We start from the raw sequence: 41799 nt of genomic DNA, 5'->3' as shown, positions 1-41799 counted from the left end.
GCCGGATTTGAACCGACGACCTTCGGGTTATGAGCCCGACGAGCTACCAGACTGCTCCACCCCGCGTCAAAGCTGGGCCGAAAGTATACGACTGATCCCATTTTGGGTCAATGTAACCTTCCACCTACAAGAAAACCCGCAACAGCGGGCTCTCCTGATAATTGGTACCGAGAAGGGGACTCGAACCCCTACACCCTATGGGCACAACCACCTCAAGGTTGCGTGTCTACCAATTCCACCACCTCGGCATAGACTACGTTACTACATGAAACTCTTCTTACTTCTGCTCTGGAGCTGGAGGTACGTCAGTCGCACTACTGGCCGACTTTTGCTCTTGGAGCACCGGGACATCATCAGAAGCCGGTTTTTGCTTTGGCACTTCTAGTACTGCCGGATCCGGTAGACCTGCCTGAGTCAGCTGATGAGCTTTCTCTTTAGCAAAGTAACCTAACCCCAAGCTGGTTATGAAGAAACCGGCGGCAAGTATAGCAGTAAACTTACTAAGAAAGGTAGAGGAACCTTGGCTTCCGAACACAGTATTTGAAGCACCTGCACCGAAAGACGCGCCAGCTTCCGCACCTTTACCCTGCTGCAGCAAAACCAGAGCGACTACGCCCAAGGCGCCCAGCAGATGAAAAACGACTACGACTGTTTCCAGCATTTTTTCAGTTTCCCGCGGCGCGACAAATCGCACCGAACTCATCTGCATTCAGGGAAGCCCCACCAATGAGCCCCCCATCGATATCCGGCATGCCGAACAATTCGACCGCATTGGCCGCTTTCACGCTGCCGCCGTATAGAAGCCGCACACCTCGTGCCACTTCAGAATTCTCTGCCGCCAACTGCGCGCGGATAGCTGCATGCACATCCTGAGCTTGCTGCGGCGTTGCAGTCAGCCCGGTACCAATGGCCCAGACCGGCTCGTAAGCGATAACAGCATTGGCGAAAGCACCAACGCCCAACTCTTCGATAATGCTGCCCAACTGACGCCCGACGACTTCAAGAGTCTTCCCAGCCTCACGCTGCTCCAGGGTCTCCCCTACACACAGAACCGGCTTCAAACCGCAAGCCTGTGCCGCTGCGAACTTGCGATTGAGAGTCGCATCACGCTCGCCCATCATCTGACGGCGCTCGGAGTGACCAACCAACACCAGGGAACAACCGGCATCTACCAATTGACTCGGGGCGATCTCGCCTGTCAATGCGCCCTGCATCGGCTCTACCGCGGAGTTCTGTGCGCCAACCAAGATTGACTTGCCTTTCAAGCCATCAATCACCTGATTGATATACAAGCAAGGCGGAAACACCGCGACATCAACACCGCTTGGCAAGGCCAGATGACGAAGGCCATTGATCAGCTCAGCGACGCTGGCGCGGGTACCGTGCATCTTCCAGTTACCAGCTACCATAGGGCGACGCATGCTTTACCTCGTCGGTCAAAGTGGGCGCAGATGTTACCCAACCAAAACACCACTGGCAAGCTGAAATCAGGCAGAAACTTCAGCAACCAGTTTTGCCAGCTCATCAGCATAGGCGCGAACCTGGATTTCATCGTCACCTTCGACCATGACCCGCACCAAAGGCTCTGTTCCGGACTTGCGCAGCAGGACCCGACCACGCCCCGCCATCGCGGCGGTCACCCGCTCACAGGCTTCCTTCACCGCAGGGTGCTCGACGGGGCTGTCACCACCACCGAAACGTACATTGACCAGAACCTGTGGACATTTGCGCAGCCCCTGCCGGCACTGGGCCAGGCTTTCGCCGCGAGCTTTGAGCGCCATAAGCACCTGCAGTGCAGCGATGATCGCATCGCCTGTGGTGGCGTGGCGGAAACACACGATGTGCCCGGAGTTCTCACCACCCACCAGCCAGTTGCGCTCCAACAGTTCAGCGATCACGTAGCGATCACCGACATTGGCACGAACAAAAGGAATGCCCAGGTCCGCCAAGGCCAACTCCAGGCCCAGATTACTCATGAGGGTTCCGACCACCCCTCCATGCAGCTTGCCGCGCTCATACAAGTCGCGAGCGATGATGAACAGCAACTCGTCGCCATCGACGATCGCACCAGTCTGGTCGACCATCAGCACCCGGTCACCATCGCCATCGAAGGCGATGCCCAGGTCCGCATGTTCGGCCAGGACCGCAGCCTGCAACTGCGCCATATGGGTCGAGCCGCAGTTTTCGTTGATATTCAAACCATTGGGCTGCGCCGACAGCACCGTGACCTGAGCGCCCAGCTCACGGAACACGCTCGGCGCAACCTTGTAGGTGGCACCATGGGCGCAGTCGAGAACGATCTTCAGACCCGCAAAGCTGGTGCTGGACGGAACGCTGCTCTTGCAGAATTCGATGTAGCGTCCCGAGGCATCGTTGATTCGCGACACCTTGCCGAGCTTGCTGGACTCCACCACGGTCATGGGCGCATCCAACAACTCCTCGATCATCAACTCGACTTCGTCAGGCAACTTGGTGCCCTCTCCCGAGAAGAACTTGATGCCATTGTCGTCGTGAGGGTTGTGCGACGCGCTGATGACGATGCCCGCTTCCGCGTGGAAAGTACGTGTCAGATAGGCAATCGCCGGGGTCGGCATGGGCCCGAGCAGCATGACATCAGCGCCAGCCGCCGACAGCCCGGCTTCCAGGGCCGATTCGAACATGTAGCCGGAAATTCGCGTGTCCTTGCCCACCAGAACCCGGCAAGCGCCCATGCTGCGAAAAGCCATGCCAGCCGCCCAGCCGAGCTTGAGCATGAAATCGGGAGTAATTGGGTATTCGCCCACACGGCCACGAATGCCGTCGGTGCCAAAGTATTTCTTAGTCATAGATACTCCATCATTCTTATTCGGCGAATTCCACAGCCGTAATCATTCGCACCACATCCACGGTCTCGGCGACATCATGGACGCGGATAATTTTCGCTCCCTTGGCTACGGCCAGCGCCGCCAATGCCAGGCTGCCATGCAGCCGTTCGCCTACGGGACGCTCAAGGGCCTGGCCGATCATGCTCTTGCGCGAGACGCCCACCAGCAGCGGCCGCCCCAGGGAATGCAGGGCCTGCATATGCTTGAACAAACTCAGATTGTGCTGCAGGGTCTTCGCGAAACCAAAACCAGGATCGAGGATGATCCGCTGCGCATCAATTCCTGCCGCCGCACAGGCATCCATGCGCTCAGCCAGGAATGCGCCCACTTCACGGGTCACATCCTGATAATGCGGGCTGTCCTGCATATCTCCCGGCTCGCCGAGCATATGCATCAGGCATACGGGCAGGCCACTGGCGGCGGCGGCATCCAGAGCGCCGTCCCGACGAAGAGAACGCACATCATTGATCAACCCAGCACCAAGCCGCGCAGTCTCCCGCATGACAGCTGGCGTCGAAGTATCAACGGAAATGATCACGTCCAGCTCGCGGCCAATCCGCTCGACCACTGGCGCCACTCGCTCCAACTCTTCTAAAGGCGACACTGCTCGTGCCCCTGGGCGAGTCGATTCTCCGCCTATATCGATCAGCGTAGCTCCGGCCGCAACCATGGCCTCAGCGTGGCGCAAAGCCACATCCAGCTGATTGAACCGGCCGCCGTCGGAAAAGGAATCGGGAGTGACATTCAAGATACCCATGACATGCACACGGGCCAAATCAAGAACCCGGTTGCCGCAAGGCAACCGGGTGGAGGAAGAAACAGAAGTCATTTAAAACCTTAGTGATCGGCGGCAGGGCCACCGATAGGTGTTTCCGGACGTTCGTTCTGCACCACCGGAGGTGTAGTACCCGAGCCACCTTCCCAGTCACGAGGTTCACGTGGAGTGCGCCCGGCCATGATGTCGTCGATCTGGTCGGCATCGATGGTTTCGTACTTCATCAAGGCGTCGGCCATGGCATCCAGCTTGTCGCGGTTGTCGGTAAGGATCTGCTTGGCGGTGCCATAGCACTGATCGATAATGCTGCGAACTTCGGAATCGATCAGCTTCGCCGTTTCAGCGGACAGGCTGGCATGCTGGCTAGCCGCGCTACGACCCAGGAACACTTCGCCCTCTTCTTCCGCATACATCAGCGGCCCCAGCTTCTCGGAAAGCCCCCACTTGGTCACCATGTTCCGAGCAATCTGACTGGCCCGCATGATGTCATTGGAGGCGCCAGTGGTCACGCCATCGAAGCCCAGGGTCATTTCCTCGGCGATACGGCCACCGTAGAGCGAGCAGATCTGGCTGATCAAGGCGCGCTTGGACAGACTGTAGCGATCCTCTTCCGGCAGGAACATGGTGACGCCCAAAGCCCGCCCACGAGGGATGATCGAGACCTTGTAGACAGGATCATGCTCAGGCACTACACGACCGACGATGGCATGACCAGCTTCGTGGTAGGCGGTGTTCTGCTTTTCTTTCTCGGACATGACCATCGATTTGCGCTCGGCGCCCATCATGATCTTGTCCTTGGCCAGTTCGAACTCTTTCATTTCGACAATGCGTTTGCCGCCACGCGCAGCGAACAACGAAGCCTCGTTGACCAGGTTGGCCAGGTCAGCACCGGAGAAGCCCGGGGTACCGCGCGCGATCACTGCAGGGGCAACGTCGTCGCCCATCGGCACCTTGCGCATGTGTACCTTGAGGATCTGCTCGCGACCACGAATGTCCGGCAGGCCAACCACCACCTGGCGGTCGAAACGACCAGGACGCAACAGCGCAGGGTCCAGCACATCAGGACGGTTGGTGGCGGCGATCACGATGATGCCGTCATTCATTTCGAAGCCATCCATCTCCACCAGCAACTGGTTGAGAGTCTGCTCACGCTCATCATGACCGCCGCCCATGCCGGCGCCACGGTGACGACCGACAGCATCGATCTCATCGATGAAGATGATGCAAGGAGCATGTTTCTTGGCCTGTTCGAACATATCGCGAACACGGCTGGCACCCACGCCGACGAACATCTCGACGAAATCGGAACCGGAAATAGTGAAGAAAGGTACCTTCGCCTCACCGGCAATAGCCTTGGCCAGCAAAGTCTTACCAGTACCTGGCGGACCGACCATCAGCACGCCACGAGGAATACGACCACCCAAGCGCTGGAACTTGCCCGGATCACGCAGGAATTCGACCAGCTCACCAACCTCTTCCTTGGCTTCGTCGCAACCGGCAACGTCAGCCAAGGTAGTCTTCACCTGATCCTCGGATAGCAGGCGCGCCTTGCTCTTGCCGAAGCTCATCGGCCCGCCCTTGCCGCCAGCACCACCTTGCATCTGGCGCATGAAGAACATGAAGACCGCGATGATCACCAGGATCGGGAAGCTGGCCACCAGCAATTGGGTCCAGATGCTCTGCTGCTCAGGCTGCTTGCCTTCGACCACTACATGGTTATCCACCAAATCGCCGATCAGGCCGTTATCTTGGATCGCGGGACGGATGGTCTTGAAGCTGTCGCCATCGTTGCGCTTGCCGGTGATCACATAACCGTCAACGGCGACTCGTTCGACCTTGCCATCCTTAACTTGTTGAATAAAGTCGGAATAGTTGAGGGTCTGCGGCTCGTTAGGGCTGGAGAAGTTGTTCATCACCGTCACCAGGACAGCCGCGATGATCAACCAAAGGATCAGATTCTTTGCCATGTCGTTCAATTAACTACCCTCTGAAGCAAGCTCCGCTACTGGCGCGCGCTTCGCATGATATTCACCGGCCTAACTTACTACATTACCTACAGCTCTGGCAGGCGCCGTCTGTAACCCTATGTGAAACCTAGACTACACAATATTCGCTCAATCCAAGGGGGCGAAATACGAAAATCCTATCGCCCCGCCCAAAACCGTCACTTACTCGGCCCGACCACGAAAGCCACGCCCCAGCAGGTACTGTTCCCTGGAACGATCACGGGAAGATGTCGGCTTGCGCATCTGCACTTTCTCGAACATCTGCCGGACATTCTTGTGGAACTCATCAAAACCCTCTCCCTGGAAGATCTTGATCAGGAAGTCACCACCCGGACGCAGCACCCGACCGGCAAGATCCAGAGCCAACTCGCACAAGAACATCGCTCGCGGCATGTCTACAGCTGGTAATCCACTCATATTGGGGGCCATGTCGGAAATCACAAGATCGACCTCGGAATTTCCTACAGCTTCAAGAATGCGCGCGAATACTTGGTCTTCGGTGAAATCCCCCTGGATGAAAGTCACATCAGGGATGCTATCCATTTCCAGGATATCGGAAGCGATCAATCTCCCCTGACCACCAATCAGACGACTGGTCACCTGAGACCAGCCCCCCGGAGCCGCGCCCAAGTCGATAACACTCATGCCTGGACGGATCAGGCGATCCTTTTCCTGGATTTCCAGCAACTTATAGCTGGCACGGGAACGGTACCCATCTTTTTGCGCCATTTTGACGAATGGGTCGTTGAAATGTTCTTTCAGCCAGTTATGGCTAGTCTTGGAACGGGCCACAGGCCACCTCAAAAATAAAACGCGTCGTGATTAACTGGGCGGTCCCGGACTCGCTCGGGTAAACTGGCCGCCGCTTTTTTCAAGATCAGACGCAGGGGTCAGATTATGCCGCTCACTCAAGAGCAGAAGAAACAGTTCAAATCCATTGGCCACCATCTGAAACCAGTATTGACTGTGGCTGATAACGGTTTGACCGAAGGTGTACTAGCCGAACTTGAACGCGCCTTGAGCGATCACGAGCTGATCAAGATCAAGCTCAACATCCTCGAGCGCGAATCGCGCCAGGAAGCCATCACCGAGCTGTGCAAGGCCGGCAAGGCAGACCTGGTGCAATCCATCGGTAAAATGGCGTTGATCTACCGCAAGAATGCCAAGGTAAACAAGCAGCTGTCGAACGTCCATCGCTTCAGCTGACGTCGACTCGGGTCAAGGGTGTGCTTGTCGCACCCTGCCACCCCACCCCGGCACCGGCTGCAAGACCAGCAGCAAACCGGAAAACCCCAGGACCAGATAGCTGAACAGCTGCCAGCGCTGAGACTCAGGCAACAGTATGTGCACAGCAAAATACATCGCACATGCGTACGTCGCCATCAACAGCAGTTGCCCCCGAATGTCCCGCCACAAGCTCTGCAGCCCCTCGGACTGGATCAACACCAGCGTCTGAAGGACCAGGCACACCGCTGAAAAGCCCACCAACAGCGCACTGAGCAGCGTCGATATCTCCTCGATCAGCAACGGCGCAAGGCCAATCCGCCCAAGGGCCGGCAGCAGCCCAAGATGCAGCAGCCACAAGCCGCCGACCCACAACATCTGGGTCAGCTGCCAAAGCATGGCGCCCGCATGCAACGGGCGCCTTCTTTCAGATGTGACGAACTTCGACAATCTCATACTCGATAACGCCACTAGGCGTTGTGACCGCCACCACGTCGCCTTCTTCCTTGGCGATCAGGGCACGGGCGATTGGCGAAGCAACGGAGATTTTGCCGAGCTTGATATCAGCCTCGTCTTCACCAACGATCTGGTAGGTCACGCTTTCATCGGTCTCGACGTTGGCGATCTCCACCGTGGTGCCAAAGATTACCTTGCCAGTATGGGCGATGGTCGTGACATCGATGACCACCGAATTCTGCAGGCGGCCTTCGATATCGCGGATCCGCGCCTCGACCATGCCCTGCTGCTCGCGCGCAGCATGGTATTCGGCGTTTTCCTTCAGGTCACCCAGCTCGCGGGCCGTGCCGATGTCCTGGCTGAGCTTCGGACGCACGACCTTGGTCAGGTGAGCATGCTCTTCTTCCAGGGCGCGAGCGCCCTGGACGGTCATTGGGTATTTATTCATGCCTTCAATCCTGCGTGTAGATCCTGCAAGCGCCGCACGGTTTTTTCAGGACCGAACTTCAGCGCTTCGCAGATAGCTTCGCCAGCAGCGATCGTAGTGGTGCAGTAGATCTTGTGCTGCAAGGCGTTACGACGAATGGAGTAGGAATCAGCGATCGATTGACGACCTTCAGTGGTGTTGATGATCAGGGTGACTTCGTCGTTCTTGATCATATCGACCACATGCGGACGACCTTCAGTCACCTTGTTCACACGACGCACTTTCAGGCCGGCCGCCTCGATCACCTTGGCAGTGCCCGCAGTGGCTACTACTTCGAAGCCCAAGTTGATCAGATCACGAGCCACGCCTGCAACCAGGGGCTTGTCGTCATCCCGTACGCTGATGAACGCAGTACCGCCGGTAGGCAGGACCTCGCTGGCCCCCATCTGGGCCTTGGCGAAGGCTTCGCCGAAGGTATCGCCGACGCCCATCACCTCGCCGGTGGATTTCATTTCCGGGCCGAGGATCGGGTCGACACCCGGGAATTTGGCAAACGGGAACACCGCTTCCTTGACGCTGTAGAAGTTCGGAATGATTTCCTGGGTGAAACCCAACTCTTTCAGCGACTTACCAGCCATGACACGGGCCGCGATCATCGCCAGAGAAGTACCGATGCACTTGGAAACGAACGGCACGGTACGCGAAGCGCGTGGGTTGACCTCGATCACGTAGATCTTGTCGCCTTGCAGTGCCAGCTGCACGTTCATCAGGCCGACTACGCCCAACTCAAGGGCCATCTTCTTGACCTGTACGCGGACTTCGTCCTGCACTTCCTTGCTCAGCGAGTAAGGCGGCAACGAGCAAGCAGAGTCACCAGAGTGAACACCCGCTTGTTCGATGTGCTGCATGATCGCGCCGATCACCACGTCGGTACCGTCGCAAACCGCATCCACGTCCATCTCGATGGCACAGTTGAGGAAGTGGTCGAGCAGCACAGGGCTGTCGTTGGACACCTGTACCGCTTCGCGCAGGTAGCGCTTGAGCTCGTCCAGCTCGTAGACGATCTCCATGGCGCGACCGCCCAGCACGTAGGACGGGCGAACCACCAGTGGATAACCGATAGCACCAGCGGCACGGATGGCCTCGTCTTCGCTGCGCACGGTAGCGTTCGGCGGCTGCAGCAGGTTCAGGCGCTGGACCATCTGCTGGAAGCGCTCGCGGTCTTCGGCACGGTCAATGGCGTCAGGGCTGGTGCCGATGATCGGCACGCCGGCCTCTTCCAGGGCACGCGCCAGCTTCAACGGAGTCTGGCCGCCGTAGTGGACGATCACGCCCTTCGGCTTCTCGACCCGCACCACTTCCAGCACGTCTTCCAAGGTCAGTGGCTCGAAGTACAGGCGATCGGAGGTGTCGTAGTCAGTGGAAACGGTTTCCGGGTTGCAGTTGACCATGATGGTCTCGTAACCGTCTTCGCGCAGGGCCAGTGCCGCGTGCACGCAGCAGTAGTCGAATTCGATGCCCTGGCCGATACGGTTCGGACCGCCGCCCAGGATCATGATCTTGTCACGGGTCGACGGGTTGGCCTCGCACTCCTCCTCGTAGGTCGAGTACAGGTACGCAGTGTCGGTGGCGAACTCGGCCGCACAGGTGTCGACACGCTTGTAGACCGGGAACACTTCCAGCTTGTGGCGGTGACGACGCAGGTTCTTGTCGGTGATACCCAGCAACTTGGCCAGACGCTGGTCCGAGAAGCCCTTGCGCTTCAGGCGCAGCATCAGCGCCTTGTCGATGTTGGCCAGCCCCAGGGTCTTGACCTTCTCTTCTTCCTTGATCAGGTCTTCCATCTGCACCAGGAACCAGTGATCGATACCGGTCAGGGCGTAGATTTCGTCGCAGCTCATGCCCGAACGCAGGGCGTCAGCCACGTACCAGATGCGCTCGGCACCCGGAACGGTCAGCTCGCGCTTGAGGATGGCGGCAGCCTCTGGGCTGGCCAGGTCGACCTTGGGATCCAGGCCGCAAACACCGACTTCCAGGCCACGCAGGGCTTTCTGCAGCGACTCCTGGAAGGTACGGCCGATGGCCATGACTTCACCCACGGATTTCATCTGGGTGGTCAGGCGGGCGTCGGCTTTCGGGAATTTCTCGAAGGCGAAGCGCGGCAGCTTGGTCACTACGTAGTCGATCGACGGCTCGAAGGACGCCGGGGTGCGACCACCGGTAATGTCGTTCTGCAACTCGTCGAGGGTGTAGCCGACAGCCAGCTTGGCGGCGATCTTGGCGATCGGGAAGCCGGTAGCCTTGGAAGCCAGGGCCGAGGAACGCGATACCCGCGGGTTCATCTCGATCACGACCATGCGGCCAGTGTTCGGGCAGATACCGAACTGCACGTTGGAACCACCGGTCTCGACGCCGATTTCACGCAGCACCGCCAGCGAGGCGTTGCGCATGATCTGGTATTCCTTGTCGGTCAGGGTCTGGGCCGGAGCGACGGTGATCGAGTCGCCGGTGTGCACGCCCATCGGATCGAAGTTCTCGATGGAGCAGACGATGATGCAGTTGTCCTTCTTGTCACGGACCACCTCCATCTCGTATTCCTTCCAGCCGATCAGCGATTCGTCGATCAGCAGCTCCTTGGTTGGCGACAGGTCCAGGCCACGGGCGCAGATTTCTTCGAACTCTTCACGGTTGTAGGCAATGCCACCACCGGTGCCGCCCATGGTGAAGGACGGACGAATGATGCAAGGGAAGCCCAGCTTGTCGAGGACCGCATTGGCTTCCTCCATGCTGTGGGCGATACCGGAACGTGGGCACTCCAGGCCGATGGCCTTCATCGCCTGGTCGAAACGCGAGCGGTCTTCGGCCTTGTCGATGGTATCGGCGTTGGCGCCGATCATTTCCACACCGAACTTCTCCAGGACGCCTTCGCGCTCCAGGTCCAGGGCGCAGTTCAGCGCGGTCTGGCCACCCATGGTCGGCAGCAGGGCGTCAGGACGCTCCTTCTCGATGATCTTGGCCACCGATTGCCACTTGATCGGCTCGATGTAGGTGGCATCGGCCATGGCCGGGTCGGTCATGATGGTGGCCGGGTTGGAGTTCACCAGGATGACGCGGAAACCTTCTTCGCGCAGGGCCTTGCAGGCCTGGGCGCCGGAATAGTCGAACTCGCAGGCCTGGCCGATCACGATCGGGCCAGCGCCGAGAATCAGGATACTTTTAATGTCTGTACGTTTTGGCATGGTTGTCACTCAAATCCGCAGGTCAGTCGGCAAGCCGTCTTGAACATTCTCTGAGGCGCCCGAGGGGACTCCACCGGTTCACCGGGGCCGCCCTCGGGCGCGTCTCGCTACACTTTCAAGGCGAGCGCTTAGCGTCGCTTGGCCATCTCGTTGATGAAGCGGTCGAACAGCGGCGCCACATCGTTCGGGCCAGGGCTGGCCTCAGGGTGGCCCTGGAAGCTGAACGCGCTCTTGTCGGTACGCTCGATCCCCTGCAGGGTGCCGTCGAACAGCGACTTGTGGATCGCCCGGACGTTATCCGGCAGGGTAGTTTCGTCCACCGCAAAACCGTGGTTCTGACTGGTGATCATCACCACGCCGGTATCCAGGTCCTGGACCGGGTGGTTGGCACCGTGGTGGCCGTGGCCCATTTTCACGGTCTTGGCACCGGAGGCCAGGGCCAGCAGTTGGTGGCCCAGGCAGATACCGAACACCGGGATCTCGGTCTCCAGGACTTCCTTGATCGCCTTGATCGCATAGTCGCAAGGCTCGGGATCGCCAGGGCCGTTGGACAGGAACACGCCGTCCGGGTTGAGTGCCAGTACTTCGCTCGCTGGCGTCTGGGCCGGCACCACGGTGACGCGGCAACCGCGCTCTACCAGCATGCGCAGGATGTTCAACTTGACCCCGTAGTCATAGGCGACCACGTGGTAAGGCAGTTCGGAGGCCTCGATAGTGGCGTGGCTGTCGGTCTTCAGGTCCCAGACTGTCGAACGCCATTCGTAGCTCTGCTTGGTGCTGACGACTTTCGCCAGGTCCATGCCCTTCAGGCCCGGGAAGCCGCGCGCCGCGGCGATGGCGGCCTCCTCGGAAATGTTGTCGCCCGCCATGATGCAGCCGTCCTGTGCACCTTTCTCACGCAGGATGCGGGTCAGGCGACGGGTATCGATACCGGCGATCGCCACCACGTTGTTGGCTTTCAGGTAATCGGAGAGGGACAGGGTGTTACGCCAGTTGCTGGCCACCAGGGGCAGGTCGCGAATGACCAGGCCGGCCGACCAGACACGGTCGGATTCGGCATCTTCCGGCGTGGTGCCGGTATTGCCGATGTGAGGGTAGGTCAGGGTAACGATTTGCTGGGCGTAGGAAGGATCGGTAAGGATTTCCTGATAGCCGGTCATTGCGGTGTTAAACACCACCTCACCAACGGTTTGACCGTCGGCTCCAATGGCTTCGCCGCGAAAAATGCTGCCATCAGCAAGGGCGAGTATGGCTGGCTTAGTCAAGAGACCTCCCGTATATAGAGCCTGAAGGGGCGATCGCAGGTTGCAAAAAAGCGGAATGACGTTTGGACACGTCACCCCGCTTCTTCACCGAATTATCTGCGCGCTTTTAGTGGACACACTAAAGCTGTAGCTTACAGAAAAATGCTTTTTTGGTCCACCGTTAATGAGCCTCAAAGGCTGGAGAATGCGACAGGACATCGCTTGGCGGCCTGGAACGGAGTCGAGTTCAAGGCCCGACCCCGTTCCGGATACATCTCAACGCAGGTCCAGCACGTCCTGCATGTCGTACAACCCAGGCTCACGACCATCCAGCCACAAGGCCGCACGCACCGCCCCCTTGGCGAAGGTCATGCGACTGGAGGCCTTGTGGGTGATCTCCAAGCGCTCGCCCTCGGTGGCGAACAGCACGGTGTGATCGCCCACCACGTCACCACCGCGCACGGTGGCAAACCCGATGGTTTCACGCGCGCGAGCCCCGGTGTGACCTTCACGCCCATACACCGCGACTTGCTGCAAATCGCGGCCCAGGGCATCGGCAATCACCTCACCCATGCGCAAGGCCGTGCCCGACGGAGCATCGATCTTGTGCCGGTGATGAGCTTCGATGATCTCGATGTCCGCATCATCGCCCAGCACCCGGGCCGCCATATCCAGCAACTTCAGCGACAGGTTCACACCGACACTGAAGTTGGCCGCGAAGACGATCGGAATCTCCTTGCCCGCCTCCGCCAACAGCTGCTTTTCCTTGGCTCCCAGGCCAGTGGTGCCGATCACCATGGCCTTGCCGGCTTTGCGGCAGAACGCCAGATTCTTGAGCATCACCTCGGGCAAGGTGAAGTCGATCAGCACATCGAACTCGTCGACCACCTTGTCCAAACTGTCGGACATCGGCACGCCCAAGCGCCCCAGGGATGACAGCTCACCAGCATCCGCCCCGACCAACGAACTGCCCGGCCGCACGATGGCGGCCGTCAGACCGGAGAGCGGCGAACGCAGTTGTACGGCCTCGACCAGGGTCTTGCCCATGCGCCCGGCGGCGCCCATCACAGCTATACGTCGCATGCCTTACTCCTTACAGGTCGCCGAAGAAGCGCTTGACGCCCTCGAACCAACCAGTGGTCTTGGGCGAATGCGAATTATCGCCTTCCAGCGAACCACGCAATTCTTCCAACAACTCACGCTGACGACGACTCAGGTTGACCGGGGTTTCCACCGCAACCCGGCACATCAAATCGCCAGCTCCGCCACCGCGCACCGGCGCTACGCCTTTTCCGCGCACCCGGAACTGCTTGCCGGTCTGGGTTCCCTCAGGAATCTTCAGCTTGACCCGACCATCCAGGGTTGGAATCTCCAGCTCGCCACCCAAGGCCGCATCGGCGAAGCTGATCGGCACTTCGCAGAACAGATGCTTGCCATCGCGCTGGAAGATCGCGTGCTCGCGCACATTGATCACTACATACAGATCGCCGGTCGGACCACCCTGGGTCCCGGCTTCACCCTCACCCGACAGACGGATGCGGTCGCCGGTATCGACACCAGCCGGCACCTTCACCGACAGAGTCTTGTACTCTTCGACCCGACCCTCGCCGTGGCACGACTCACATGGATCGGAAATGATCTTGCCCTGGCCATGACAGCGCGGGCAGGTCTGTTGCACCGAGAAGAAGCCCTGCTGCATGCGCACCTGGCCGATACCGCCACAGGTTGGGCAAGTGACCGGCGACGAACCTTTCTTGGCTCCCGAACCATCGCATGGCTTGCAATTGACCAGCGTCGGCACACGGATATTGACCGTGGTACCGCGCACCGCCTCTTCCAGATTCAGCTCCAGGGTGTAGCGCAGGTCGCTACCGCGCTGGGCGCCGCCGCGAGCGCTGCCGCGACCGCCACCGAAGAAGTCGCTGAACACATCGCCGAAGATATCGGAGAAGTTCTGCCCGCCGAAACCGGCACCGCCGCCACCCATGCTCGGATCCACACCGGCATGGCCATACTGGTCATAGGCAGCGCGCTTGCTGGAATCGGACAGCACCTCATAGGCCTCGTTGGCCTCCTTGAACAGATCTTCCGACGCTTTGTCGCCGGGATTACGGTCCGGGTGGTGTTTCATCGCCAGGCGACGATAAGCCTTCTTCAGCTCCGCCTCGCTGGAGCCACGCTCCACACCCAACACTTCGTAATAGTCACGCTTTGCCATAAGTCTTTGCACTCTTAAGGACGTCCGGCAAACCCCTCCTGAGCTCCGCCAAACTCGCTGAGCCCCTCTACAGGCCCGGACCCAACTCACGTCAATTCAACGATCCTGGTCTTGAAAGCCGATCCGGTTGCGGATCGACCATCGCGGTCATCGCAGCTGGAAAGCAGGAGCTTTCCGAGCCGACCGCCAGCACGCAAAACTAAGGTTGCATACCATTGGAAATTCATTGACTCCAGACACGCCAACGCGGGAGCAAGCTCCCGCGCGGCGACATCCTACCAGTCACCGCCAGAAGGCAGTCAACCGGCCGACCGACAAGCCATTACTTGTTGTCTTTCACTTCTTCGAACTCGGCATCGACCACATCGTCGGCCTTTTCGGCGGACTCGGCGTGCGGCGCCGCACCTTCAGCAGGCTGGGCCTGCTCGGCGTACATCTTCTGCGCGACAGGCGCCGATACCTTGGACAACTCCTCGACCTTGGCATCGATGGCGGCCTTGTCGTCGCCCTTGACGGCGGCTTCCAGGGCGACCACGGCGGCCTCGATGGCGGTCTTCTCTTCAGCGGTGACCTTGTCACCGGCTTCGTTGACCATCTTGCGGGTCGAGTGCACCAGCGCATCACCCTGGTTGCGGGCAGAGGCCAGCTCTTCGAACTTGCGGTCTTCCTCGGCGTTGGCCTCGGCGTCACGCACCATTTTTTCGATCTCTTCGTCGGACAGGCCGGAGTTGGCCTTGATCACGATCGACTGGGCCTTGCCGGTGGCCTTGTCTTTCGCGCCCACGTGCAGGATGCCGTTGGCGTCGATGTCGAAGGTCACTTCGATCTGCGGCACGCCACGCGGAGCCGGCGGGATATCGGCCAGGTCGAACTTGCCCAGCGACTTGTTCTGCGAAGCTTGCTTGCGCTCGCCCTGCAGCACATGGATAGTCACGGCGCCCTGGTTGTCGTCGGCGGTCGAGAACACCTGCGACTTCTTGGTCGGGATGGTGGTGTTCTTCTCGATCAGCGCGGTCATCACGCCACCCATGGTTTCGATACCCAGGGTCAGCGGGCTAACGTCCAGCAGCAGCACGTCCTTCACGTCACCAGCCAGGACCGCACCCTGGATCGCGGCGCCCATGGCGACGGCTTCGTCCGGGTTGACGTCCTTGCGCGCTTCCTTGCCGAAGAAGTCGGCAACGGCTTTCTGCACCATCGGCATACGGGTCTGGCCACCGACCAGGATCACGTCGTCGATCTTGCTGGCGTCGATGCCGGCGTCTTTCAGTGCGATGCGGCAAGGCTCGATGGTACGGTTGACCAGGTCTTCGACCAGCGACTCCAGCTTGGCGCGGGAGATCTTCACGTTCAGGTGCTTCGGACCGGTCGCGTCTGCCGTGATGTACGGCAGATTGACGTCGGTCGACTGCGCCGAGGACAACTCGATCTTGGCCTTTTCAGCGGCTTCTTTCAGACGCTGCAGGGCCAGGGGATCGTTCTTCAGGTCCATGCCGGACTCTTTCTTGAACTCGTCGACGAGGTAGTCGATCAGGCGCATGTCGAAGTCTTCGCCACCCAGGAAGGTGTCGCCGTTGGTGGCCAGCACTTCGAACTGGTGCTCACCGTCGACCTCGGCGATTTCGATGACCGAAACGTCGAAGGTACCGCCACCGAGGTCATAGACGATGACAGTGTGGTCGCCCTTGGCCTTGTCCATGCCGTACGCCAGCGCAGCGGCGGTCGGCTCGTTGATGATGCGCTTTACGTCCAGGCCGGCGATGCGACCGGCATCCTTGGTGGCCTGGCGCTGGCTGTCGTTGAAGTAGGCCGGCACGGTGATGACCGCTTCGGTGACTGGCTCGCCGAGGTAGTCTTCGGCGGTCTTCTTCATTTTCTTCAGGACTTCGGCGCTGATCTGCGGCGGAGCCATTTCCTTGCCGGAAGCCTCGACCCAGGCGTCACCGTTGCTGGCCTTGACGATCTTGTAAGGCACCAGCTTGATGTCTTTCTGCACCACGTCTTCTTCGAAACGTCGACCGATCAGGCGCTTGACGGCGAACAGAGTATTGTGCGGATTGGTGACTGCCTGGCGCTTGGCCGACTGGCCAACCAGGATTTCGCCATCGTTGGCGTATGCGATGATCGATGGAGTGGTACGCGCGCCTTCGGCGTTCTCGATAACCTTTACGTTGCCGTTTTCAAGAATGGAAACGCACGAGTTGGTGGTCCCCAGGTCGATACCAATGATTTTGCCCATGTTAACTCTCCCGAAACTTTGGATTTGGATGCCGCAGCGGTGGTGGCAAACTGCGGTAGCACTTAAACGCTTGACTGATAAATGGGGGCTCTAGAGCCGTTTTCAAGCCTTCTCGTTGATCGAAGGCGAAACCGGTGCCGGAGCCTTGCTGACCACGACCATGGCCGGACGCAACAGGCGACCGTTGAGCTGGTAACCCTTCTGGAACACCTTGAGAACGCTGTTAGGCTCGACGTCGGCGCTTTCCTGCATGGCCATGGCCTGATGCTGCTCAGCATTGAAGGGTTCGCCGTGGGGATCGATGGCTTCCAGCTGGTAGCGCTTGAGGGTGTCATGGAACATCTTGAGGGTCAGTTCGATGCCTTCGCGCATCGGACGAATACTCTCGTCATCCGGGCTGGACAGCTCCAGGCCGCGTTCCAGGCTATCGATCACCGGCAGCAGGTCGCCGGCAAACTTCTCGAGGGCGAACTTGTGGGCCTTTTCCACGTCCTGCTCGGCACGGCGGCGGACGTTCTGCAGATCGGCAGCGACGCGCAGAGCCTGGTCCTGCGCGGTAGCCAGCTGCTCCTCGAGCACTTGTACGCGAGTTGCAAGGTCTTCACCCGCCACCTCGGGGGCCTGATTGGTATCCGGGTTTTGCGTATCCAGGGTCTGTTCGTCAGCCATGAAATTCTCCTTTCAATATCGTCCGTGGGTCGAACCCACTCTTCTGCCCAGCTATATGGGGACGCATTTTCCGGGTTCAAGCCCGCCGCCATGGCAAAAGTCGGCACAGGCCGCCAAATCCACGGCGACCTCATTCCCGAACGCACTAAAGAGCAACGACAGCCAAGTGAATCGAGCTAAGGGAAGGCATTGTCAGGCAGAGACAAAACACTGTATAAATAACCAGACATCTAGTTTGGGAGCGGCCTTAATGCTGGTGCACCTGTCCGTACATAATTACGCCATCGTCGAACACCTGGACCTGGAACTGGATCGCGGGATGAGCGTCATCACAGGTGAAACCGGCGCCGGCAAGTCGATCATGCTCGACGCGCTCGGCCTGACCCTGGGCGATCGCGCCGACAGCGGCGTGGTACGACCAGGCGCGGACAAGGCCGACATCCTCGCCACCTTCGACCTGGGAGACATCCCCGAAGCCCGCACCTGGCTGGCGGAGCGAGACCTGGACACCGACGGCCCCTGCATCCTGCGCCGGGTGATCACCGCCGAAGGCCGCTCCCGCGGCTATATCAATGGCACCCCCTGCCCCCTCGGCGACCTCAAGGCCCTGGGCGAGTTGCTGATCGACATCCACAGCCAGCACGAACACCAGTCACTGCTCAAGACCGACACCCACCGCCGTCTGCTGGACGAATATGCCGGCGCCACCGACCTGGCCCGCCAGGTGCAGCTTGCCGCACAACGCTGGCGCCAGACCCGACAGGAGCTGGAGCGGCTGTCCAACTCCGGGGACGAACAACGGGCCCGCCATCAACTGCTCAGCTACCAGCTGGAAGAGCTTGCAAACCTTGGCCTTGGCGAGAACGAACTCGAGGAACTGGAGCAGGAACACAAGAACCTGACCAACGCCGAAACCCTGCTGGGCATCTGCCGACAAGTAGTGGAGCAGTGCAGCGAAAGCGACTCGGGCAATGTACTCAACGCCCTGACCGTCAGCCTCAACCGCCTGGCCAGCATCGGCAGCTCGTCAGGAGCCCTGGCGGAGGCTACCAACCTGCTGGCCAGCGCCCAGATCCAGGTGGAAGAAGCCGTAGGGGAATTGAACCGCTTCGTCGACAACTTCGACGCCGACCCGGCACGCCTGCAGCTCCTGGAGGAGCGCCTCGACTCCATCTACACCCTGGCCCGCAAGCACCGCATCCAGCCCTTCGAGCTGGCTGCGATGCAACAGACCTTGCTGGACGAGATCGAGACCCTGGACGCCAACGACGAATCCATCGAACGACTGGGCGACGAGCTGCAGTCTTTCGCACGGCATTATCACGAGAAGGCCCGGGAGTTGAGCCAACTGCGCCAGCAAGCCGCCACTGGCCTGGCCAACGCAGTGGAGCAGGAAATCCAGCGCCTGGGCATGCCCGGCGGGCGCTTCACCATCGAACTACGAGCCAATACCGGCGACGAACTGCTGCCCCACGGCCTGGAACAGGTCGAGCTGCTGGTCAGCGCCAACCCCGGCCAACCCCTCAAGGGCCTGGCCAAGGTCGCCTCGGGTGGCGAGCTGTCACGCATCAGCCTGGCGATCCAGGTCATCACCGCCCAGACCTCACGAGTCCCGACCCTGGTATTCGATGAAGTCGACGTGGGTATTGGCGGGCCGACCGCCGAGATCGTCGGTCAGTTGCTGCGTCGCCTGGGCGAGCGCGGGCAAGTGCTGACCGTCACCCACTTGCCACAGGTGGCCGCGCAAGGACACCAGCACCTGTTCGTGCACAAGGTGCGCGGCAGCAACGCGACCCACACTGCGGTATCCAAGCTGGGCAAAAACGAAAGAGTCGAGGAAATCGCCCGGATGCTGGGCGGCATCGATTTGACCAAGGAATCCCTGGCTCACGCCAAAAAGATGGTGGTAAACACCAAGGCATGAGTCCTGGCCCCTTCCTTTATATAAGAGTCTTCATACTAGAAAACACGAAGGCGACCCTAGGGTCGCCTTCGATCGTTTCACGACTATGAAAGTCGCGTAGGAAGCTTATTTCTTCTTGCGCACATACAGCACAAGATTGTGATCCACCAGTTCGAAGCCGTGCTTCTCGACAATCACTTTCTGGAGCTTCTCGATTTCTTCGTCGAAGAACTCGATCACCTCACCAGACTCCACGTTGACCATATGGTCGTGGTGACCGCCGTCAGCCAGTTCGAACACGGCATGGCCGCCATCGAAGTTATGACGCACCACCAGCCCAGCGGCTTCGAATTGAGTCAGTACACGGTAGACCGTGGCCAACCCGACATCTTCACCAGCCTCCATCAGCGCCTTGTAGACATCTTCAGCGCTCATGTGCCGCTGCTCGGTGGAGTCGAGCATTTGTAGAATCTTGACCCGTGGCAGAGTCACTTTAAGGCCGGCTTTACGTAGTTCGCTATTTTCAACCATGGTCAGCTTTCTCGCCGATGCTGCTTCGCAGCTTCTCTTAATGCGGGTATGATCGGGGTTTACGTTGTCCCAGCCAAGATAGTGGAAGTCGCCCACCGATGCAAAACACCAAGCTCTTGCTAACCAGTTTCACCTTCGTGGGACTGCTCGCACTCGCCGGTTGTTCATTCCCCGGGGTTTACAAAATCGACATCCAGCAGGGCAATGTCGTGACGCAGGACATGATAGACCAGTTGCGCCCTGGAATGACCCGGCGGCAAGTACGGTTTATCATGGGCAACCCGCTGCTGACCGATACGTTCCATGCCAATCGCTGGGATTATCTCTACAGCCTGCAACCTGGTGGTGGCGAGCGCCAGCAGGAACGCGTCAGCCTGATCTTCAACGAAAGCGATCAGCTGGTGAGTCTGGCCGGAGACTTCATGCCCGGCGTGAGCCGCGACGAGGCCCTGCTGGGTAAAGAGAACGGCAACACCGTTACCACTCCAGCCGAAAACGCCGAGAAGCCCAAGGCCGAGAAGCCGGTCAAGCCTGGCTCCTTGCTGGACCAGATCCAGAAGGACGTGGATGGTGTCGAAACCGTTCCGGTCCCTACGCCGGAACCGCTGGACACCTCGCCGCAATAAATCCGCTGCGACCAAAAAGCCCGGGACTTCCCGGGCTTTTTAGTGCCTGTCGCAACCTGCAGCTACCCTTCGCGCTTACGCGCCTCGGCAGCCTTGGCCGCTCGCATCCGCCGCACTTCCTTGGGATCGGCCAACAGCGGGCGGTAGACCTCGATCCGCTCCCCAACCTGGAGCACATGCCGCTCCGGGTCGTTGACCTGCTTGCCGAAGATCCCGACCGGACAACTCGCCAAATCCAGCTCGGGAAAATGCTCGCCCAGGACAGAAGCCAGTAGCGCCGCACGCAGGGTCGTGCCTTCAGGCACCTGCACCTCGACCAGCAATTGACGATCGACCGCGGCATGTACCACTTCGATCCGCATCATCGCCTCAGCCATGCAGTTGCTTGGCGCGCTGGCAGAAGGCATCCACCAGGGTATTCGCCGCCTGGTTGAACAATGGCCCCAAGGTGGCGCGAACCAGCGGCCCGGCGTAGTCGAACGACAGGTCGAGACTGATCTTGCAGGCCTTTTCCCCTAGCGGCTTGAATATCCACAGGCCGTGCAACTGGTTGAACGGCCCCTCCTCCAGATTCATCTCGATCGACTGACCCGGCACCAGGGTGTTGCGAGTGACGAAGTGCTGGCTCAGGCCGCCCTTGGCCACCTCCAGGCTGGCACGCATCTGCTCGGCGCTGCTTTCCAGCACCGTGGACGAAGAGCACCAAGGGAGGAACTCCGGATACCGGGCCACGTCGTTGACCAGGTCATACAGAAACTGCGCCGGATAGGGCAAAAGGGCCGAACGTTGAATATGGGTCGTCATGTGAGCTTCATTTCCACAACTGGGCGGCAAACACCACAAGAATGCCGACGGGCGCCACATAGCGCATCAAAAACAAGGCCAGGGAGAACAACAAGGGGCTACGCAGCGACAACTCATCGCGCACCGCCTCACGGCCCATCACCCAACCTGCAAATACCACGAAGCACAAACCGCCTAGAGGCAACATGATCCGCGAGGTGAAGAAGTCGATCACACCGAAGAAGTCCAGGCCGCCTGCCGCACCCCATTGGTAGAGGTGGAAAGCGCCGCCTTCGTTCACGAAAAACTTGGCCTGCTGCCAGATGTTGAAGGAAAACACCGTTCCCAACCCCACGAACCAGCAGCTGAACGCCAGCCAGAATGTCACCCAGCCGCGGCGGATTTTAGTCCTCTCGACAAGATAAGCCACCATCGGCTCCAGCAGAGAGATGGCCGAACTCCACGCGGCGATGGCCACCAGGATGAAAAACACTACGCCCATGAGCTGGCCGAACGCCACATTTCCGAAGGCGAACGGCAGGCTGATGAACATCAGCCCCGGCCCTTCACTGGGGCTCAGGCCCGCCGCGAAGACGATGGGGAACAGCGCCATCCCGGCCAGCAGAGAAACGAAGGTGTCCAGCAGCGCCACGCCCACCACCGTTCCAGCCAGGGACGAATGCTTGGGCATGTAGGCGCCATAGATCATGATCGAACCAACCCCCACACTGAGGGAGAAGAAGGCATGGCCCATGGCCGGCAGCAAGCCGTCCAGCAGGCGTTCCAGGCTGAAGTCGAACATGAAGTGCAGGCCCTGCATGAAGTGCCCGGTGGTCATGCTGTAGCCCAGCAGTACCAGCAACATCACGAACAGCAGCGGCATCATGACCCGCAGGCTACGCTCGAGCCCGGCGACCACGCCCTTGGCGATCACCAGCGCCGACAACAACATGAACAGGGTATGCCAGAGGGTCAGGCGCCAAGGGTCCGCGGTCACGCAAGCGAAGTAAGCGCTGACCTGCTCGGCCGTGACGCCGCTGAAATCGCCGCGTCCCATGTCGATGATGTAGTCCAGCGACCAACCACCGACCACGCTATAGAAGGAAAGGATCAACAACGCCGTGATCATTCCGGCGAAGGCGCCCCAGGACCACCTGGCCGAATGCCCTGCCTCTTGGGCCAGGACTTTCAGGGCGTTGGCCGGGCTCTGCCGGGCGCGGCGCCCGATCAGGGTTTCGGCCAGCATCACCGGCAAGCCGATCAGGGCGATACACGCCAGGAACACCAGGACAAAAGCACCGCCACCATAGACGCCGACCATATAGGGGAATTTCCAGATGCTCCCCAGGCCCACGGCAGAACCAGTTGCAGCGAGTATAAAGACCCAGCGGCTTGCCCAGCCGCCGTGGACAGAGACCCTGTCTGTCGACATCGTTAACGCGCCCAACCGAAAAAAAAGAGCGCGCATTGTCCGGGATTCAATCAACCTGCTCAAGCACGCTGCATCACCGTAGCGGGCGACCGCGCAACTCCCTATAATGCCGCCCCTATGGCTAAACAGAAGAAACACCCAACAGGGACCATCGCGCAAAACAAAAAGGCGCGGCACGACTACTTCATCGAACATCGTTTCGAGGCCGGACTGGTCCTGGCCGGCTGGGAAGTAAAGAGCCTGCGGGCGGGCAAGGCACAACTGGTAGACAGTTACGTGCTGCTCAAGGATGGCGAGGCCTGGCTGTTCGGCAGCCATTTCACCCCGCTGACCACCGCCAGCACCCACGTCATCGCCGACCCGACGCGCACGCGCAAGCTGCTGCTCAACCAGCGCGAGCTGGAAAAGCTGTTCGCCGCCGTGCAGCAGAAGGGTTATGCCTGCGTCTGCCTTTCGCTCTACTGGAGCAAGCACCTGGTCAAGTGCGAGATCGCACTGGGCAAGGGCAAGAAGGAATATGACAAGCGGCACACCGAGCGCGAGCGCGATTCCGACCGGGAATTGCAGCGCGCCGTGCGGACCAAGGGCAAGGAAGACTGACCGTCCTGCCCTGAAGCCGTCATCGCCGGTACTCCGGTTCCTGCACCATCGCTGCAGGAACCGGAGTACCGGCGATTTGCATCAGATGCCCTTGCGCCGTTCGGCCCGGGCCACTCGCTGCACTTCCTGGCGCACTTCCTCGAGCACCTCCTGCACATAGAGAATGTGCCGGCTGGAGACCTCACGCGCGTCCTCCGCACGCCCTTCGATAATCGCCAGGTACAGGTCACGGTGCTGGCTGATCAGCATCTCGCGGGTTTCCGTGCGCTGCTTGTACATGCCGCCGATATTGGTCACCACGTTGCGCTTGAGCAGGTCGAACAGGCCGCGAATGGTGTGCAACAGCACCGCGTTATGGCTGGCCTCGGCAATCGCCAGGTGGAACCGCGCATCCGCCGCCCCCTCCTCGCTGCGGCTGTCGTCATTGGCATGGGCGTAGCAATCCTGCAGCTCTTCGAAGGCCTGGGTCAGGCGCTCGCGATCCACCGGGGTCGCCCGCAACGCCGCGTAATAGGCGCAGGACGCTTCGAGGGTATGGCGGAACTCCAATAGATCGCGCTGGGCCTCGGGATTGTTTTCCAGAAGATGCAGCAGTGGGTCGCTGAAGGTCGAGCCCAGGCCTTCCACCACATAATTGCCGCCGCCCTGACGGCTGATCAGCAACCCCTTGGCGGTCAGCTTCTGGATCGCTTCACGCAGCGATGGGCGTGAAACCCCGAATTGCTCGGCCAGCGTCCGCTCGGCCGGCAAGCGCTCGCCCGCCTTCAAGGTGCCTTCGAGAATCATCGCTTCCAGGCGCTCGACTATGTCGTCGGACAAACGGCGCTGGCGTATCTGGTCAAACCCCATCACTCACTCCCCAGCCTCCGACCCATCGTCGGGGGGCTCTATTCTGGCCTATTCACGCCGCGCCAACACCTGGCAGAAGGCAGACATTTCCAGCGATCAGATGCGTTCCCGCGCCCGCTTCCGACAAAAGTTCTAGGGCGGCAAATTGACACACCGAGCATCGGGCTTTTACCCTAGCCAACAGCGATTGTAAATTGGTATTACCAATTAACCAAGTCGCTAGCAGTGCCTGACCAACAACAATTAGGGGCCACCCCACTATGCAAACCTGGCAACAGCTCTATAGCCCGCTTGGCAGCCTCGGCCTGTCCGCTCTCGCCGCCGTCATCCCGATCGTGTTCTTCTTCCTGGCTCTGGCCGTGTTCCGCCTCAAGGGACATGTCGCCGGGAGCATCACTCTGGCCTTGTCGATCCTGGTGGCGATCTTCGCCTTCCAGATGCCCGCCGACATGGCCTTCGCTGCCGCTGGCTATGGATTTGCCTACGGTCTATGGCCCATCGCCTGGATCATCGTCGCCGCCGTATTCCTCTACAAGCTGACCGTGAAGAGCGGCCAGTTCGAGATCATCCGCAGCTCGGTACTGTCGATCACCGACGACCAGCGCCTGCAGGTACTGCTGATCGGCTTCTGCTTCGGCGCCTTCCTGGAAGGTGCCGCAGGCTTCGGCGCGCCAGTGGCGATCACCGCCGCCCTGCTGGTGGGCCTGGGCTTCAACCCACTGTATGCCGCGGGCCTGTGCCTGATCGCCAACACCGCGCCAGTGGCCTTCGGCGCCCTGGGCATCCCGATCATCGTCGCCGGCCAGGTGACCGGTATCGACGCCTTCAAAATCGGCGCCATGACCGGCCGTCAACTGCCCCTGCTGTCGCTGTTCGTGCCGTTCTGGCTGGTGTTCATGATGGACGGCCTGCGCGGCGTCAGGGAGACCTGGCCGGCGGCACTGGTGGCCGGCCTGAGCTTCGCCGTGACCCAATACTTCACCTCGAACTTCATCGGCCCGGAGCTACCGGACATCACCTCGGCCCTGGCCAGCCTGGTCGCCCTGACGCTGTTCCTGAAGATCTGGCAACCCAAGCGCAGCGCCGGCGCGCGCATTCCCGGGGTCAGCGCCGACATCGCCATCACCGCCAGCGCCGGCGGCTTCGGCCAGCCACGCAGCACCCTGGCCTCGCCCTACAGCCTGGGCCAGATCTTCAAGGCCTGGTCGCCCTTCCTGATCCTCACCGTGCTGGTCACCCTCTGGACCCTCAAGCCGTTCAAGGCGATGTTCGCCGCCGGTGGCGCGATGTACGCCTGGGTATTCAACTTCGCCATCCCGCACCTGGATCAGCTGGTGATCAAGGTGGCGCCGATCGTCACCACGCCCACAGCCATTCCTGCGGTGTTCAAGTTCGACCCGATCTCGGCCACTGGCACCGCGATCTTCTTCTCGGCACTGCTGTCCATGCTGGTACTGAAGATCGACCTTAAAACTGGTCTGACCACTTTAAAGGAAACCTTCTACGAGCTGCGCTGGCCGATCCTGTCCATCGGCATGGTGCTGGCCTTCGCCTTCGTCACCAACTATTCGGGCATGTCTTCGACCATGGCCCTGGTCCTGGCGGCCACCGGCGCGGCCTTCCCGTTCTTCTCGCCGTTCCTGGGCTGGCTGGGGGTGTTCCTCACCGGTTCCGATACTTCATCCAACGCCCTGTTCAGTTCGCTGCAGGCCACCACCGCGCATCAACTGGGGGTCAACGACACCCTGCTGGTGGCGGCCAACACCAGCGGTGGCGTGACCGGCAAGATGATCTCGCCGCAGTCGATCGCCGTGGCCTGCGCCGCCACCGGCCTGGTGGGCAAGGAATCCGATCTGTTCCGCTTCACCCTCAAGCACAGCCTGTTCTTTGCCACTATCGTCGGTCTGATCACCCTGGCCCAGGCCTACTGGTTCACCGGCATGCTGGTGCACTAGGCAATACTGATGGCGCCGCAAGGAATCGCGGCGCCAGTCATTCACCACCCGGTCTGCAAGGCTGCTGAAAGCTTGCTGGTTTATCTTTCGGCCGCCGCGACAGACGAATAACCGGGACCACCCGGAGACACGCCTGATGAGCGAGCTTTTCTACAACGCCGTGCCCAATGCGACCCGTGTCGCGCCACCTTTGGCCGAGCCCCGGCAGTACCCCGGCGCCAAGCCGGCGCGGGTCTACCTGTTCGGCACTTGCGTGGTCGATCTGTTCTATCCCGAAGCCGGGATGGATGCGATCCACCTGCTGGAGCGCGAAGGCATTCGCGTGGAATACCCACAGGGGCAAAGCTGCTGCGGACAACCGGCCTACACCAGCGGTTACACCGAGCAGGCGCGCACCGTGGCCCGCGCGCAACTGGCGCTGTTCGCCGGGGATTATCCGGTGGTGGTGCCCTCGGGCTCCTGCGCCGGGATGATTCGCGAGCACTACGCGGACTTGTTCAAGGACGAGCCCGAGACCCTGGCACAGGTGCAGGCCCTGGCCGCACGCACCTATGAGCTGGCCGAGTTCCTCCTGCATGTGTGCAAGGTGCAACTCAAGGACAGCGGTGAGCCGATCAAGGTGGCCTTGCACACCTCCTGCTCGGCGCGCCGGGAAATGAACACCCACCTGCACGGGCGTGAGCTGCTGTCACAACTGGGCAACGTGGAACGGGTAGAACACAGCCACGAAAGCGAATGCTGTGGCTTTGGCGGGACTTTCAGCGTCCGAATGCCGGATATCTCCGGCGCCATGGTCGCGGACAAGACCCGCGCCCTTAAGGACTCCGGCGCGCACCAGGTGGTCAGTGCCGACTGCGGCTGCCTGATGAACATCAACGGCGCCCTGGAGAAACAAAGAGAGGCATTGCGCGGCCAGCACCTGGCGAGCTTCCTCTGGCAGCGTACCGGAGGTGCCCGATGAGCACTCCCGAGCTGATTCCGACCACGACGGTGGCGGACGACTTTCGCACCCGGGCCCATCTGGCCCTGGGCGACCAGCAACTGCGCAACAACTTCCGCAGCGCCATGGATTCACTCATGGCCAAGCGGGCGGCATCGTTCAGCGATGCCTTTGAGCGCGAACACCTGCGCGCCCTGGGCAATGCGATTCGCGCCCGGGCGTTGTCCAAGCTGCCCGACCTGCTCGAGCGCCTGGAACAGAACCTGACCCGCAACGGTGTGACAGTGCACTGGGCGGAAACGGTGGACGAGGCCAATGGCATCGTTCTTTCGATCATCCGTGCTCACGAGGCACGGCAAGTGATCAAGGGCAAATCGATGGTCAGCGAGGAAATGGAAATGAACCATGTCCTCGCTGAACAAGGCATTGAATGCCTTGAGTCGGACATGGGCGAGTTCATCGTCCAGCTCGACCACGAGAAGCCTTCACACATCATCATGCCGGCGATCCACAAGAATGCCGGTCAGGTCGCGTCCTTGTTCCACGACAAACTTGGCGTGGAGTACACCAAGGACGTCGACCAACTCATCCAGATCGGTCGCAGGGTCCTGCGGCAGAAATTCTTCGAAGCCGATATCGGCGTCTCCGGCGTCAACTTCGCCGTGGCCGAGACCGGCACCCTGCTGCTGGTGGAAAACGAAGGCAACGGGCGCATGTCCACCACCGTGCCGCCGGTGCATATCGCCGTCACCGGGATCGAGAAAGTGGTCGAGAACCTGCGCGACGTAGTGCCGCTATTGTCGCTGCTGACCCGCTCGGCCCTGGGCCAGCCGATCACCACCTACGTCAACATGATCTCCGGCCCGCGCAAAGAGCATGAGCTGGACGGCCCCCAGGAAGTGCACCTGGTGCTGCTGGACAACGGTCGCAGCCAGGCGTTTGCCGACAGCGAACTGCGCCAGACCCTGAACTGCATCCGCTGCGGCGCCTGCATGAACCACTGCCCGGTGTACACGAGGGTCGGCGGCCACACCTATGGCGAGGTCTACCCGGGACCGATCGGCAAGATCATCACCCCGCACATGGTGGGCCTGGCCAAGGTCCCGGATCATCCCAGCGCTTCGTCGCTGTGCGGTGCCTGCGGCGAAGTCTGCCCGGTGAAGATCCCGATCCCGGCATTGCTGCGGCGCCTGCGCGAAGAGAACGTCAAGGCCCCGGACAGCCCGCACCCGGTGATGCGCGGCCAGGGCAGCAAGTTCTCGCGCAAGGAGCGTTTCATCTGGAACGCCTGGGCGCGGCTGAACAGCTCGCCCACCCTGTATCGCCTGTTCACCCTGGCGGCCACCCGGTTGCGGGCACTGGCCCCGAGCAACGTCGGCCCCTGGACCCAGAACCACAGCGCGCCAAAACCCGCCGCCCGGTCGCTGCACGACCTGGCCCGCGAGCACCTGGCCAAGCAGGAAGATCGCTGATGAGCGCCAAGCACAACATCCTCGCCAAGCTGCGTAACAGCCTGAGCGGCACCACGCCGATTGTGGATAACTTCGACGAGGCGCTGGTCACCGAGCCCTATACCTACACCGCCGAGCAACGCATCCCGCAGTTGCGCAAACAGATGGAAGCGGTGCACACCGAGATCCACCTGAGCCGCGCGGCCGAGTGGCCCGGATTGCTCGCCCGCCTGCTCCAGGAGCGCCAACTGCCCAGCCTGCTGATCGCCCCGGGCACCGCCCATGGCCAGCAGGTGCAGCAGCACTGGGCCGAACATCCCGAGCTGCCCGAGCTCAAGACCTACGATCGGCCAGTGGAAGAATGGAAGGCCGAGCTGTTCAACGACACCCCGGCCAGCCTCACCGGCACCCTGGGCGCCATCGCCGCCACCGGCAGCCTGATCCTCTGGCCGACCCGCGAGGAACCGCGGCTGATGAGCCTGGTGCCGCCGGTGCATTTCGCCCTGCTCAAGGCCAGCGAGATCCGCGACAACTTCTACCAGGTGCAGCAACAGATGAACTGGGCCGCCGGCATGCCGACCAACGCGCTGCTGGTTTCCGGCCCATCGAAAACCGCTGATATCGAGCAAGTCCTGGCTTACGGTGCCCACGGCCCGAAAGACCTGGTGGTGCTGATCCTGGAGGACCAATGAGCCTGCCGGCCACTTTTCTGCGTGACGCCCAGCGCCTGATTCCCCAGGAACGGCGCTTCGACGACCCACTCTCGACCCTGGCCTTCGGCACCGACGCCAGCTTCTACCGGCTGATCCCCAAGCTGGTGATCCGCGTCGAATCCGAGGACGAAGTGGTCGCCCTGCTGCAACTGGCCCAGCGCGACCAGGTACCGGTGACCTTCCGCGCCGCCGGCACCAGCCTTTCCGGGCAGGCCATCAGCGATTCGGTGCTGATCGTCCTCGGGGATAACTGGAACGCCCGGGAGATCCGCGACCAGGGCGCGCAGATCCGCCTGCAACCCGGGGTCATCGGTGCCCAGGCCAACGCCTGGCTGGCGCCGTTCGGACGCAAGATCGGCCCCGACCCGGCCTCGATCAACGCCTGCAAGATTGGCGGCATCGTCGCCAACAACGCCAGCGGCATGTGCTGCGGCACCGCCCAGAACAGCTACCACACCCTGGCCGGCATCCGCGTGGTCCTGGCCGATGGCACGCGCCTGGACACCGAGGACGCCGCCAGCGTCGCCGCCTTTCGCCACAGCCACGCTGCGCTGCTGCAACGCCTGGCGGAACTGGGCCGCGCCACCCGCGCCAACAGCGAGTTGGCCAGCCGCATCCGCCACAAGTATCGGCTGAAGAACACCACCGGCCTGTCACTCAATGCCCTGGTGGACTTCGACGAGCCGCTGGAGATCCTCAGCCACCTGCTGGTGGGCTCCGAGGGCACCCTGGGGTTCATCAGCGCAGTGACCTACGACACCGTGGTCGATCATCCGCACAAGGCCTCGGCCCTGATCGTCTTCCCCGATGTGGAGACCTGCTGCAACGCGGTGACCGTGCTCAAGAGCCAGCCGGTGTCGGCGGTGGAGCTGCTGGACCGTCGCAGCCTACGCTCGGTGCAGGACAAGCCCGGCATGCCGGCCTTCGTCCGCCAGCTCTCGGCCAACGCCTGCGCCCTGCTGATCGAGTCCCGCGCGGCCTCCTCGTCGCTGCTGCATGAGCAACTGGCGCAGATCATGGATTCCCTGGCCACTTTCGCGGTGGAAAAACAGGTGGACTTCAGCGAGGACCCGCAGGAAAACGCCAAGCTCTGGGCAATCCGCAAGGACACCTTCCCGGCCGTCGGCGCCGTGCGCAAGACCGGCACCACGGTGATCATCGAGGACGTGACCTTCCCGGTCGAACAACTGGCCATCGGCGTCAATCGCCTGATCGAGCTGTTCGACAAGCACCGCTACGACGAGGCGATCCTGTTCGGCCATGCCCTGGAAGGCAACCTGCATTTCGTCTTCACCCAAGGCTTCAACAGCACCGAAGAGGTGCAGCGCTACCAGGCCTTCATGGATGACGTGGCACAACTGGTGGCCGTGGAGTTCGGTGGTTCGCTCAAGGCCGAGCACGGCACCGGGCGCAACATGGCGCCCTTCGTCGAGCTGGAGTGGGGCAGCGATGCCTACCAGCTGATGTGGCAGCTCAAGCGCCTGCTGGACCCCAACGGCATTCTCAACCCCGACGTAGTGCTCAGCGAGGATCCGCAGATCCACCTCAAGCACCTCAAGCCGCTACCGGCGGCCGATGAGATTGTGGACAAGTGCATCGAGTGCGGCTTCTGCGAGCCGGTGTGCCCGTCCAAGGGGCTGACCCTGAGCCCACGCCAGCGCATCGTGATCTGGCGCGATATCCAGGCCCGCAAGCGCGCCGGCATCGACACCACGGAGCTGGAGGCGGCCTACCAGTACCAGGGCGTCGACACTTGCGCCGCCACTGGCCTGTGCGCCCAGCGTTGTCCGGTGGGCATCAACACCGGCGAGCTGGTGAAGAAACTGCGCAGCGAACAGGCCAGCCACGCCGGCACCGCCGACTGGCTCAGCAGCCACTTCGCCAGCACCTTGCAAGGCGCCCGCTTTACGTTGCACGTGGCCAATGGCGCACGCCTGCTGCTGGGCGCACCGCGCCTGGGCAAGCTGTCGGCGGGCCTGACCCGGTTGTCCAAAGGGCGGGTGCCACAATGGACCAACGCCATGCCACAACCGGAGAAAGCCATTCGCTTCAGCCCGGCCGCGCAGGATTCACGCCCACGGGTGGTATACCTGGCGGCCTGCGTGTCGCGGGTGATGGGGCCGGCGGCGGGCGACAAGGAGCAAGGCTCGCTGTACGAGAAGACCCGCGGCCTGCTGGAGAAAGCCGGCTACCAGGTGGTGCTGCCGGACAACCTGGACAACCTCTGCTGTGGCCAGCCGTTCGCCTCCAAGGGGTATGCGACCCAGGCCGAGGACAAGCGTCAGGAACTGATCGGCGCCCTGCTCCACGCCAGCCGTGGCGGCCTCGACCCGATCTACTGCGATACCAGCCCCTGCACCCTGCGCCTGGTACAGGACCTGGGCGACGTGCGCCTGGACCTCTATGATCCGGTGCGCTTCATCCGCACCCATCTGCTGGATCGCCTGGAGTTCACGCCCCAGGAAGCACCGATCGCCGTGCACGTCACCTGCAGCACCCAGCACCTGGGGGAAAGCCAGGCGCTGATCGAGCTGGCCCGGCGTTGCAGCAACAACGTGGTGATCCCCGAAGGCATCCACTGCTGCGGTTTCGCCGGCGACAAGGGCTTCACCACCCCGGAGCTCAATGCCCACTCGCTGCGCAGCCTCAAGGACGCGGTGCAGTACTGCAGCGAAGGCATCTCCACCAGCCGCACCTGTGAAATCGGCCTCAGCCAGCATGGCGGGATCGACTATCACGGGCTGGTCTACCTGGTGGACCGGGTCACCCGCGCCAAATCCGCCTGAGGCCCAGGGCGCCCGGCGACGGGCGCCCACTCCGGCCTTTTCGTACAAAAAGAGAACCCCGGCCCACGGGCGCAGTCCACTCTCCAGGCCCACGACAAAAGCGGGCCTCCCCCCTGTGATCCAAGGAGACGACCATGAAGCGCTCTGCACTGGCTGGACTGTTCATCACTACTGCAATGTTGGCCTCACCGGCGTTCGCCGCCGGGCAAGAAGACCTGTGCCAGATCAACCTGCAAAAGATCCGCGACGCCAAGGTCAGCACCGAAGCCATGAGCTCGGACCTTGGCAGCGACATCGATGCCAAGGTCCAGCAAGCCACCGACGAACAGGCCAAGGGCACCGAGCAGGGCACCAAGAACTGCATCTCCCTGACCACCCAGGCGATCCAGATGTTGCAGAACAACACCAAGGGCGATCAGTAGCGCACCACCAAAGCCAACCTTCGGGTTGGCCTTCTGACGACGATTAGCGTAGAATCCGCCAACCTGTTGTCGATGCATGACAGGCTCGGGGCCGTTTTGGATTCGACGCCGGTTGCGAAACTTTAGGTGCATGCCGAGTTGGTAACAGAACTCGTAAATCCACTGTTGCAACTTCCTATAGTTGCCAATGACGAAACCTACGGGGATTACGCTCTCGCTGCGTAAGCGGCGCTAGCCCTTCCCCCCTGGTACCTTCGGGTCCAGCAATCATCAGGGGATGTCTGTAAACCCGAAATGATTGTCATATAGAACAGAATCGCCGTGCAGTACGTTGTGGACGAAGCGGCTAAAACTTACACAACTCGCCCAAAGCACCCTGCCCGTCGGGTCGCTGAGGGTTAACTCAATAGACACGGCTAAGCATGTAGGACCGACAGCGGAGTACTGGCGGACGGGGGTTCAAATCCCCCCGGCTCCACCAAACAATCCTTACAAATCAGGCGCTTAGCGAATCTCGCAAGTGCCTTTTTTGTGCTTGAAGGGGCTGTTTTGGCTCGGTTATGCCAGCTTAATGACAGCTTATGTAGTGAGGCGCAGCTCTTACCGGCAGGCGTCCGCTGCCGCTTCCAACAACCGCTCGTACCCAATCCGCTGCCGACGCTCAGCCAGCAACGCACGCACCTTCATCTCCAAGCTGTCGGTCTTGCGCAGGCCGGCACGGCCATTACTCAGCATTCGAGTTGATCAGCCAAGTCCAGGAAGTCTCGCGCATTGATATCGAACCGCTCATCAAACGCGGTATCGACATCGCCTTCCGGGCCGAACTCCAGCGGCCTGGCCACGAACGCGGTTTTCATGCCCTGAGCCCTCGCAGCCAGCAGATCGTATTTGTGACAGGCAACCATCATGGCATCACCGGCAGCCACGCCCAGGTAGCGCAGCGCCATGTCATAAGTCCGTGGATCGGGCTTGAAGGTACCGACCATCTCGGCAGCGAAGATGGCATCCCAAGGTAATTTCCCGGCCTTTGATATATTGACCACCGCACTTACGTCGGCATTTGACAAGGTCGCTATCTTGAATCGCGCCTTGAGCCGGTTCAGGCCCTGGACGGCATCGGGCCAGGGAGCGATCGTCTGCCAAGCGAAATTGATGCGCTCACGCTCCTCGGGGTTGAGGAATCCTACATCGTACGTCTCGATGACCTCATCGAGTGCGCATCGATAGAGGCGATCCACAGACGACCATGGCCGCCTGCCGCAAAGTATGTCATCGAGGGCCGGTCGATACTTGCCTCGCCAGTCATCAACAAAACATCCCCAGTCAACACTGGTAGCCCGGCTACCCGCAATAGCTGCCGCCTGTTGCGCGATGCTCGAACGAAAATCGGTGACGGTCCCCTGAACATCGAAAATTAAAGCCTGAAGCGTATTCACTGCCTTTTCTCCCTCGAGTCAGGACGCTTGGACTGGCATGCAACGATTGACGCCTCATGAGTTTTCGTTCCATTACATCCCATATAGCTAATTTGCAAGCTACCCACGAACTGATTTATGTAGGGGCATTATCAATATGAATTTAAGTGACGCCTTGCATCGTCACGACAACCTGATGGTCAAATGATTTAGTCTAGTGATTTAATCGATCGACAGGAACAATCAATGCCGCTCAAGCACTCCAATCAGCAACTCTTCGAAAACTTAGAGTCAGCAGCACTGACTTTAGATTGGGCGGCAGCGGATATTCTTAGGATTGCCAGCGGCCTCGTCGTCGCTGGCAAAACTGATGAAGCTGAGGACCTGATGGAGATATGCCAGAACATTCGCGCCGAAGTTGAACTCATACAAGCACTGGCGGATGAGCAACAGAGCTCTGGAGCTTGAATCTCCGCGAGAGCCACGACGCACAAACGAGGATCTTCGCAGGCAGATACCAAGGCCGAGCCAGCGCTGTTAGTTATGGCCCTCCAGCAACTGCGTCATAGGCCTGCTCACACGTCACTCCCCTTGCTCCGCGTTGATCAGCAGTTGCTGCCAGATCTTCCGCTCTTTGATCAGCGCGCTTGAGCACGTCGGCAAGCACCATGACGGCACGGGTTGCTGCCGCGCTTGCGGCGGCAGTGCAGGAATTGCTGCTGGCCGTACGCTTGAGGCGCTCGGCGAGATCGTCGACTGTGCGCTGCAAGCTCCCAGCAGCAGCGCGAGCGGTAACAGCATCAGCTGCAGCTTGATCGATTTTGCGTTGCCCATCTTGGACCGCCTTGTTGATTGAGTTCTGCCGGGCCTGCTCTTTGTCACGCTCCGCGGCCTCTCCCAGGGCCCAGGCCTGTTTGTCGCCGGCGTCACGTGCGCTCCAGCGGGCCTGCCATTCCGCATTCTCGACTGATCGCCCGTGCTGGTAGATCCCCCAGTAAGAGGCGAGGATCAGCAGCAGGACGACCGCGCGTAGCACCCAGGCGCTCATGCAAGCACCTTCAGCGCCAGGTCATAGAGGGCCTGGCGATCTGCCGCACCGTTCGGCACGCGGCCTAGCGAACCGGTGTTGATGATGCTGCCGATATCCCGGATACGGCCGGCGTCGGCCAGTTCGTTGAGTCCATGCTGGGCCCACCACCATGCGGCGGACTGGGCGGCTTGTTCTGGTTGCTCGAGTAGCTCGGGCTGGGTCTCCAGTGGCAGTCCCAGGCCTACGCCGGCGGCGACATAGTTCGACCGGCCAGTGACCTGCAGCAGGCCTCGACCGCGGAATCTCCAACCGTCACCGGAAGCCTCCGGGCCATTGCCCATGCGGCCGCCATACACTTTGTTGGCGATCTTCTCAGGCTGACGAGCGCAGGCGGCAGCGGTCTCCGCGGTGAACCGGTTGGGCCAGGTGCGCACCAGGGCGTCAGCGCTGTAGTTCAGGTTCTCGACCAGGCTGCGCAGTTGGCCAGACTCATGCCCGACCTGGGCCAGGAACGCGGCCTGACGCACGCGGGAATCGATCTTCCAGCGAGCCATCGCGCGGTTGAGGGCAGGAACAAAAACGCCCGCTACAGGGCGGGCGTTCGGGAGGATCTGCAGCAGCTGCTGTTCTGTAATAGGCATAAAAGAACCTCTATGTCGGAAAAGAAAACGCCCCGTCAATGCGGGGCGTCATGGGGTCGGTTCACCTGGCATCGCCGGCCACTCGATGCTGGCCGGGAAACCCTTCCGCTGCAGCGGATCTATGCGCAGGGTAGGCAGCTCTATTCTGGCCGTTTCGGACGTTGATCGGCCTCGGGGTAGCCCTCTTTTTCTTCGGTCCAGTTCCGAACAAAACCCCGATATTTCAGCCAGGCGCTACGCGCCCCCGGCAACAGATCCTCCGGCGGCACCCCCGCTTCGGCTTCTTCCAGGGCCTGCAACTGGCCTGCAATGATGCTTAACTCGCCATCGCGCCACGCTTCCTCGGCGCGGCGCGCCCTGGCCGGGCTCGGCCCCCAGCCCGGGAACAACCACGGCTGATCCGCGCTCTCGGGCGCCGTGGCCACTTCAATACTGTCCGCCGGCAGCGGGACGCCTTCGCCGAAGCCGCCGAGATACTTGCCCTGCCCATCTACAACAAACTTTGTACTCATGCCCACACCCTAAAAAATACTCGCCACTTTGACGGTGTAATAATTTTGGTAGTTCTAGTGTTCCAGTCGAGGACAAAGAACACGCCCGTTTGAGTCCCATACTTGCAATTAAGGTTGCTCTGATCAGGAACTACCGTAATGCCAAGGTGATATGCGTTATCTGGCGCAGAACTCGCAATGCTGAGAACCGCCCCCGGCCAATAACCGTGCTCCGCTTCTTTGCAGACTAAATAGGCTTCCCACAACACCGGCCACGTACCGAGACCATGCGGAATTGTTAGGCTGCCTCCTTCCGTAATTACTTGCTCAGGCGTTGCCGCTTGCTTAGTGAAGCCCTGGCGCTGCTCAAGTACCGTAACCCTGTCTGAAACGGGCTTTACCGCCTGATTAATCTGGCCGGTAGTCTCTGTCTTTGTGAAAGCGTCGTTAATACCGTAACCGGCTAAGGTACTCGCCTTATCGGCTTTGTCTTGCGGCTTTAAGTTCCCAGAGTGCCAGGCTGTATTGCCGAACAGCTGCACCGTTTTATTAATCACGTCCAGCGTTAAAGGGAATGTAGTTTCCCCGTCATTTACCGAGAAAAACCTTAAGGTCTTACCCACAACATCAGCACGAATATCAAATCCCGGCGTTTGCCATGAGATTTCCGGAGAATCAATAGTTCCATTGTTAAGAACTATTGAGCCTGAGACCGTCCCGCCAGACTTCGGCAGCAAGTTAGCAACCGCGCTATTCAACTCGCTTTTCGTTACTGCATCCGTGATGCCGTACCCGCCCAGGGTGTCGGGGTTGCTTCCTCCAGTGACACGACCGAACGCATCGACAATCACCCGCCGAAACTCGCCGGCAACAACGCCCGTCTTCCCCAGCGCTAGGACGAAGGTCAATGCGGTGGTGCCCAGCACCGGGGCTGCAGTGTTTGCCAACTGCCAGAGCGCGCCGGCATTCAACGTGCCGGACTGCACGCCGATCAGGTGGCCGGGCGTGCACTTCGCGCTATCGTCGGCATCCTGGGCCCGCGTCCAGGGGCCGGCGCTGGCTACGTAAATCCAGTTCTGCGCCGCGTTGGCTTGGTTCTTCACCAGCACCCGAGCCCCGGCCGGGACGGCTACGCCGTCGATAGTCTGCAGGCCGCTCAGCGCGATAGGGCCGGTGGTGGCCACCAGTACCGAGCGCTTGACGTCGGATGCGGCAATGGCCTGCACAGCGGCCGCCAGCTGGCTGACATTCGATTCACTCGGCGCCAGGCCGGCGGCCTTGATCACGTTCAGAATCTCTTGCGTGATCGCGTCGCCCCACGCGGCCGGGATCAGCGAGCCGACTTGCCCGGTCGCCGGGTTCTCGTCAACAAAATGCCCGTCCACCAGGCCAACGCCTGGAATGCTTTTTGGATAGTCCATATCAGTTCCCGTACTTGATGTATTCGATAGCGTGCGCGGGTGCGCTGCGCCGCAAGGCGCACTCCAGGGCGCCGGAAGGATTGCCGCCGAACTGCTCGCCGAAGTAGGCCGCGCCGAAGCGACGGCCCAGGCGCCGCCGGGGGCCGGTGTCGAGCGTCCACATGAATTGCGCTGACCAGGTGCCGAAGTGCCCCAGGCCGAACCGGGCGCGGCCAAAGCGCGGCGCTCGATGCTCAATCACGCGGGCACCCGAATAGCCCTGGCTGACAGCCAAATCGACGAAATAGGCCGGCGACTGGCCGCCCGCCTCGATCAGCCGGCGCCGGACAGCCAGCTGCCGGTCTTCGAACTTCGGCGACTCGCCCAAGCAGGGGTCGGGCAGGTGCATCACACGTTCCCAGTCAGGCACCAGCTCGCGCACCGTGTATGGGTTGCTTTCGGCCAGCAGATCCGCCGCCCGGGCGTCTTCGCGGGCGAGCAGATCCGCCGCCACTTGCAGCAGCGAGTCCAGCCCGGGGTTAAATTCCCGATCCCAGGCCGGCCCCGGGGGCAGCAGCGCCTGCAGCTGGGCGCGGTAGTCCTCGGCGGTTCTTATCGCCACAACACACCCCCATAGGTCAGCAGCTGATTCGGCGCCGCCTTGACGTTCGCCGTAGGACTCAGCAACTCATGATCGCGCTCGCCGGTGGCGCCGCTGATGGCCTCGCGGATATGCGTCAACAGCAGCTCCGCGCCCAGGGCTGATTCCCGGCTGTGCAGATCGATCAGCGCAGCTTCTACCGCTCGGCGCACCGCCGAGCTGTCGGGCGTTACCTTGATTTCGTACTGCACCGGCTTTTCAGCCGGCGGCAGCACGTACAGTTCAGCCGTTACTGGCCGCTCGCGCTCGATGTATGCGCGTACCTCGGCGCACGCCTGCGCGCTGGGGATCGGGTCCGGATCGTTGTCGCGCATGAAAAACAGCCCGACCGTGCCCGGCCCCATGTAGTGCCGAACGACCCAGGCGCGGGTAACGCCGGCCACTTCCAGGGCCCAGGTTTCGTAATCGCTGGTACTGCCGCCGTGGGGGATCACTCGATACGAGCGAATCACCCGGGCGCGTAGCGCTTCTACGCTCTCCTGGGCGACGCCACCGCGCAGCCCAGGGGCTTGCACGGTAAACACCGCGTTGACGCCCAGCACGGGCGACACCAGGCGCAGAGTGGCCCCGGCGCTGGTGTTGCCCAGGGGGCCCGGCTCCAGGGCCTCTAACTTCGCCTCGCCGGCCGGGCCGGTCAGGGTCGTCGTTACCGTAACGCGAAAGCGCACGCCGTCATCACGCTGCAGCAGCGTGCCGGCATCGAGGACCGCCGAAGGGGCCCCGGTGAACGCCGCCACGCCGGACGCGGCCACCGCCTGTAGGCGCCCGCGCTTGAGTCGCGCCTGGGCCATGCGCAGCAACGTTTCCTCGTCTGCAGTGTCCGGCAGAATCTGGTCAGCTATGTACTTCTGATGCCCGTAACGGCCGAACGATGCAGCGGCCAGCACCCTGGCCAGCACCTCGGCATCGGAGCGCACCAGGGCGCTGGAGCCGGCCAGGCTCGACAGCTCGCGGCTGATCAGCTCGGGCAGGCTGGGGGTATTAAACGGCATTGATCACCTGCCATAAGTCGTCTAGTTGAACATCGATCGTTCGGCCGTCGCGCAGGGTTAGCAGCACCTGCAGCTCCAGCCGATCCACCCCGCGAGTGGTCGTGACCGTAACGCCCGTGGCCCGGCCGTCCTCGAGCATCCAGGCCAGGGCCTCACGGGCGAATGCCTCGGCCGTCTGCGCGGTTTCGGCGGTCAGCTTTCGGCGGCGCAGTTGCCACAGTCGCGAGCCGATGCGGTCGTTAGCCAAGCTGGGGAAGCTGTCGCCCCACCAGCCGAAGCGCTCGGCGTCGTCGATCCGGTCGTCAGGACCGGCGCGGCGCCAGGTCAGCAGGCTGATAACGGCGGCGCGCTGCCAGGCGGCGTCGGTAGCGTCGTCTTGCAGGATCACTGGCCACCCCCTGCAGGCGGACCGGACTGGCCATTTCCGGGCATAACCCCGGTGTGTGCGTGCTGCACCTGGCTAATGCCGGCGGCCACCTGATCGCCGGCCGAGACGAATTTCCCGGTGGTGCGGATCTCCGGGGTATCGAACTCCACACCGCCCGAGGCCTTGACCTTGAGCGTTACGGTTTCAATCTCGATCACCCGGCCGCGCTTGAAATGCAGCACGTCGCCTTCGTCGGTGTACAAGGCCACCTCTCCGGACTGGAGCCCCTGCAAGCGAAAGCGGCGGTCTGCCACGTTCAGCACCACGCCATGCGAGCGGCCGTCGCCCAGGAACAGCGCGACACCCTCGGCGCCGGGGTGCGGGTTGGACGTGATGCCGTAGGGTTCGAAGTGTTCCAGGCCGTCGCGGATCTCGTCGGCAGTCAGGCGCATTTGCAGCGCCTGCAGCTTGCCGGCAGGACTCACCAGGGCGACCTCCCCCCGGGCCACGTTGTTGCGTGCTGGTCTCATGATTCGGGCTTCCAGTCGGCTGGGATGAGGTATTCGAAGTTGTCCGCCTTGCCGCCCTTCTTGAGCTTGCGGCTCTTGTGCGGGTCTTTCGGCTCCGGCTCGAAAGCGTCCGGCGGCGCCACCGTGAGATTCGCGACGGTGCCGGACTCGTCGAGGCTGTACTCGATTTCACTGATCAGCAGGTCACGGTCCATGCCGATCAGCGGATCGACTACCCGAACAATCATGTTCGGCAGCCACAGCGCGCCGTTCGACTGCCGCCAGCCCTGGATCTTGTAGTGCAGGGTTAGCGCCTTGCCCATGCGACTGCCGCGCTCCCAGTTCGCCCGAGCGCTGGCCAGCTCCGGCGTCATCTGGCCGCTTTCGTGAATCTGCAGTACGCGCTTGCGCGCTGCGCGAGGGTCTGCGGCCAAGGCCTTGATTTCCGAGGCCTTGGCGCCGTAGTCGTCGTCATTGCCGGCGCGCTGGCCGGTGACAACGTATTCAGAAAACACCCCGGAAAAGTCCAGGTCTGCCGAACCGGTCAGGATGTTCTTCCCCAGCTGCAGGCTGTCCACGGCCCGGCCGGCGCTGCCTGGGCGAATGATCACTACCCGGCCCTGGCTGTCGTCGGTGGCCAGCAGGCGCGAAAGGGTCAACAGCCGGTCGATGGACTCGAACACTGACTCCCCGGGCTCGATGCTGTGCTCAGCAAGCTTTGTCGTTTCGTCGGCCTGGCTGCGCACCTGGACGCCGTAGGGCTCGGCCAGGGCCTGCACAATCTGCTGGATGCTCTGCCCCTTCCACTGCCCGGGCTTGTTGATCGCCGAGCAATCGACCAGATCCGCGGTCACGGATCGCCCTTGAATCGAGCGCGTTACTGACTTGCTGTCGTAGCTGACCGGTGTGCCGAAGATCCAGCCCGATAGCACCAGGTCGCCACCGATCCGCACTTGGCAATAGTCGCCCTGGCGAATCGGGGTTTCCTTGGCCTGATCAGGCCAGCGCCAGGTCACGTCGAGTTTGAAGTCTCGACACAGGCGCTCTATGCCGGCGCTGATGCTCACTTTCTTCCAGCCGCCATAATCCAGGCCGTTCACGCTCAGCGTGACAGCGTTCGGTTCATGCATGGGGGTTACTCCTGGGCGACGTACAGCGCACCCGCCGGCAGAAACCCGGGGTGCGAGACTTTGTTACGCGTAACGATTTCCTCGGCGCGGGAAGCGTCGCCGAAACACTGATAAGCCAGCACAACCGCCGGCAGGCTTTCCTTGCGCTCGACCACCACCAGGCGCACCCCAGCGGCGGCGACTTCGGACAGATGCGCCTTCGCGCTCTTGCGCAGCGCTTCCAGGGCCTGGAAATGCTCATGATCGGCCACCAGGGCGGCCGACCAGAGCGCATCGTTCAGCGCGTCGCGCAGCTCGATCACGTCCGCCGCTGCCGGCACCTCGGGCCGAGTGATCGGCGCCGATACCTGCTGTTCAACCACCGGTACGCCTGGCAAGGGCGCCGGAGCCGGCACAACCGGCAGCGAGGCCGCCGAGCGCGCCGCGTGAACGATCAGCGCGTCACGCATCAGCTCACGCGCCGCCAGCACCGTCGCCGCCGTCGCCTGGCCACCGGCCGGCGTGACGGCCTCGGCGTCGCGCTTGATGTCCTCGCTCAGCCCCTGGGCCAGCTCGGTTTTCGCCGCAATGTCCCGCGAGGCTTCAGCTAGGCCAGGAACGTCCTGTTCGGTGCCTGCCAGGCGCGCAACGGTCCGGGCGAACTCCGGATCAGCTTCGACCGCTACCGCGCTGTGCGCGCCGCTGGAAGGCTCCCAGCGGTAGCCCGAGGACCGCGAGCGGCCCCCGACCCCGGCGAACTGTGCGCGGATCATCGCCGCGAAGTTGCCGGGGGCATTCGTCAGCATGTCGGCCAGGGCTTCAACTGAGCTGA

At 61.5% G+C, this 41799-nt stretch carries 41 protein-coding genes, 1 tRNA gene, 1 other RNA gene and 1 pseudogene (1 of these 44 only partly in view); 12 read left to right on the top strand and 32 right to left on the bottom strand.

What is annotated here, in order from left to right; all coding sequences use genetic code 11:
- Positions 1-162: 162 nt before the first annotated feature.
- From H7A76_RS06770 to rlmE, 7 genes are all read right to left on the bottom strand, one after another.
- A tRNA-Leu gene (locus H7A76_RS06770) sits at positions 163-248 on the bottom strand.
- A 29-nt stretch (positions 249-277) separates the two neighbouring features.
- The gene (gene secG, locus H7A76_RS06765; RefSeq protein ID WP_185697786.1) at positions 278-661 is read right to left on the bottom strand and encodes a preprotein translocase subunit SecG; all 384 of its coding nucleotides are present in this window, start codon (positions 659-661) and stop codon (positions 278-280) included.
- Positions 662-665: 4 nt separating this feature from the next.
- Positions 666-1421 carry a triose-phosphate isomerase gene (gene tpiA / locus H7A76_RS06760; protein WP_185697785.1) on the bottom strand — a complete coding sequence of 252 codons (756 nt, stop codon included), beginning with the start codon at positions 1419-1421 and terminating at the stop codon, positions 666-668.
- A gap of 66 nt (positions 1422-1487) precedes the next feature.
- Positions 1488-2825 (bottom strand): phosphoglucosamine mutase, encoded by a 1338-nt coding sequence (gene glmM / locus H7A76_RS06755; RefSeq protein ID WP_185697784.1) that lies wholly within the window; start codon positions 2823-2825, stop codon positions 1488-1490.
- Positions 2826-2841: 16 nt separating this feature from the next.
- Positions 2842-3693 (bottom strand): dihydropteroate synthase, encoded by an 852-nt coding sequence (folP, locus tag H7A76_RS06750; protein WP_185697783.1) that lies wholly within the window; start codon positions 3691-3693, stop codon positions 2842-2844.
- A gap of 8 nt (positions 3694-3701) precedes the next feature.
- On the bottom strand, positions 3702-5606 hold the full coding sequence (gene ftsH, locus H7A76_RS06745) for an ATP-dependent zinc metalloprotease FtsH (protein WP_053136931.1): 1905 nt from the start codon (positions 5604-5606) through the stop codon (positions 3702-3704).
- Between the two features lie 201 nt (positions 5607-5807).
- The gene (gene rlmE / locus H7A76_RS06740; protein WP_185697782.1) at positions 5808-6437 is read right to left on the bottom strand and encodes a 23S rRNA (uridine(2552)-2'-O)-methyltransferase RlmE; all 630 of its coding nucleotides are present in this window, start codon (positions 6435-6437) and stop codon (positions 5808-5810) included.
- Between the two features lie 105 nt (positions 6438-6542).
- Here rlmE and H7A76_RS06735 point away from each other — a divergent pair, with 105 nt between their 5' ends.
- Complete coding sequence (locus H7A76_RS06735; protein WP_185697781.1) at positions 6543-6851, top strand: YhbY family RNA-binding protein; 309 nt, start codon at positions 6543-6545, stop codon at positions 6849-6851.
- A gap of 12 nt (positions 6852-6863) precedes the next feature.
- Here the strand turns inward: H7A76_RS06735 and H7A76_RS06730 are convergent, their stop codons facing one another.
- The 8 genes from H7A76_RS06730 to grpE form a co-directional block, all read right to left on the bottom strand.
- Positions 6864-7268 carry an MFS transporter gene (locus H7A76_RS06730; RefSeq protein ID WP_185697807.1) on the bottom strand — a complete coding sequence of 135 codons (405 nt, stop codon included), beginning with the start codon at positions 7266-7268 and terminating at the stop codon, positions 6864-6866.
- Between the two features lie 28 nt (positions 7269-7296).
- Positions 7297-7773 (bottom strand): transcription elongation factor GreA, encoded by a 477-nt coding sequence (gene greA, locus H7A76_RS06725; protein ID WP_185697780.1) that lies wholly within the window; start codon positions 7771-7773, stop codon positions 7297-7299.
- Positions 7770-10991 carry a carbamoyl-phosphate synthase large subunit gene (gene carB, locus H7A76_RS06720; protein WP_185697779.1) on the bottom strand — a complete coding sequence of 1074 codons (3222 nt, stop codon included), beginning with the start codon at positions 10989-10991 and terminating at the stop codon, positions 7770-7772. Before carB ends, greA begins: the two co-directional genes overlap by 4 nt.
- Positions 10992-11119: 128 nt before the next feature.
- Positions 11120-12256 carry a glutamine-hydrolyzing carbamoyl-phosphate synthase small subunit gene (carA, locus tag H7A76_RS06715; protein ID WP_031320830.1) on the bottom strand — a complete coding sequence of 379 codons (1137 nt, stop codon included), beginning with the start codon at positions 12254-12256 and terminating at the stop codon, positions 11120-11122.
- A 255-nt stretch (positions 12257-12511) separates the two neighbouring features.
- Positions 12512-13318 (bottom strand): 4-hydroxy-tetrahydrodipicolinate reductase, encoded by an 807-nt coding sequence (gene dapB, locus H7A76_RS06710; protein ID WP_185697778.1) that lies wholly within the window; start codon positions 13316-13318, stop codon positions 12512-12514.
- A 10-nt stretch (positions 13319-13328) separates the two neighbouring features.
- The gene (gene dnaJ / locus H7A76_RS06705) at positions 13329-14453 is read right to left on the bottom strand and encodes a molecular chaperone DnaJ (RefSeq protein WP_185697777.1); all 1125 of its coding nucleotides are present in this window, start codon (positions 14451-14453) and stop codon (positions 13329-13331) included.
- Between the two features lie 322 nt (positions 14454-14775).
- Entirely contained in the window at positions 14776-16692 is a 1917-nt protein-coding gene (gene dnaK, locus H7A76_RS06700; protein WP_185697776.1) for a molecular chaperone DnaK, read from the bottom strand.
- A gap of 102 nt (positions 16693-16794) precedes the next feature.
- Complete coding sequence (gene grpE, locus H7A76_RS06695) at positions 16795-17361, bottom strand: nucleotide exchange factor GrpE (RefSeq protein ID WP_185697775.1); 567 nt, start codon at positions 17359-17361, stop codon at positions 16795-16797.
- 250 nt (positions 17362-17611) lie between these two features.
- On the opposite strand from grpE, the gene recN reads away from it, so the two are divergent.
- Positions 17612-19285, top strand: coding sequence for a DNA repair protein RecN (recN, locus tag H7A76_RS06690; protein WP_185697774.1), 1674 nt, complete (start codon positions 17612-17614; stop codon positions 19283-19285).
- Positions 19286-19390: 105 nt separating this feature from the next.
- Here recN and fur read toward each other — a convergent pair whose 3' ends face one another.
- Complete coding sequence (gene fur / locus H7A76_RS06685) at positions 19391-19795, bottom strand: ferric iron uptake transcriptional regulator (RefSeq protein ID WP_185697806.1); 405 nt, start codon at positions 19793-19795, stop codon at positions 19391-19393.
- 98 nt (positions 19796-19893) lie between these two features.
- Between fur and H7A76_RS06680 the strand changes: the two genes are divergently transcribed.
- Positions 19894-20421 (top strand): outer membrane protein assembly factor BamE, encoded by a 528-nt coding sequence (locus H7A76_RS06680; RefSeq protein ID WP_185697773.1) that lies wholly within the window; start codon positions 19894-19896, stop codon positions 20419-20421.
- 62 nt (positions 20422-20483) lie between these two features.
- On the opposite strand, the gene H7A76_RS06675 is transcribed toward H7A76_RS06680, so the two are convergent.
- The 3 genes from H7A76_RS06675 to H7A76_RS06665 are packed head-to-tail and all read right to left on the bottom strand — an operon-like array spanning position 20484 to position 22636.
- Positions 20484-20798 (bottom strand): RnfH family protein, encoded by a 315-nt coding sequence (locus H7A76_RS06675; RefSeq protein ID WP_185697772.1) that lies wholly within the window; start codon positions 20796-20798, stop codon positions 20484-20486.
- The gene (locus H7A76_RS06670) at positions 20791-21225 is read right to left on the bottom strand and encodes a type II toxin-antitoxin system RatA family toxin (protein WP_022642147.1); all 435 of its coding nucleotides are present in this window, start codon (positions 21223-21225) and stop codon (positions 20791-20793) included. The genes H7A76_RS06675 and H7A76_RS06670 overlap by 8 nt, the downstream gene beginning before the upstream one ends.
- A gap of 7 nt (positions 21226-21232) precedes the next feature.
- Positions 21233-22636, bottom strand: a complete 1404-nt coding sequence (locus H7A76_RS06665) for a sodium-dependent transporter (protein WP_185697771.1) — start codon at positions 22634-22636, stop codon at positions 21233-21235.
- A 117-nt stretch (positions 22637-22753) separates the two neighbouring features.
- On the opposite strand from H7A76_RS06665, the gene smpB reads away from it, so the two are divergent.
- Positions 22754-23236, top strand: coding sequence for an SsrA-binding protein SmpB (gene smpB / locus H7A76_RS06660; RefSeq protein ID WP_022642145.1), 483 nt, complete (start codon positions 22754-22756; stop codon positions 23234-23236).
- A gap of 81 nt (positions 23237-23317) precedes the next feature.
- On the opposite strand, the gene H7A76_RS06655 is transcribed toward smpB, so the two are convergent.
- Positions 23318-24085: a GntR family transcriptional regulator gene (locus tag H7A76_RS06655; protein ID WP_185697770.1), complete on the bottom strand. Its 768-nt coding sequence runs from the start codon at positions 24083-24085 to the stop codon at positions 23318-23320.
- Positions 24086-24345: 260 nt separating this feature from the next.
- On the opposite strand from H7A76_RS06655, the gene H7A76_RS06650 reads away from it, so the two are divergent.
- The 7 genes from H7A76_RS06650 to ssrA all read left to right on the top strand — a co-directional run bounded on the left by H7A76_RS06650 (position 24346) and on the right by ssrA (position 32833).
- Complete coding sequence (locus H7A76_RS06650; protein WP_185697769.1) at positions 24346-26040, top strand: lactate permease LctP family transporter; 1695 nt, start codon at positions 24346-24348, stop codon at positions 26038-26040.
- 136 nt (positions 26041-26176) lie between these two features.
- Complete coding sequence (locus tag H7A76_RS06645) at positions 26177-27001, top strand: (Fe-S)-binding protein (RefSeq protein ID WP_185697768.1); 825 nt, start codon at positions 26177-26179, stop codon at positions 26999-27001.
- Positions 26998-28452, top strand: coding sequence for a LutB/LldF family L-lactate oxidation iron-sulfur protein (locus H7A76_RS06640; protein WP_185697767.1), 1455 nt, complete (start codon positions 26998-27000; stop codon positions 28450-28452). Before H7A76_RS06645 ends, H7A76_RS06640 begins: the two co-directional genes overlap by 4 nt.
- Positions 28452-29123: a lactate utilization protein gene (locus tag H7A76_RS06635; protein ID WP_185697766.1), complete on the top strand. Its 672-nt coding sequence runs from the start codon at positions 28452-28454 to the stop codon at positions 29121-29123. Before H7A76_RS06640 ends, H7A76_RS06635 begins: the two co-directional genes overlap by 1 nt.
- A complete protein-coding gene (locus H7A76_RS06630; RefSeq protein ID WP_185697765.1) occupies positions 29120-31930 on the top strand; it encodes an FAD-binding and (Fe-S)-binding domain-containing protein in 2811 nt (936 codons plus the stop codon). The genes H7A76_RS06635 and H7A76_RS06630 overlap by 4 nt, the downstream gene beginning before the upstream one ends.
- A gap of 134 nt (positions 31931-32064) precedes the next feature.
- On the top strand, positions 32065-32352 hold the full coding sequence (locus H7A76_RS06625; RefSeq protein WP_185697764.1) for a hypothetical protein: 288 nt from the start codon (positions 32065-32067) through the stop codon (positions 32350-32352).
- An 87-nt stretch (positions 32353-32439) separates the two neighbouring features.
- Positions 32440-32833: a transfer-messenger RNA gene (ssrA, locus tag H7A76_RS06620) on the top strand.
- A 119-nt stretch (positions 32834-32952) separates the two neighbouring features.
- Here ssrA and H7A76_RS32755 read toward each other — a convergent pair.
- Together H7A76_RS32755 and H7A76_RS06615 are read right to left on the bottom strand one after the other, a co-directional pair.
- Positions 32953-33069: pseudogene (locus H7A76_RS32755) on the bottom strand (hypothetical protein); the annotation flags it as partial.
- A gap of 11 nt (positions 33070-33080) precedes the next feature.
- The gene (locus tag H7A76_RS06615) at positions 33081-33788 is read right to left on the bottom strand and encodes a haloacid dehalogenase type II (protein WP_185697763.1); all 708 of its coding nucleotides are present in this window, start codon (positions 33786-33788) and stop codon (positions 33081-33083) included.
- A gap of 225 nt (positions 33789-34013) precedes the next feature.
- On the opposite strand from H7A76_RS06615, the gene H7A76_RS06610 reads away from it, so the two are divergent.
- Positions 34014-34235: a hypothetical protein gene (locus H7A76_RS06610; protein ID WP_185697762.1), complete on the top strand. Its 222-nt coding sequence runs from the start codon at positions 34014-34016 to the stop codon at positions 34233-34235.
- Positions 34236-34308: 73 nt separating this feature from the next.
- Here H7A76_RS06610 and H7A76_RS06605 read toward each other — a convergent pair whose 3' ends face one another.
- The 10 genes from H7A76_RS06605 to H7A76_RS06560 form a co-directional block, all read right to left on the bottom strand.
- Positions 34309-34815 carry a DUF2514 family protein gene (locus H7A76_RS06605; RefSeq protein WP_185697761.1) on the bottom strand — a complete coding sequence of 169 codons (507 nt, stop codon included), beginning with the start codon at positions 34813-34815 and terminating at the stop codon, positions 34309-34311.
- The gene (locus H7A76_RS06600) at positions 34812-35438 is read right to left on the bottom strand and encodes a glycoside hydrolase family 19 protein (protein ID WP_185697760.1); all 627 of its coding nucleotides are present in this window, start codon (positions 35436-35438) and stop codon (positions 34812-34814) included. Before H7A76_RS06600 ends, H7A76_RS06605 begins: the two co-directional genes overlap by 4 nt.
- Positions 35439-35578: 140 nt before the next feature.
- The gene (locus H7A76_RS06595; protein ID WP_185697759.1) at positions 35579-35950 is read right to left on the bottom strand and encodes a hypothetical protein; all 372 of its coding nucleotides are present in this window, start codon (positions 35948-35950) and stop codon (positions 35579-35581) included.
- Positions 35947-37350 carry a phage tail protein gene (locus tag H7A76_RS06590; protein ID WP_185697758.1) on the bottom strand — a complete coding sequence of 468 codons (1404 nt, stop codon included), beginning with the start codon at positions 37348-37350 and terminating at the stop codon, positions 35947-35949. Before H7A76_RS06590 ends, H7A76_RS06595 begins: the two co-directional genes overlap by 4 nt.
- Position 37351: 1 nt before the next feature.
- Positions 37352-37951 (bottom strand): YmfQ family protein, encoded by a 600-nt coding sequence (locus tag H7A76_RS06585; RefSeq protein WP_185697757.1) that lies wholly within the window; start codon positions 37949-37951, stop codon positions 37352-37354.
- Complete coding sequence (locus H7A76_RS06580; protein WP_185697756.1) at positions 37942-38982, bottom strand: baseplate J/gp47 family protein; 1041 nt, start codon at positions 38980-38982, stop codon at positions 37942-37944. The genes H7A76_RS06585 and H7A76_RS06580 overlap by 10 nt, the downstream gene beginning before the upstream one ends.
- Positions 38972-39367 carry a phage GP46 family protein gene (locus tag H7A76_RS06575; protein WP_185697805.1) on the bottom strand — a complete coding sequence of 132 codons (396 nt, stop codon included), beginning with the start codon at positions 39365-39367 and terminating at the stop codon, positions 38972-38974. Before H7A76_RS06575 ends, H7A76_RS06580 begins: the two co-directional genes overlap by 11 nt.
- On the bottom strand, positions 39367-39879 hold the full coding sequence (locus tag H7A76_RS06570) for a phage baseplate assembly protein V (protein WP_185697755.1): 513 nt from the start codon (positions 39877-39879) through the stop codon (positions 39367-39369). Before H7A76_RS06570 ends, H7A76_RS06575 begins: the two co-directional genes overlap by 1 nt.
- Positions 39876-40988, bottom strand: a complete 1113-nt coding sequence (locus H7A76_RS06565; protein WP_185697754.1) for a phage baseplate assembly protein — start codon at positions 40986-40988, stop codon at positions 39876-39878. Before H7A76_RS06565 ends, H7A76_RS06570 begins: the two co-directional genes overlap by 4 nt.
- Before the next feature lie 5 nt (positions 40989-40993).
- Positions 40994-41799, bottom strand: the 3' portion of a protein-coding gene (locus tag H7A76_RS06560) for a DNA circularization protein (RefSeq protein WP_185697753.1). The gene runs 583 nt beyond the window's last position; the window shows 806 of its 1389 coding nt (coding positions 584-1389); its start codon lies off the right edge, out of view; it ends in the stop codon at positions 40994-40996.

Origin of the sequence: Pseudomonas sp. MSSRFD41 (assembly GCF_014230245.1) — a bacterium.
GTDB lineage: Bacteria > Pseudomonadota > Gammaproteobacteria > Pseudomonadales > Pseudomonadaceae > Aquipseudomonas > Aquipseudomonas piscis.
This window is presented reverse-complemented; position numbering and strand designations above follow the sequence as displayed.

Excerpts from the sequence above, each read along its gene's own strand:
- secG (WP_185697786.1), bottom strand. The coding sequence starts at position 661 with ATGCTGGAAACAGTCGTAGTCGTTTTTCATCTGCTGGGCGCCTTGGGC.
- tpiA (WP_185697785.1), bottom strand. The coding sequence starts at position 1,421 with ATGCGTCGCCCTATGGTAGCTGGTAACTGGAAGATGCACGGTACCCGC.
- glmM (WP_185697784.1), bottom strand. The coding sequence starts at position 2,825 with ATGACTAAGAAATACTTTGGCACCGACGGCATTCGTGGCCGTGTGGGC.
- folP (WP_185697783.1), bottom strand. The coding sequence starts at position 3,693 with ATGACTTCTGTTTCTTCCTCCACCCGGTTGCCTTGCGGCAACCGGGTT.
- ftsH (WP_053136931.1), bottom strand. The coding sequence starts at position 5,606 with ATGGCAAAGAATCTGATCCTTTGGTTGATCATCGCGGCTGTCCTGGTG.
- H7A76_RS06735 (WP_185697781.1), top strand. The coding sequence starts at position 6,543 with ATGCCGCTCACTCAAGAGCAGAAGAAACAGTTCAAATCCATTGGCCAC.
- H7A76_RS06730 (WP_185697807.1), bottom strand. The coding sequence starts at position 7,268 with ATGCTTTGGCAGCTGACCCAGATGTTGTGGGTCGGCGGCTTGTGGCTG.
- greA (WP_185697780.1), bottom strand. The coding sequence starts at position 7,773 with ATGAATAAATACCCAATGACCGTCCAGGGCGCTCGCGCCCTGGAAGAA.
- carB (WP_185697779.1), bottom strand. The coding sequence starts at position 10,991 with ATGCCAAAACGTACAGACATTAAAAGTATCCTGATTCTCGGCGCTGGC.
- dapB (WP_185697778.1), bottom strand. The coding sequence starts at position 13,318 with ATGCGACGTATAGCTGTGATGGGCGCCGCCGGGCGCATGGGCAAGACC.
- dnaJ (WP_185697777.1), bottom strand. The coding sequence starts at position 14,453 with ATGGCAAAGCGTGACTATTACGAAGTGTTGGGTGTGGAGCGTGGCTCC.
- dnaK (WP_185697776.1), bottom strand. The coding sequence starts at position 16,692 with ATGGGCAAAATCATTGGTATCGACCTGGGGACCACCAACTCGTGCGTT.
- grpE (WP_185697775.1), bottom strand. The coding sequence starts at position 17,361 with ATGGCTGACGAACAGACCCTGGATACGCAAAACCCGGATACCAATCAG.
- recN (WP_185697774.1), top strand. The coding sequence starts at position 17,612 with ATGCTGGTGCACCTGTCCGTACATAATTACGCCATCGTCGAACACCTG.
- fur (WP_185697806.1), bottom strand. The coding sequence starts at position 19,795 with ATGGTTGAAAATAGCGAACTACGTAAAGCCGGCCTTAAAGTGACTCTG.
- H7A76_RS06680 (WP_185697773.1), top strand. The coding sequence starts at position 19,894 with ATGCAAAACACCAAGCTCTTGCTAACCAGTTTCACCTTCGTGGGACTG.
- H7A76_RS06675 (WP_185697772.1), bottom strand. The coding sequence starts at position 20,798 with ATGGCTGAGGCGATGATGCGGATCGAAGTGGTACATGCCGCGGTCGAT.
- H7A76_RS06670 (WP_022642147.1), bottom strand. The coding sequence starts at position 21,225 with ATGACGACCCATATTCAACGTTCGGCCCTTTTGCCCTATCCGGCGCAG.
- H7A76_RS06665 (WP_185697771.1), bottom strand. The coding sequence starts at position 22,636 with ATGTCGACAGACAGGGTCTCTGTCCACGGCGGCTGGGCAAGCCGCTGG.
- smpB (WP_022642145.1), top strand. The coding sequence starts at position 22,754 with ATGGCTAAACAGAAGAAACACCCAACAGGGACCATCGCGCAAAACAAA.
- H7A76_RS06655 (WP_185697770.1), bottom strand. The coding sequence starts at position 24,085 with ATGGGGTTTGACCAGATACGCCAGCGCCGTTTGTCCGACGACATAGTC.
- H7A76_RS06650 (WP_185697769.1), top strand. The coding sequence starts at position 24,346 with ATGCAAACCTGGCAACAGCTCTATAGCCCGCTTGGCAGCCTCGGCCTG.
- H7A76_RS06645 (WP_185697768.1), top strand. The coding sequence starts at position 26,177 with ATGAGCGAGCTTTTCTACAACGCCGTGCCCAATGCGACCCGTGTCGCG.
- H7A76_RS06640 (WP_185697767.1), top strand. The coding sequence starts at position 26,998 with ATGAGCACTCCCGAGCTGATTCCGACCACGACGGTGGCGGACGACTTT.
- H7A76_RS06635 (WP_185697766.1), top strand. The coding sequence starts at position 28,452 with ATGAGCGCCAAGCACAACATCCTCGCCAAGCTGCGTAACAGCCTGAGC.
- H7A76_RS06630 (WP_185697765.1), top strand. The coding sequence starts at position 29,120 with ATGAGCCTGCCGGCCACTTTTCTGCGTGACGCCCAGCGCCTGATTCCC.
- H7A76_RS06625 (WP_185697764.1), top strand. The coding sequence starts at position 32,065 with ATGAAGCGCTCTGCACTGGCTGGACTGTTCATCACTACTGCAATGTTG.
- H7A76_RS06610 (WP_185697762.1), top strand. The coding sequence starts at position 34,014 with ATGCCGCTCAAGCACTCCAATCAGCAACTCTTCGAAAACTTAGAGTCA.
- H7A76_RS06605 (WP_185697761.1), bottom strand. The coding sequence starts at position 34,815 with ATGAGCGCCTGGGTGCTACGCGCGGTCGTCCTGCTGCTGATCCTCGCC.
- H7A76_RS06600 (WP_185697760.1), bottom strand. The coding sequence starts at position 35,438 with ATGCCTATTACAGAACAGCAGCTGCTGCAGATCCTCCCGAACGCCCGC.
- H7A76_RS06595 (WP_185697759.1), bottom strand. The coding sequence starts at position 35,950 with ATGAGTACAAAGTTTGTTGTAGATGGGCAGGGCAAGTATCTCGGCGGC.
- H7A76_RS06590 (WP_185697758.1), bottom strand. The coding sequence starts at position 37,350 with ATGGACTATCCAAAAAGCATTCCAGGCGTTGGCCTGGTGGACGGGCAT.
- H7A76_RS06580 (WP_185697756.1), bottom strand. The coding sequence starts at position 38,982 with ATGCCGTTTAATACCCCCAGCCTGCCCGAGCTGATCAGCCGCGAGCTG.
- H7A76_RS06570 (WP_185697755.1), bottom strand. The coding sequence starts at position 39,879 with ATGAGACCAGCACGCAACAACGTGGCCCGGGGGGAGGTCGCCCTGGTG.
- H7A76_RS06565 (WP_185697754.1), bottom strand. The coding sequence starts at position 40,988 with ATGCATGAACCGAACGCTGTCACGCTGAGCGTGAACGGCCTGGATTAT.